At 68.1% G+C, this 57,671-nt stretch carries 44 protein-coding genes and 1 pseudogene (1 of these 45 running past the window's edge); 23 read left to right on the forward strand and 22 right to left on the reverse strand.

Annotated features, from left to right (window positions below):
* The 3 genes and pseudogenes from D1409_RS14125 to D1409_RS14135 form a co-directional block, all read left to right on the forward strand.
* Positions 1-105, forward strand: a pseudogene (locus D1409_RS14125) (IS5/IS1182 family transposase); the annotation flags it as partial.
* A gap of 10 nt (positions 106-115) precedes the next feature.
* On the forward strand, positions 116-1,156 hold the full coding sequence (locus D1409_RS14130) for a glycosyltransferase family 2 protein (RefSeq protein WP_235853564.1): 1,041 nt from the start codon (positions 116-118) through the stop codon (positions 1,154-1,156).
* Complete coding sequence (locus tag D1409_RS14135) at positions 1,153-2,151, forward strand: polysaccharide deacetylase family protein (protein ID WP_123537644.1); 999 nt, start codon at positions 1,153-1,155, stop codon at positions 2,149-2,151. The genes D1409_RS14130 and D1409_RS14135 overlap by 4 nt, the downstream gene beginning before the upstream one ends.
* Positions 2,152-2,205: 54 nt before the next feature.
* Here D1409_RS14135 and wecB read toward each other — a convergent pair whose 3' ends face one another.
* The gene (wecB, locus tag D1409_RS14140) at positions 2,206-3,285 is read right to left on the reverse strand and encodes a non-hydrolyzing UDP-N-acetylglucosamine 2-epimerase (protein ID WP_123537645.1); all 1,080 of its coding nucleotides are present in this window, start codon (positions 3,283-3,285) and stop codon (positions 2,206-2,208) included.
* 1,623 nt (positions 3,286-4,908) lie between these two features.
* Here wecB and D1409_RS14145 point away from each other — a divergent pair.
* The gene (locus D1409_RS14145) at positions 4,909-6,114 is read left to right on the forward strand and encodes an enolase C-terminal domain-like protein (protein WP_123537646.1); all 1,206 of its coding nucleotides are present in this window, start codon (positions 4,909-4,911) and stop codon (positions 6,112-6,114) included.
* Between the two features lie 2 nt (positions 6,115-6,116).
* Positions 6,117-7,148 (forward strand): TIGR03560 family F420-dependent LLM class oxidoreductase, encoded by a 1,032-nt coding sequence (locus D1409_RS14150; RefSeq protein ID WP_123537647.1) that lies wholly within the window; start codon positions 6,117-6,119, stop codon positions 7,146-7,148.
* A 102-nt stretch (positions 7,149-7,250) separates the two neighbouring features.
* Here the strand turns inward: D1409_RS14150 and D1409_RS14155 are convergent, their stop codons facing one another.
* Together D1409_RS14155 and D1409_RS14160 are read right to left on the reverse strand one after the other, a co-directional pair.
* Entirely contained in the window at positions 7,251-7,508 is a 258-nt protein-coding gene (locus D1409_RS14155; RefSeq protein WP_123537648.1) for a hypothetical protein, read from the reverse strand.
* Positions 7,509-7,613: 105 nt separating this feature from the next.
* A complete protein-coding gene (locus tag D1409_RS14160; protein WP_123537649.1) occupies positions 7,614-7,817 on the reverse strand; it encodes a hypothetical protein in 204 nt (67 codons plus the stop codon).
* A gap of 352 nt (positions 7,818-8,169) precedes the next feature.
* Here D1409_RS14160 and D1409_RS14165 point away from each other — a divergent pair, with 352 nt between their 5' ends.
* The 4 genes from D1409_RS14165 to D1409_RS14180 all read left to right on the forward strand — a co-directional run bounded on the left by D1409_RS14165 (position 8,170) and on the right by D1409_RS14180 (position 14,288).
* The gene (locus D1409_RS14165; protein WP_206425061.1) at positions 8,170-9,861 is read left to right on the forward strand and encodes an ABC transporter substrate-binding protein; all 1,692 of its coding nucleotides are present in this window, start codon (positions 8,170-8,172) and stop codon (positions 9,859-9,861) included.
* A gap of 84 nt (positions 9,862-9,945) precedes the next feature.
* Positions 9,946-10,941, forward strand: a complete 996-nt coding sequence (locus D1409_RS14170) for an ABC transporter permease (protein WP_123537651.1) — start codon at positions 9,946-9,948, stop codon at positions 10,939-10,941.
* Positions 10,928-12,070 carry an ABC transporter permease gene (locus D1409_RS14175; protein WP_206425062.1) on the forward strand — a complete coding sequence of 381 codons (1,143 nt, stop codon included), beginning with the start codon at positions 10,928-10,930 and terminating at the stop codon, positions 12,068-12,070. Before D1409_RS14170 ends, D1409_RS14175 begins: the two co-directional genes overlap by 14 nt.
* Before the next feature lie 73 nt (positions 12,071-12,143).
* Positions 12,144-14,288, forward strand: a complete 2,145-nt coding sequence (locus tag D1409_RS14180) for an ABC transporter ATP-binding protein (RefSeq protein ID WP_123537653.1) — start codon at positions 12,144-12,146, stop codon at positions 14,286-14,288.
* 81 nt (positions 14,289-14,369) lie between these two features.
* Here D1409_RS14180 and D1409_RS14185 read toward each other — a convergent pair whose 3' ends face one another.
* The 3 genes from D1409_RS14185 to D1409_RS14195 all read right to left on the reverse strand — a co-directional run bounded on the left by D1409_RS14185 (position 14,370) and on the right by D1409_RS14195 (position 17,681).
* Positions 14,370-14,672, reverse strand: a complete 303-nt coding sequence (locus D1409_RS14185; RefSeq protein ID WP_123537654.1) for an L-rhamnose mutarotase — start codon at positions 14,670-14,672, stop codon at positions 14,370-14,372.
* A gap of 74 nt (positions 14,673-14,746) precedes the next feature.
* Complete coding sequence (locus D1409_RS14190; protein ID WP_123537655.1) at positions 14,747-16,363, reverse strand: glycoside hydrolase family 28 protein; 1,617 nt, start codon at positions 16,361-16,363, stop codon at positions 14,747-14,749.
* Between the two features lie 55 nt (positions 16,364-16,418).
* A complete protein-coding gene (locus D1409_RS14195; RefSeq protein WP_206425063.1) occupies positions 16,419-17,681 on the reverse strand; it encodes an MFS transporter in 1,263 nt (420 codons plus the stop codon).
* A 117-nt stretch (positions 17,682-17,798) separates the two neighbouring features.
* Here D1409_RS14195 and D1409_RS14200 point away from each other — a divergent pair, with 117 nt between their 5' ends.
* Positions 17,799-18,785, forward strand: coding sequence for an LLM class flavin-dependent oxidoreductase (locus D1409_RS14200; RefSeq protein WP_123537657.1), 987 nt, complete (start codon positions 17,799-17,801; stop codon positions 18,783-18,785).
* A 188-nt stretch (positions 18,786-18,973) separates the two neighbouring features.
* Entirely contained in the window at positions 18,974-21,706 is a 2,733-nt protein-coding gene (locus D1409_RS14205; RefSeq protein WP_206425064.1) for a family 78 glycoside hydrolase catalytic domain, read from the forward strand.
* A gap of 67 nt (positions 21,707-21,773) precedes the next feature.
* On the opposite strand, the gene D1409_RS14210 is transcribed toward D1409_RS14205, so the two are convergent.
* Positions 21,774-23,228 carry a sulfatase family protein gene (locus D1409_RS14210; RefSeq protein ID WP_123537659.1) on the reverse strand — a complete coding sequence of 485 codons (1,455 nt, stop codon included), beginning with the start codon at positions 23,226-23,228 and terminating at the stop codon, positions 21,774-21,776.
* 181 nt (positions 23,229-23,409) lie between these two features.
* Here D1409_RS14210 and D1409_RS14215 point away from each other — a divergent pair, with 181 nt between their 5' ends.
* A complete protein-coding gene (locus D1409_RS14215) occupies positions 23,410-25,167 on the forward strand; it encodes an RICIN domain-containing protein (RefSeq protein WP_123537660.1) in 1,758 nt (585 codons plus the stop codon).
* Between the two features lie 258 nt (positions 25,168-25,425).
* Complete coding sequence (locus D1409_RS14220; RefSeq protein ID WP_206425065.1) at positions 25,426-26,955, forward strand: family 43 glycosylhydrolase; 1,530 nt, start codon at positions 25,426-25,428, stop codon at positions 26,953-26,955.
* Between the two features lie 44 nt (positions 26,956-26,999).
* Here the strand turns inward: D1409_RS14220 and D1409_RS14225 are convergent, their stop codons facing one another.
* Complete coding sequence (locus D1409_RS14225) at positions 27,000-27,776, reverse strand: SDR family NAD(P)-dependent oxidoreductase (protein ID WP_123537661.1); 777 nt, start codon at positions 27,774-27,776, stop codon at positions 27,000-27,002.
* Between the two features lie 236 nt (positions 27,777-28,012).
* Between D1409_RS14225 and D1409_RS14230 the strand changes: the two genes are divergently transcribed.
* The 5 genes from D1409_RS14230 to D1409_RS14245 all read left to right on the forward strand — a co-directional run bounded on the left by D1409_RS14230 (position 28,013) and on the right by D1409_RS14245 (position 34,618).
* A complete protein-coding gene (locus D1409_RS14230) occupies positions 28,013-30,367 on the forward strand; it encodes a hypothetical protein (protein ID WP_123537662.1) in 2,355 nt (784 codons plus the stop codon).
* Positions 30,368-30,438: 71 nt separating this feature from the next.
* Complete coding sequence (locus D1409_RS24605; RefSeq protein ID WP_164471703.1) at positions 30,439-30,585, forward strand: hypothetical protein; 147 nt, start codon at positions 30,439-30,441, stop codon at positions 30,583-30,585.
* Positions 30,586-30,652: 67 nt separating this feature from the next.
* Positions 30,653-31,759 (forward strand): Gfo/Idh/MocA family protein, encoded by a 1,107-nt coding sequence (locus tag D1409_RS14235; protein ID WP_123537663.1) that lies wholly within the window; start codon positions 30,653-30,655, stop codon positions 31,757-31,759.
* The gene (locus D1409_RS14240) at positions 31,760-32,512 is read left to right on the forward strand and encodes a hydroxypyruvate isomerase family protein (RefSeq protein ID WP_123537664.1); all 753 of its coding nucleotides are present in this window, start codon (positions 31,760-31,762) and stop codon (positions 32,510-32,512) included.
* A 321-nt stretch (positions 32,513-32,833) separates the two neighbouring features.
* Positions 32,834-34,618 (forward strand): rhamnogalacturonan lyase, encoded by a 1,785-nt coding sequence (locus D1409_RS14245; RefSeq protein WP_123537869.1) that lies wholly within the window; start codon positions 32,834-32,836, stop codon positions 34,616-34,618.
* A gap of 44 nt (positions 34,619-34,662) precedes the next feature.
* On the opposite strand, the gene D1409_RS14250 is transcribed toward D1409_RS14245, so the two are convergent.
* Positions 34,663-36,126, reverse strand: a complete 1,464-nt coding sequence (locus D1409_RS14250; protein ID WP_123537665.1) for a family 4 glycosyl hydrolase — start codon at positions 36,124-36,126, stop codon at positions 34,663-34,665.
* 198 nt (positions 36,127-36,324) lie between these two features.
* Between D1409_RS14250 and D1409_RS14255 the strand changes: the two genes are divergently transcribed.
* The 3 genes from D1409_RS14255 to D1409_RS14265 all read left to right on the forward strand — a co-directional run bounded on the left by D1409_RS14255 (position 36,325) and on the right by D1409_RS14265 (position 40,424).
* Entirely contained in the window at positions 36,325-37,326 is a 1,002-nt protein-coding gene (locus tag D1409_RS14255) for a Gfo/Idh/MocA family protein (protein WP_123537666.1), read from the forward strand.
* Between the two features lie 147 nt (positions 37,327-37,473).
* Complete coding sequence (locus D1409_RS14260; protein WP_123537667.1) at positions 37,474-38,508, forward strand: zinc-dependent alcohol dehydrogenase; 1,035 nt, start codon at positions 37,474-37,476, stop codon at positions 38,506-38,508.
* 725 nt (positions 38,509-39,233) lie between these two features.
* On the forward strand, positions 39,234-40,424 hold the full coding sequence (locus D1409_RS14265) for an oligogalacturonate lyase family protein (protein ID WP_123537668.1): 1,191 nt from the start codon (positions 39,234-39,236) through the stop codon (positions 40,422-40,424).
* Positions 40,425-40,464: 40 nt separating this feature from the next.
* Here D1409_RS14265 and D1409_RS14270 read toward each other — a convergent pair whose 3' ends face one another.
* The 3 genes from D1409_RS14270 to D1409_RS14280 form a co-directional block, all read right to left on the reverse strand.
* Positions 40,465-43,059: an exo-rhamnogalacturonan lyase family protein gene (locus D1409_RS14270; protein WP_206425067.1), complete on the reverse strand. Its 2,595-nt coding sequence runs from the start codon at positions 43,057-43,059 to the stop codon at positions 40,465-40,467.
* Between the two features lie 97 nt (positions 43,060-43,156).
* Positions 43,157-45,952 carry a glycoside hydrolase family 2 protein gene (locus tag D1409_RS14275; protein ID WP_123537669.1) on the reverse strand — a complete coding sequence of 932 codons (2,796 nt, stop codon included), beginning with the start codon at positions 45,950-45,952 and terminating at the stop codon, positions 43,157-43,159.
* 77 nt (positions 45,953-46,029) lie between these two features.
* Entirely contained in the window at positions 46,030-47,172 is a 1,143-nt protein-coding gene (locus tag D1409_RS14280) for a hypothetical protein (RefSeq protein WP_123537670.1), read from the reverse strand.
* Positions 47,173-47,341: 169 nt separating this feature from the next.
* Here D1409_RS14280 and D1409_RS14285 point away from each other — a divergent pair, with 169 nt between their 5' ends.
* Both D1409_RS14285 and D1409_RS14290 read left to right on the forward strand, forming a co-directional pair.
* Complete coding sequence (locus tag D1409_RS14285) at positions 47,342-48,022, forward strand: hypothetical protein (RefSeq protein ID WP_123537671.1); 681 nt, start codon at positions 47,342-47,344, stop codon at positions 48,020-48,022.
* A 219-nt stretch (positions 48,023-48,241) separates the two neighbouring features.
* Positions 48,242-48,442 carry a hypothetical protein gene (locus tag D1409_RS14290; RefSeq protein ID WP_123537672.1) on the forward strand — a complete coding sequence of 67 codons (201 nt, stop codon included), beginning with the start codon at positions 48,242-48,244 and terminating at the stop codon, positions 48,440-48,442.
* A gap of 19 nt (positions 48,443-48,461) precedes the next feature.
* On the opposite strand, the gene D1409_RS14295 is transcribed toward D1409_RS14290, so the two are convergent.
* The 10 genes from D1409_RS14295 to D1409_RS14335 form a co-directional block, all read right to left on the reverse strand.
* Positions 48,462-48,725 (reverse strand): hypothetical protein, encoded by a 264-nt coding sequence (locus tag D1409_RS14295; RefSeq protein WP_123537673.1) that lies wholly within the window; start codon positions 48,723-48,725, stop codon positions 48,462-48,464.
* Positions 48,726-48,766: 41 nt separating this feature from the next.
* The gene (locus D1409_RS25240; RefSeq protein ID WP_206425068.1) at positions 48,767-49,921 is read right to left on the reverse strand and encodes an ABC transporter ATP-binding protein; all 1,155 of its coding nucleotides are present in this window, start codon (positions 49,919-49,921) and stop codon (positions 48,767-48,769) included.
* Positions 49,918-50,976: an ABC transporter ATP-binding protein gene (locus tag D1409_RS25245; RefSeq protein ID WP_206425069.1), complete on the reverse strand. Its 1,059-nt coding sequence runs from the start codon at positions 50,974-50,976 to the stop codon at positions 49,918-49,920. Before D1409_RS25245 ends, D1409_RS25240 begins: the two co-directional genes overlap by 4 nt.
* Before the next feature lie 6 nt (positions 50,977-50,982).
* Positions 50,983-52,035, reverse strand: a complete 1,053-nt coding sequence (locus tag D1409_RS14305; protein WP_123537674.1) for an ABC transporter permease — start codon at positions 52,033-52,035, stop codon at positions 50,983-50,985.
* Between the two features lie 6 nt (positions 52,036-52,041).
* Positions 52,042-53,061, reverse strand: a complete 1,020-nt coding sequence (locus D1409_RS14310) for an ABC transporter permease (protein WP_123537675.1) — start codon at positions 53,059-53,061, stop codon at positions 52,042-52,044.
* A 202-nt stretch (positions 53,062-53,263) separates the two neighbouring features.
* Positions 53,264-53,536: a hypothetical protein gene (locus D1409_RS14315; RefSeq protein ID WP_123537676.1), complete on the reverse strand. Its 273-nt coding sequence runs from the start codon at positions 53,534-53,536 to the stop codon at positions 53,264-53,266.
* A gap of 170 nt (positions 53,537-53,706) precedes the next feature.
* The gene (locus D1409_RS14320) at positions 53,707-54,681 is read right to left on the reverse strand and encodes an AAA family ATPase (protein ID WP_123537677.1); all 975 of its coding nucleotides are present in this window, start codon (positions 54,679-54,681) and stop codon (positions 53,707-53,709) included.
* A gap of 139 nt (positions 54,682-54,820) precedes the next feature.
* Positions 54,821-55,348, reverse strand: a complete 528-nt coding sequence (locus D1409_RS14325) for a DUF7519 family protein (protein ID WP_123537678.1) — start codon at positions 55,346-55,348, stop codon at positions 54,821-54,823.
* Complete coding sequence (locus D1409_RS14330; RefSeq protein ID WP_123537679.1) at positions 55,345-57,354, reverse strand: DUF58 domain-containing protein; 2,010 nt, start codon at positions 57,352-57,354, stop codon at positions 55,345-55,347. Before D1409_RS14330 ends, D1409_RS14325 begins: the two co-directional genes overlap by 4 nt.
* 57 nt (positions 57,355-57,411) lie before the next feature.
* Positions 57,412-57,671: the 3' portion of a DUF4129 domain-containing protein gene (locus D1409_RS14335; RefSeq protein ID WP_123537680.1), read on the reverse strand. The gene runs 724 nt beyond the window's last position; only the last 260 of its 984 coding nucleotides appear in the window; its start codon lies beyond the right edge, outside the window; it ends in the stop codon at positions 57,412-57,414.

The following is a 57,671-nucleotide window of genomic DNA, read 5'->3' on the forward strand; positions in this document are numbered from 1 at the left end:
CGCGTCCACGCACGAACAGAAGTGTTCCTTGCGTTGTGTCTGCGGCTCGTCGTTGCAATCACCAACTTCGAACGAGGAAACGATCCGGGCTGTGAGAAGCTATGAGATGGATTCTATGACACGCTCTCGAGCGCAACTGTCGGGATCGGCGGTGAGTGACGTGTTTCGAGGTGCTCGGGTCGGCGTCGTGATCCCGGTGTACAACGAGGCGGCGTTCGTCGGAGAGGTCGTCGACACGCTCCCCGCGTTCGTCGACCGCGCGTACGTCGTGGACGACTGCTCGACGGACGACACCTGGCGGGTCGTCCAGGAGCGACAGGCGGCTCACGCCACGGACACGGTCGTCAGGCAGGCCGACGGCGGTCGGTTCGGCCCCTCGCTCGTCCCGATCAGACACGACTCGAACCGGGGGCGGGGCGCCGCGGTCAAGACCGGGTACCGGGCCGCACTCGGCGACGGGATGGACGTCGTCGCGGTGATGGACGGCGACGGGCAGATGGACCCGGACCGGCTCGACGACCTGGTGCGTCCGGTCGCCGACGGCGTCGCCGACTACGCGAAAGGCAACCGGCTCGGCGCGCCCGAACACCGGAGCGAGATGACCGCCTGGCGCCGCTTCGGGAACCGGTTGCTGTCGGTACTGACGCGGGTCGCGAGCGGGTACTGGGGGACGAGCGACTCGCAGAACGGGTACACTGCGATCTCCGCGGACACGCTCGAGGCGCTCGACCTCGAGGAGGTGTACGACGGGTACGGCTTCCTCAACGACATGCTCGTCCGGTTGAACGTACTCGACGCGCGCGTCGTCGAAGTGCCGATGCCCGCGATCTACGGGGACGAGGAGAGCGGCATCGAGTATCGCTCGTTCGTCCCCGCGCTGTCGCTGTTGCTGGCCCAGCTGTTCGCCTGGCGGCTGACGACCAAGTACACCGTCGGACAGCTCCACCCGGTCGCCGTCCTGTACGGCCTCGGGCTCGGCTCCGGGGCGTTCGGTCTCGGCTACGTCACCCACTGGTTCGCCCCGCTCGCCGACGAGGCGGGACGACTCCAGCTGGCGTTCGTGATCCTCGGGACGAGCGCCACAGTCACCCTGGTCGCGCTCGCTCTCGATCGCCTGCACAACCGCCATCTCGTCACCGACGGTGAGCGACCGTGACCCACCTCCCGGACAGCCTCGCCGCCGCGCTCGACCCCGTCGAGGGCTACGCCGCCGCGTTCCCCGACCACGAGTTCGCGCTGTGCCTGACCCACGACGTCGACCGACCGTACAAGGGGTTCAGATCGCTGTACTACGCGCTCACGGACCGGCCGTCGTATCACCTGCGGACGGCGCTGTCCGGCGAGAACACCTACTGGCAGTTCGAGTCGGTGATGGCGCTCGAGTCGGAACTGGGCGTCCGGTCGGCGTGGTACTTCCTCGACGAACCGAACCTCCTGCGCGAGGGGACGCCGACCGACTGGCTCGACCCCGAACTGTGGGTCCAGTTTCTCGGACGCTACGACCTCACTCACCCCGAACTCGCCGACGCCATCGGCGCGCTCGACGACGGCGGCTGGGAGGTCGGGCTCCACGGGTCGATCCCCTCTCACGCCGACGTCGAGCGACTCCGGGTCGAGAAAGACCGCCTCGAACGCGTCCTCGGTGGCCGGGTCGGCGGCGGTCGCCAGCACTACCTCAGGCTCGACGGACTACGGACGTGGCGACGCCAGCGAGCCGTCGGTCTCAGGTACGACTCGAGTCTCGGGTCGGGCGAGACCTACGGATTCCGACACGGGTACGCGCCGCTCCGACCGTTCGACGACGAGTTCGTCGTCTTCCCGCTGACGCTCATGGAGCAGGCGCTCCCCGGCGTCTCCGACGACACCGACCGCGCGTGGCGGGAGTGCGAGTCCCTGCTGGCGGAGGCCGCCGACAACGACGCGGTGATGACCGTCCTGTGGCACCCGCGGTACTTCGCCCGCCGGGAGTTCCCCGGGTACCGCCGCCTCTACCGGGCCCTCGTCGAACGCGCCCTCGACATGGGCGCGTGGGTCGGCCCGCCGGGGGCGCTCTACGACCGCCTCGTGGAACGCGGGCTCGTCCCGGACTCGACGGACTCCACGGGCGCGGCGGACGCCGAACCGACGAGCGAGACGCCGTCGGGCGTGTAACCGCCCGACCGTCCTGGCCGCCCGGGTCGGGGGGCCCCGCGGACGCCGCGGTGGTCACGTCTCGGTTGCGGGTTCGGTCGACTCAATCTGCGAGACGATGCGTTCGGCCGCGTGGCCGTCGCCGTAGGGCGACGGCTGTTCCGCCGGCGGCGACGCGTCAGTCAGGGCGTCGACGATCGCTCGTTCGTCCGCGCCGACGAGTGCGTTCCACCCGGCGTCGACCGTCTCGGTCCACTCCGTCTCGTCTCTGAAGGTGACGCAGGGCCGTTTCAGGAAGAACGCCTCCTTCTGGACGCCGCCGGAGTCGGTCGCGACCGCTCGCGCCCCGGAGAGCAGTGCGACGAACTCCAGGTACCCAACTGGGTCGACGAGGGTGAGCGACTCCGCCGCCCACTCCCAGAGGCCGAACCGTTCGAGGGCCCGTTCGGTCCGCGGGTGGACCGGGAGGACGACCCCGCCGTCGACCGCGGCGAGCGCGTCCACGATCGCCGAGAGGCGGTCGGGGTCGTCGGCGTTGCGGGGCCGGTGAACCGTCGCGAGGACGTACTCCCCGCGTTCGACGCCGTACTCGGCGGCGACGTCGGTCTCCTGGTCCGCGACCTCGCGCGCCCACAGCATCGCGTCGTACATCACGTCCCCGACGAGCTGACACCGGTCCCCGAGCCCTTCGCGGTCCAGGTTCTCGACGGCCGCTTCGGTCGGCGCGAACAGCAGATCCGACGCGTGGTCGGTGAGGACGCGGTTGATCTCCTCCGGCATCGAACGGACGCCGCTCCGCAGTCCCGCCTCGACGTGAGCGACCGTGACGTCGAGTTTCGCACCGACGATCGCGCCGCCGAGCGTCGAGTTCGTGTCGCCGTACAGCACCAGCACGTCGGGGTCGGCGCGGTCGACGAGCGGCGCGAGCCGAGCCACGACCGCGGACGTCTGCTCGGCGTGGGTCCCCGAGCCGACGCCGAGTTCGTGAGCCGGTCGGGGGATGTCCAGCTGGTCGAAGAACACGTCCGAGAGCTCCTCGTCGTAGTGCTGTCCCGTGTGGACGAGTCGTTCCTCGTGTCGCTCGCCGAGCGCCCGCGACACCGGCATCGCCTTCACGAACTGTGGTCGCGCACCGACCACCGACATCACGTTCACGGACCGCTCACCCGCCACTCACGCCGTCCTTCGCGAACCCCGACCCGACTGCGACTGGCATATGTCTCCCGATAGACATTATCGATTACCTCACACCCTATTCTCTCCCCGTCAAAGACTCGCTGGCCACGCATCGGTCGATAGTGCACCTTCTATTATATTGTTATATTTGCCGTATCGGTGGCGCGCACAGAAACGTCCAGTTACCGGCCTGATAGCCGCTGTATTACGTGATTCGGAGACGGTGGTGTCGTCCGAACGGCCTGCGCCCGGTTGCAGGACGCGACGGAATGGCGGACGCCGACCCGTTCACGCGGCGACCGCTCCTCGTTCGACCCACACCCTCGCAACGAGTCTGGCATCCTTTCACGACTCGGGCCGTGGGCATCCTCCTCGAAGCACTGTGACACAGACAGCGGCGGCTGCGTGGTCCGACGGTCGGCCGGGAACGATCGACGGTCGGCCCGACCGACTCGACGCGGCCGAGTCACTAGAGCGCGCCGCCTCTACTAGTAAGAATACTTGGAGAAAGAATAATATATACTATTCTAGTGAATGTTCGAACGATAGTAGAACCCCCTGTCAGAAGATATCGGGTCGACGCACCGGCGCTCGGCCAGCGATCGCTCGAAGAGACGTCCGGTGTCGAGCACTCGATCTCGAGCTGTCGGCGGTTGCCGACAGGAGCGGGGGTCGCGCTCGCAAAGATAACACCTTTCAGACGCCGAACCGACGAAATAGGCCAGGCGAAGTGCCACGGCCAACTCGACACCGCTGTGAGCGATGGGTCCACCGAACTTCGAATCGAACGAACGACGAAATCTGTTGTATCGGGCCGTCTACAGCGTCGCTTCCCCGCGGTACTCTGTTGGACGTCGAACTCTCTGGCCGACGCAACCGGACCGCCCGTTGATCGCGATCACCGCGGTCGGTAGTCGTATCTACTCCCCATCCGAACCGTCTGTTACCGCCGATCATGCGAAAAATATAATTTTTCGAGTATAGAACGTATTCAGACATGAATTGGACACTGTGTCATACATCGCGCCGTCTCTCCGGCCGCCCGATGGAGCGGATCCGGCGGCCCGTGACGACCGCGCCTTCGTGACGTTCCCGCCGTCGAACACTGGGTCTCGTCGACGGATTCCCGGACGAGCGCGCCTTCGACCGGGAGATCGGGCAAGCGTGTAGACACATATTGTACGGTAATGCCGGAACGAAAGCCTGCCTAGTTATTACACTACTACGATTGTAATGAGATCTCAGGACACTCCGAATGGACTGTGTTAGTCTGTTATTCCTGCGCTGCTCGAAACGACTGCGGCCCAATATTCCGGTAATACCGGAACAATACGTCGGTACCCGTTCGTTTCGTGGAGTAGACCGGTGTCGATGGGCTATCGTTCGGGTTCACACGCCTCTCGGTTCGGTAATACCGGACGCTTGTGGCGGCCGTGAGCTGACCGCGAGACGAGGGGTGGGTTTCGGATCCGCGAGCGCGGATCGTGTGACGACCGACCCGACTCCGATCCGGAGGTCGAGACCGGAAGGCCTCGGTCGGGCACGCAAGGGTTATGTAAACGGTTGCCCGAAGTACTGGACGAACGGCGGTCAGCAGCTACTATGGAAATCACAGATATCGACGTCACGAAGGTGAGTACAGAATCGTGGGGCGAGTTCGTGGAGTTCCCCCTCGTCACGGTGATGAGCAAGTACGACGAGTACAACAACGCCGAGGGCGACAACCCGCAGGCCCGGCGCAAGTGGATGGGCCCGATCGGCGACGTCGTCGTCGAGGTCCACACGGACGCGGGGATCACCGGCGTAGGCCACGGCAACTGGGCGACGGGCGCCATCGAGACCATCGTCGAGGAGACGCTCTCGAAGCTCGTCGTCGGCGAGGACCCCCAGGAGCGCGAGCGCCTCTGGGACATCATGTACCGGGCGACGATCCCGTTCGGTCGGAAGGGCGCCGCCATCGAGGCGATCAGCGCGGTCGACCTGGCGCTGTGGGACATCGCCGGCAAGGAGGCCGACAAACCCGTCTACGAACTGCTCGGCGGGCCGGTCCAGGACGAGATCCCCTGCTACGCGAGCAACCTCCACCCGGTCGACATGGACAAACTCGAACGCGAGGCCATCGAGTACGCCGAGAAGGGCTTCGACGCGATGAAGCTCCGGTTCAGACACGGCCCCGAGGCCGGTCGCGCGGGCATGAAGGAAAACGAGGAGATCGTGAAGACCGTCCGCGACGCCGTCGGCCACGACATCGCTATCGCCGGCGACGCCTACATGGGCTGGTCGGTCCGCTACGCGAAGAAGATGCTCGACCGACTGGAGAAATACGACATGGAGTGGGTCGAGGAGCCTGTCATCCCCGACGACATCGACGGCTACGCCGAGGTCCGCGAGTCCACCAGCATCCCGATCTCCGGCGGCGAACACGAGTTCACCCGCTGGGGCCACGAGGAACTGCTCGAACGCGAGGCCGTGGACATCCTCCAGCCGGACGTCCACCGCTGCGGCGGGCTGACGGAGCTCCAGAAGATCGACGCGCTCGCGAGCACGCACGACGTGCCGGTCGTCCCCCACTCGGGGACGAACCCGCACCTGCACTTCATCGCCGCGTCGACGAACGCGCCGATGGCGGAGTACTTCCCCATCCCCGAGTGGTTCCAGGAACAGCAGGAGGCGAAAGACTCCACCTACGCCGACGCCATCTACGAGCACCCGCCGGACGCCGAGGACGGCGTCATCCCGCTCCCCGACGGCGTCGGCCTCAGTTCCGAGCTCAACCGCGAGGCGCTCGACAACTACGCCGTGGAGTGACCATGTCCGACATCAGCTTCGAGTACAACGTGCCGGTGTTCGCGGGCGCCCCCGACGAGGGCAGCGAGCCCGTCCACCGCGACACACCCCAGTACGAGTCGCTCGACTGGGAGACCACGCTGGAGGGCGTCCGCCGGGCCGAGGAACTCGGCTTCGACGCCGCGTGGGCGCCCGACCACCTGATGCTCGGCCGCGACAACGCCGAGTACGAGTGCTGGACGCTGCTGTCGGCGCTCGCCGGCGAGACGGACGACATCGACCTGGGCTCGCTCGTCCTCTGCAACGACTACCGCAACCCGGCGCTGGTCGCGAAGATGGCCGCCACGCTCGACGTGATCTCGGGGGGGCGACTCCAGCTCGGCCTCGGCGCCGGCTGGCACGAGCCCGAGTACGACGCCTACGGCTGGGAGTACCGCGACGGCTTCGAGCGGCTCATGCGCCTCGACGAGAGCATCCGCCTCATGAAGCGGATGTGGGACACCGACCCCGGCGAGGGCGCCGACTTCGACGGCGACCGCTACCAGATCGAGGACGCCCACTGCGAGCCCGGCCCGGTCCAGGACCCCCACCCGCCGATCCTCGTCGGCGGGCAGGGCGAGGAGGTCACCCTGAAGCTCGTCGCCAAGCACGCCGACGTGTGGAACACGGACGTGTTCAACGGCGACGTGCCGACGCTGGAGCACAAGATCTCGGTCATCGAGGACCACTGCGAGACGGTGGGCCGCGATCCGTCGGAGATCGAGTATTCCTGGGACGGCCACGTCATCTGCACGCGCGACGAGGAGACGTTCGACCGGCTGCTCGACCTGATGACGCCGATCCAGTTCGAGGAGGAGTACCAGGACCAGGCGCCCATCGAGACCGAGGAAGACGCCCGGGAGTACTTCGTTATGGGAACGCCCGAGGAGTGCGCCGAGGCCATCGAGGACCGCGTCGAAGCGGGCGTCACGAAGTTCCAGTGCTGGTTCGTCGACTACCCGGACTTCGAGGGCATGGAACTGTTCGCCGACGAAGTGATGCCCGAGTTCGCCTGACCGCGTCTCGATTCTCCACTCGACGGGGGTCCGGGTCGACCGCCCTCAGATCCCCTCGAAGCCGTCCCACTCGTCGGGCGTGATCCGACTCGATAGGGCGACTCAGCCCTTCGTTCCGCGCTGGGAGAGGGCGGTAAAGGCGTACGCGCCCAGACCGATCAACACGAACGCGGAACCCCAGATCGGCAACATCCCGGCCCAGACGCCGGAGCCGAGCGCGAATCCGATCGCGATGAATGCGACCCCGACCGCCGCGAGTTGCAGCGAGAAGGAGGTGCGAACCGGGTCGAGTAGGGCGAGCGGGCTCCCGGACGACTGTGACGAGTCCGCGTTCGGACTCTCGTCGGTGTCAACGGCCATACCAGAATATCAGCCTATATTCGGATAGTTGTTTCGCCGCCGGAGAACCCGGGCGCTCGGTACCCGATCGGACTCTCGGCTACCGTGCGGGAACCGACGGAGCCCTCACCCGAGGTCGAAAACGTCCCACTCGAAGTAGGAGATGAGCGCGACGAGTGCCAGCATCGTGAGACAGAGGGCGGCGGTCATCGCGGCGACGACGTACGACGCGGTGCCCGGTTCGAGATACGGGTAGGAGAACCCCAGCAGGAGCAAGAAGAGGACGTTGACCCCGAACACCACTTTCAACACAGAGCGCGTGCGATCCATCCGAGAGATGCTACCGAACGAATCGTCAAATAGCTTGTCTCCGCACCGGCGTATTCTCGTACTAACCGGCCACCAAAGTAGTGTTGAACGGCAGTAATCTTCAGCGAAATTTATTTATATTAGCCTGTGGACATACGACCGAATGTCTGACGATAACAGACGACAAGCCAAGTGGCTTAGCCGACGGAACGCCCTGAAGAGCGGTCTCGCCAGTAGTGCGGCGCTGCTCGCAGGTTGTAGCAGTGGTTCCGACGGTGAAGACGGTGGAGACGGAGGGGGCGGAGACGGAGACGGGGGTACCGGAACGCAAACCGGAGACCCAGTTCAGGAACGCGTCGACGAGCGGTTCACCATGGCACTCCACCGCGGGACGTACAACATGGCCAACGCCTCGTGGAACCCGTACGATCCCCAGAGTGCGATGGCGAACTTCGACCCGCCGGGGCTGATCTACGACCCGACGGTCGTCTGGTATCACAGCCACAACGAGGGGCAGGGTGTCATCGCGAACGACTGGGAGAAAGAAGACGAAACGACGCTCCTCGTCGAACTGAGCGAGGAGTGGGAGTGGCACAACGGCGATCCGGTCACGACCGCCGACTGGAAGACCGACCTGGATCTGATGTTCAGGATATCCAATATCACTTCCCCGGATTCGAATGCGCATGCCGTCATCAGTGATTACGAGGCCGTCGACGACTACGCGATGCGGTTCCATCTTCACGACGCCTTCAGCACCGACCACGTTATCCAGCACGCCGTCGCTTCCGACCTGATGATCAAGGAGGACGTGGGCGATCCGTCCTTCGGCGATTGGCGCGACGACCTCATGGACGTGGACGCAGAGAGCGAGGAAGCATCGCAGACCGTCTCCGACTTCCAGGAGTGGACACCGAGTGTCGACGAGGTCGTCGGTAACGGTCCGTTCGAACTCGTCGAAGTGACGGACAGTGCTTTCGTCACCGAAGTGTACGACGGCCACCCCAACGCGGAGAACATTAACTTCACCGAGTACGTCATCGAGAAACACTCCGATCAGGTCCTGGCCTTCATGGAAGAGGAGGTCGACGGGCTCGGCCTCAATCTGCCCGCTTCGCCGGACGTCATGGATCAACTGCCGGAGCGCCAGAACATCAACCGGGACTACAACCACGCCTGGTCGCTCCTGTTCAACCTCGGGAACTACGACTGGGCCAACTCGCCGGCCGAGAACCCATCGAACCAGCCGATCACGTCCGATCGGCGGGTCCGGCACGCTATCTCGTGCGCTGTCGACAAAGAAGAGCTCTGGGCGTCAGTTCCGCAGCAGTACGAACTCTACGAGCTGCCATCGTCGTTCCTCAACCAGACGACGGTCGACGAGGGAGTGGTCGACATCGAGGGGTACGATTACTACAACGTGGACGGAGACCGGGCAACGGCGCTCATGGAGGAAGCCGGGTACCAGCGAGATGGCGGGAAGTGGTACGGCGAGGACGGCGAACCGGCCACGCTCAGGCTGATCGCTCAGTCCGGCACCAGCGTCCAGGTCGACGCGCTCGACTCGGCACGACACCAGCTGGAGGAGTTCGGATTCGACGTGACCCTCGACGCCGTCGACGAGGCCACCTACGGCGAAGCCCGGCTCAACGGGGACCACGACATCATCTTCGACAACCACCCGATCTTCTCGCTCACCGGGCTGACGTACGTCGGCTTCGTCTGGGACTGGTTCGCCAATCTGACCCACGCCGATTACAACAATTCGACCTGGGATATCCCGGCGGAAATCGGAAACCCCGACGCCAACGAAACGATGGAGATCAACGTCATGGACGAAATCGAGAAAATCCCCCTCACCGACGGCTCGGAGCCGCTGCAACGGCTAACGTGGTGGTACAATCAGGTACTGCCGATGTACAATTGTGTCGTCGGCCGGGACTACGGCGCGATCAACGCGAGCGACTGGGTCGTCGACGCTCCGGACGCGCTACTGGACAACCGCGTCGCCGAATTCAACCTAGTGAAGATTTCGGACGCGACGCTCGCCCCGAAGCAGGAGTAAGCCGTCCCCGCTTCGGCAACGTACTGAGACAGACACGATTGGAACTGCAATGATTGTAGAAATTAACGATACGCTGTTAGACAGATGAACTGGAAGATACGCAGGATAGGTCAGGCCGTGTTTACCGTCCTGGCGGTGTTGACCCTCTCGTTCGTGATGATACGGATGATGCCGGGTAATCCGGTCGACGCCTTCGTCGCCCGGGTCGGTCCCCAGCTGGAGAACCCGCAGGAGGCCTACGAGCGTGCGGAGACGTACATGAACATCAACCCGCAGGAACCGATGCACATCGCCTACGTGAACTACATGGCGGACATGATCCAGGGCGACATGGGCCGCTCGATGAGCCAGAACGCGCCGGTCGCCGCCATCATGGCCGAAGCCATCCCGTGGACGCTGTTCGTCATGAGCTGGGCGGTGTTCCTCGGCTTCGCAGTCGGCATTTCACTGGGCGCGCTCATGGCCTACTGGGAGGGGAGCAAGTTCGACAGCGCGCTCACCGGCTACGCCACCACCATCACCTCGATCCCCTTCTACGTCCTCGCACTCTTCCTGTTGATGACGTTAGGCTATCAGCTCGGGTGGTTCCCGACAGGCGGTCGGCGGCCCGAGGGCGTCGCCGTCGGGTTCAATTTGCCGTTCATGATGGGTATCATCTACCACGCGACGCTGCCCGTCCTCTCGATGTTCGTCGCGTCGGGCGCGGCCTCACTGACGATGCGTGGGAACAGCGTCCGCGTCCTCGGCGAGGACTATCTGCGGGTCGCCCGGCTACGCGGCCTCTCCGACCGAACGATCGCCATTCGATACGTGGCCCGAAACGCGATCCTCCCCATGTACACCGGACTGATGATCGCTATCGGCACGATGTTCGGTGGGGCAGTCGTCCTGGAGGAGATATTCTCCTACAGGGGGATGGGGTATTACATGATCCAGGCCGTGCGAGCGCGTGACTATCCGCTGATGATGGGAACGTTCACGGTGATCACGATCGCTGTCGTGATCGCGCTGTTGATCGCCGACCTGACCTACGGAAAAATCGATCCCCGAGCAGGGAGTGAGGACCGTGAAGCGTTCTGACGACGACGACCGTCGAGCGGGCGACTCGATCGACGAGTTCGTTCCCGCCCGTCCGGCCGAATCGAGCGGCGGTTCGGCCGGCGACGGCGCCGCCGAGACGGTTCGGAGCGACGGCGGGACCGTCGGATCGGGGTCCCCGTTCGAGACGACCTCGTCAACCGAAGAAACCCGCGGCGACCGAGTCAGGCGATTCCTCGACGAGTTCGTCCGTACCCCGTGGTCGATCCTCCGCGACGACTGGCGAGCACTGGTCGGATTCGTGATCGTGAGCGTCTACGTGTTGATGGGGACCGTCGGCGTCTACCTGGTGGAGACGACGTCTCCCGCGGCCGGGCCGAAGCTGGTCGGCGCGTTCCAGAGCTCGGAGTTCCCGCTCGGGACGACCTCGGCGGGGAAAGACATCCTCTCACTCACGGTGCACTCGACGCCGTCGATCATGATCATGATGACTTCGGGCGCCGTGTTCACGGTCGTCGTCGGGACGCTCTTCGGAGTCGTTACCGGCTACAAAGGCGGTCTCGTCGACACTGCACTCAGCACGATCACCGACGTGTTCATCAACATTCCCGGGCTCCCGCTCGTGATCGTCCTCGCGACGCTCCTCGAGGAGTGGATCAACAATCCGGTCACGCTCGGCGTGCTGCTGGCGATCGCGGCGTGGGCGGGACTCGCCCGCGCGATCCGGTCGCAAGTGCTGACGATCCGCAGCGAGTCGTTCGTCGAATCGGCCCGGGCGATGGACCTCTCGACGAGGTGGATACTCTCGCGGGAGATCGTCCCGCACCTGATGCCGTACATCGTGGTGAACATGGTGAACGCGGCCCGACGGGTCATCTTCGCGGCGGTCGCGCTGTACTTCCTGGGCGTGTTGCCGTTCTCGGACGCCAACTGGGGCGTCATGCTGAACAACGCCTACAACGCCGGCGCGCTCTATCGGCCGTCGGCCTACCACTGGCTGCTCGTCCCGATGATCGCCATCTCGGGCATCGCGCTCGGGCTCATCCTGCTCGCGCAGTCGCTGGACCGCGTGTTCAACCCGCGGGTCAGAGCCCGACATCAGAATACCGGCGACGGCGAGCGGCTCGAACCGGACACCGAGGACGACGCGAAGGACATGATGAACGTATGATCCCGATTCGACCCACGACGACGACGCGCGACGACCGCACCGAGCGACGAGCCCCCGCACCGGAGGTGGCCCGATGACCCTCTCTCGGTCCGACGCGAGCACCGCGCGACCGGCGGACGACGTCGTCATCGAGCTACGGGACACGTCCGTCGAGTACGGGATGGACCGCGGGACGTCGAAGGTCCTCAACGAGGTGGACTTCGAGGTCCAGCGAGACGAGATCGTCGGCGTCATCGGCGAGTCGGGCTCGGGGAAGTCGATGTTCGCCTCGGCGATGCTCGACGCGGTCCCGGAGCCGGGCGTCACGACCGGCGAGGTGATCTATCGCCCCGAGGACGGCGAGCCCGTCTCCGTCACCGACCTCTCGAAGGAGGAGCTCCGGCGGTTCCGCTGGGAGGAGGTGTCGATGGTGTTCCAGGGCGCGATGAGCTCGTTCAACCCGGTCATGGATATCCGGACGCACTTCGTCGAGACGCTCAGCGCCCACGACTACGACGTCGACCGGGGGATCGAGCGCGCGAGGGAACTCCTGTCCGACCTCTACCTCGATCCCGACCGGATGCTCGATTCGTACCCGCACGAGCTCTCTGGCGGGATGAAACAGCGCGTGCTCATCGCGCTGTCGCTCGTCCTCGAACCCGAGGTGCTGGTGATGGACGAGCCGACGGCGGCGCTCGACCTGCTCATGCAGCGGTCGATCGTCTCGCTGCTCGAGGAGATCAAGGAGAAACACGACCTCACGATCGTGTTCATCACGCACGACCTGCCGCTGGTCGCCGACCTCGCGGACAGGCTGGCGGTCCTCTACGCCTTCGAGTTCGCGGAGGTCGGTCCGTCCGAGGACATCCTGGAAAATCCAGCCCACCCCTACACGCGGGCGCTGCTGAACGCGACGCCCAACCTCTCGGCGCCGCTGGAGGAGATGCGCCCGATCGAGGGCGAGAGCCCGGACCCGGTGAACATCCCCGACGGGTGTTCGTACCACCCCCGATGTCCGCTGTCCGACGAGCAGTGCGTCGAATCCGACCCCGGCCCGTACGACGCGGGCCCGGAGCACGACGTCCACTGTCACCACTGGGAGCAGTCCGTCGAGGACATCGACGTCGCCTTCGCCGAGACGGACGAGCGAGCGTTCACCAGCGCGGCCGAGAAGGCGGTCGACGAGCCGCTCGTGTCCCTCTCCGACGTCGAGGTCACGTTCGGCTCCGAGAACGACGGCTGGCTGGACTTCGGCGAGGACGAGACGGTGTCCGCCGTCGACGGCGTCTCGCTCGACGTCTACGAGAACGACGTCCTCGTGCTGGTCGGCGAGTCCGGGTGTGGCAAGACGACGCTCGGGAAGACCGCCGTCGGGCTGCAGCGCCCCACTGGGGGTTCGATCGAGTACCGCCAGCGTGACATCTGGGAGGGCAGCGGCGGCACGAGTTCGCTCGCCGACGAGGAGATCCGCCGCGCGCTCCAGATCGTCCACCAGGACCCCGGAAGCTCGCTGAACTCCCACCAGCGCGTCCGGACGATCCTCGAACAGCCGCTGAAGCGCTGGCACCCCGAACTCGACGGCAACGACCGCCGCGAGCGGATACTCGGCATGCTGGAGTACGTCGGCATCACCCCGCCCGAGGACTACGTCGAGCGGTATCCCCACCAGCTCTCGGGCGGCGAGCAACAGCGGATCGCGCTCATCCGCACGATGCTGATCAACCCCGACCTCATCCTAGCCGACGAGGCCGTCAGCGCGCTGGACGTGTCCCTGCGCGTCGGGATGATGGACCTCATGATCGAGTTGCAGGACGCCTTCGACACCTCCTTCCTGTTCATCAGTCACGACCTCTCGAACGCGCGCTACCTCGCCGAGAAGACCGGCGGCCGCATCGGCGTCATGTACCTCGGGAGACTCGTCGAGGTCGGCTCCGCCGAGCGGATCATCCAGAATCCCCAGCATCCCTACACGAAGGCGCTGCGCTGGGCGACGCCCGAACTCGGGGAGGAAGCGCGGGAGGACCCCCCGATCCGGACGATCGACATCCCCGACGCGCAGGACCCGCCGTCGGGCTGTCGGTACCACACGCGCTGTCCCGAAGCGCGCGAGGTCTGTACGACCGAGTCCCCCGAGTTCGTCGACGTCGGCGACGAGACGCAGATCCAGCGGAGCGCCTGCTTCCGCGCGCTCGACGAGCACCCCTACTGGCAGAGCGACCCGATCGCCGACGACTCGTAGTCCGCGGCGCCTCCGCTCACCGAGTTCGTTTTTCGAATTCGCCGTCGAACGTATCGGAATCGGCTGGCGCAGTCGTCCGGATCAGACCATCCGGTACACTTCGTCCATCCAGCTGTCGTCCGACTCTTCGAGGATGTCGCCCATGATCTCGTCCCAGTCGGCCTGTGCCTCGCTCTCGGCCTGCACCTCCTTGATCGCCTCGGGGTCGTCGAGTTCCATGAACCCGAAGACGTGGCCGTCCGTCTCGAAGACCGAGTAGGTCTCCAGCCCCGCGTCGGAGTCGAGATACGCCCGTTCGAGTTCCTCCGGCACGCGGTCGTGCCACTCGCGGTAGTCGTCTCGCTTGCCGTCCTGGATCTCGAGGTGGAACGCGATTCGCGCCATACGTGCCCGCCGACGGCCGGCGCCGTGATAGCTATTTCCCCGCCTGCGGCCCGCGAGGGGGACGTGCTGGCGCGCTACGACGGGGGAACGTTCCCGGCGGTCGTGAACCCGGCCTCGTCGGGGTCACCAGCGGACTCCGCGTCCGCGAGGTCGTTGCCGGCGAACAGGCGGGCGTCTCGAACCTCGTCGGTCGCGAGGAACTGCCCGGTCCTCGGCCGCGCGCGGGAGTCGCGGACGGAGACGGTCTCGACGCGCTCCAGTGCGACCGCGGCCGCGTCGCCGTCGCGGTGGGCCTGCCGACCGTCGAATCCGCGGACATCGACATCAGAGGCGTGCTCGCAGGCGAGTCCGTGGGCGTAGTACGTTGGGACGTCGTCGGCCCAGTCGACGCGCACGTCGCGCACGGCGAGGTCGGCGACGCCCTCGCAGTGGAGCCCCGAGATGTCGCGTTCGACGATCGGCGTCTCCGCGGCCGTCGGCTGGAGGTCGAAGTTCCCGCCGGTGCGGTCGCTGTTCTCGCTCCCGTCGATCTCGACGCGCACGTCGTCGAAGGTGACCCCCTCGATCGACGCCTCGTCGGAGCCGTACACGAGCGCGCCGTTCTCGCCCCGGGCGACGACGTTCGAGAAGCGGACGTTCCGGACGCTCCCCAGGTCCGTGTCGTCGGTCCGCGGCAGCGACGTGACGTAGATGGGTTCTGCTTTCCCCCACCACGGGCCCGAGAGCAGGCGCGTCTCGACGACGACGTCGCTGAACAGCACGTTCTCGAGCGTGCCGCTGTCTCGGTGCTGGATGCCCAGCCCGCGGTTGGTGTCGCGGATCGCGACGTTCTGGAAGCAGAAGTTCCGCATCGGCCCGTCGGTCGACGACCCGAACTTGATCGCACAGGCGTTGGACTCCAGCGTGCAGTTCGTGACGGTGACGTTCTCGCAGGGCTGGTCGATCTCCGAGGTCCCGTTCAGGACGATGCTGTCGTCACAGGTCACGACCGTGCAGTCCGAGACGTGCACGTCCCGCGAGTCGGTGATCGCGATCCCGTCGTTGTTGGGGATGTACTTGTTCCCGAGGATATCGACACCTCGCACGTCGACCCCGGTCGTCCCCTCGAAGTGGAGCGTCCACGAGGGCATGTTCCGGAGCGTGAGGTCGCTGACGTGGACGTTCTCACAGTCTGCGAACAGGAACATCGGCCCCGGGCGGAACGCCGGCTTGGCGACCGGCCAGTCGTCGGTGCCCCGGCTTCGGTCGAGGTAGTCGTCACCCTGGCGGGCGTCGTGGGCGCCGCTCGTGACGAGCGGGTGGGCCGAGGACTCGCCGGAGTGGCCCTCGATCGGTTCGTCCATCCGCATGATCTCGGTGCCGCGGCCGTGGAAGGTCCCGCGGCCGGTGAGCGCGACGTTCCGACGGCCCTCGGCCACGAGGAACGGGCGCTCGCCGTCGGGGCCGACCCGCTCGTCGGCGTAGTCGGCCTCGTCCGGGCTCGCGAACACGGTCGCTCCCGGTTCGAGGTGGAGCGTCACGTCGTCTCGGAGTCGTATCGTGCCGGTCTCGTACTCGCCCGGCGGGACGGCGACGCGGCCGCCACCGTGGTCGCCCGTCGCGTCGATCGCGGCCTGTACGGCCGCCGTGTCCGTCGGCGCCTCGTCGTCCAGATACTCCGTTACCGTCACTGTCGCTCCCGTCTCGGGCATAGGGAAACGGCGGTCGGCGGGAGGTTAGATGTACCGGTGCACGCCGCGGGGCGGCTCAGACCGACGCCGGGTCCGCGTCGCCCATCGCGCCCGCGTGGCTCTCGACGAGCCTGCGCGCGACCAGCGCAGCCGCGACGAACGAGAGGACGCTGATCGCGACGAACGCCGACCCGTAGTCCGCGACGGTCGCCAGGGCGCCGACGAGTAGCGGGCCGAGCACGCCACCGACACCGCGGGCGGTCGAGCGGTAGCCCATCAGCTCCGACTCCCGGTCGGTCGGCGAGACGTCGCCGATGAACGCCACTGCGCCGACGGTGAGCGCCGAGAACGTCAGCGCGTGGACGACTAACGCGGCCCCGCTCACGAGCGCCCGGGCCGCGGCCGTCCCGGGGAGCAGCGCGGCCACCAGAACGAGCGCCTGCAGACCGGCCCCACAGAGTCCGACGACGATGAGCCGCTTCCGGCCGACGACGTCGGAGAGCCGTCCCAGCCCGTACATCGCCGCGACGCGCACCGCCGGACTGACCGCGAGCACCGCGCCCATGACGAACTCCGAGAGCGCCACGTCACTCACGAGATAGACTGCGAGTACCGACGAGACGCCCTTTTGCGTCATGTTTCGGAGCGTCAGCCCGGCGTAGAGCCAGCCGAGGCCGTTCGTCCGGAAGAGGTCACGTCGGTCTCCCGTCGGGTAGAGACGGCGGCGAACGTCGCGCCAGAGTCGCTGGGCCGTGAGATCGCCGTTGCGGGCGGTCGTCGGGTCCGTCACGAGCGCCGCGCAGACGGTCGTCACGAGGCCGATGACGACGACGACGCCGTACAACTGCGTCGGGAGGAGGAGCCCGAGCAGGTATCCGCCCAGGAGGCGGCCGACGATGTCGCCGCCGGACTGGAAACTCGTGTAGAAGCCGATCGACCGTCCGCGGTCGGCGTCGCCTCCCATCTCGCTGACGATCGTCAGCACGACGGATCCGAACCCCGTGATGAAGACCGCGTACAGCCCGCGGCTGGCGATCTCCAGCGGCACGGACCGCGTGACGGCCAGCGGAGCGACCGCCAGCGCCGCGCCCAGACCGGTCGCGACGAGGACGGCCTTGCGTCGCCCGGTGACGTCCGCGACGGCGCCCCACACCGGCGCGAACAGCAACAGTCCCAGCGAGTAGATCGCGAACGAGAGGGTCACGACGAACGGGGAGGCGTTGCGGCCGAGGTAGACGGTGATCGCCGTGCCGAACAGCGCCCCCGCGGTGACGCGGCTTATCGCGACGAGCGCCAGGGCGACTTGTGACCGACGCGCGGCCGAGAGTGTCCGATCCACGCTACCCATCGGTCTCCGTGACGCAGTAATAATCTTCGCGTCCCGGCCTCGACTTCCGGTGTCGACCGCTCTCGAAATTGGTAAGTGAGTACCGCACACAGTGGCTGACGAACCACGATGAAATTCGGAATTTTCCCGATAGAGGGCGGTGACACCTGGGAGGGTGTCGTCGAGCAGTGTCAGGTCGCGGAGAACGTCGGCTTCGAAACCTGCTGGGTCAACGACCACCAGGCCACCGAGGGCGACAACTACTGGCCGTCGCCGCTGACGCGGCTGACGAGCATCGCGCAGGGGACCGAGGAACTCGAACTCGTCACGTCGGTTCTCATTCTACCGCTGTATCACCCGCTGCACGTCGCCCAGCGGGCCGCCATGCTCGACAACATCTCCGACGGTCGACTCACACTCGGTGTGGGGCTGGGCTACGTCGAGGAGGAGTTCGAAGCGTTCGGCGTGCCGATGGACGAGCGCGCGGGGCGGATGATCGAGGGCATCCAGTTCATCGACGAGTTCCTCTCGTCGGAAGAGCCGATCAGCTACGAGTGCCCGTTCTTCGAGGTCGAAGACTGGCAGCCTCTTCCCAAGACGATCCAAGAGCCGCGGCCGAACCTGTGGATCGGCGGCTGGGGCCCCAAGCAGATCCGTCGCTCCGTGCAGTTCTCCGACGCGTGGGTGCCGGGTGTCGTCGCGGATCTGGGCATCGTCGAGGACCGCAAGAACCAGCAGCGCGAACACGTCGAGGAAACGGATCAGGACTGGGAGTCGATGGACCACCCGCTGATGCGTGAGGCCGTCATCGCCGAGACCGAAAAAGAAGTCATGGAGCGCAAGGAGTACCTCCACACCACCTACGTCGACGAATATGGTGGGGAGTTCTCCCACCCGCTCATGAACGCCGATTCGGTCGAGGACTTCGAGGAACTGGCCGACGACCGCTTCATCTACGGCACGCCCGAGCAGATAATCGAGCAGATCGAGGCCATGCAGGACCGCTTCGCGCTCGACCAGCTCGCCCTGCGATTCCACCACTCCGGCATGCCCAAGGATCTCGTCGAAGACCAGATCCGCCTGTTCGGCGAAGAAGTCGTCCCCGCCTTCGACTGAGACGCGCGGCTTGGCCACGGCGGCCACTGCACTGGCGCGCCGCTATCTCGGCGGTGCAAGTAGCTGTTCTCGCGTCGCCAGCGCACACCGGACTCCCCGCGTTCGAGCCGTTCTCGGCCGCTCCGTCGGCTTTATAAGCCGGCGACCGAAAGATGAGCGAGATGGCCGACGCGAGCCCACCGACAGGTATGCGTACAGCTTACGCCGTCGATCCGGTCGGGATCGGCGAACGCGAACCGACGCTCCGCTGGCGAGTCCCGACGAACCGCCGCGGCGCGAGTCAGACCGCTTTCCACGTACTCGTCGCGACGAGTCCGGATCGGCTCACGCCCGAGCGGGCGGACGTGTGGGACACGGGAAAACGGGAGAGCGAGCGGCCGGCGGTCAGGTACGACGGGCCCGAGCTGGACGCCGGCGAGGCGTACCACTGGGCCGTCCGCGTCTGGGACGAGCGCGGTGAGGTCAGCGCGTGGAGCGAGCCCGCCTCTTGGGAGATGGGGCTGCTCGACGCCGACGACTGGACGGCCTCGTGGATCCGCCGACCCACCGACGGGTTCGAGCGCGGGGAGTTCTCGTACGTCCGCCGCGAGTTCGAACTCGACGGCGAGGTCGAGCGGGCGCGGGCGCACGTCTCCGCCAGCCACCAGTACGCCCTCTCGGTCAACGGCGAGACCGTCGACCGCGGGCAGTCTTTTTCGTACCCGGACTTCCAGTACTACAAGACCGTCGCGCTGGACGACGCGCTCTCCGAGGGCGACAACGCGGTCGGCGCGCTGTACAACTGGAACGGCGCGGGACAGGGCCGCCCCGAGGCGGAGCCGGGCGTTATCGCACAGCTTGAGATCGAGTTCGCCGACGGGCGCGAGCGGGTGATCACGACGGACGGCGAGTGGCAGACCCGCCCGGCCGAGTGGGTGAGCGCACCCCTCCGCAACGAGGAGATCGCCGAGCCCGTGGAGACGATCGACGGGCGCGTCGTCCCCCGGGGCTGGGCGGAACCCGGATTCGACGACGCCGCGTGGGACCCCGTCGAAGTCGTCGGCACTCACCCCACCGACCCCTGGGAGCGACTGATCGCCCAGGACCGCGAGCGCGTCAGCCACCGCGTCGACCCCGAGTCGGTCGAGCGGGTCGACGAGGACACCTACGTCGTCGACTTCGGGAAGGTGTACACGGGTGTCCCGCGCGTCGCGTTCGACGACGGGACCGACGGCCACCGCGTGGACCTGCTCGCCGGCTACCGCCTGACCGCGGACGGGTACGTCGACGACACCGAGGGGACCCAGTGGACGGACATGCGCTACGAGTACGTCCAGCGCGACGGCGAGCAGGCGTTCCGGCCGTTCAACTACCTCGGCATCCGCTACCTGCAGATCGAAAACCCGGGGGAGGACCTCGATCCCGACCAGCTATCGCTCGTCGCGACGCACAACGAGGTTCCCGACGCGAACGCGGCGACGTTCGAGTGCGACGACGAGACGGTCGAAGACGTGTTCGAACTGGCTCGCCACTCCGCGCTGTACGGGAGCCAGGAGCAGTTCGTCGACACGCCGACGCGGGAGAAGGGGCAGTTCCTCGCCGACGCGTTCAACGTCTCGGCGGTGACGACCCGGGCCTTCCGGGAGCGGCGGCTGAGCCGGCAGGCCATACGGGAGTTCCTGCGCTCCCATTACCGCTACTGGGCGCCGGAGGGGCGGTTCAACGCCGTCTACCCGAACGGCGACGGCAAGCGCGACATCCCCGATTTCACCGTCACGTTCCCCCAGTGGCTCCACGAGTACTACCGCGAGAGCGACGACCGCGCGACGCTCGAACGCGCCTATCCCGTCGTCCGCGCCGTCGCCGACTACGTCGTCGAGCACGTCGACGAGGAGTCGGGACTCGTCACGCGCCTCTCGGGCGGCGAGGGCGGTCCCTACCACGAGGGCATCGTCGACTGGCCGCCGGAGATGCGCTACGGCTACGACCGCGACTGGCCCGCCCGCACGACGGTGAACGTCCTCTGCGCGAACGCGCTCGACCGGGCGGCCGACGTCGCGGCCGAACTCGACCGCCCCGACGCCGAGCGCGCCTACTACGACGAGAACCGCGCCGCCATCGAGGCGGGTATCGACGAGCACCTGCGCGACGACGACCGCTACGTGGACGGTGCGGACCCGACAGCGGCGAGCGAGTCGGCCGACGTGCCCAGCGCGGGCGACACACCCGCGGTCAGCGACCACAGTTCCCAGCATGCCAACGCGCTGCCGCTCGCGACCGGGCTGGTGCCCGACGAACGAGTCGACGAGGTGGCCGACCGGGTGGCGGCGGGCGGCATGCGGATGGGGCCGATGATGGTCCGCTGGTTGCTCGACGCGCTCGACCGGACCGACCGCCCCGCGGCGACGGTCGACCTGCTGACGGACCCCGCCGCGGACGGGTGGGCGAACATCCTCGACGTCGGCGGTACGTTCACCTGGGAGACGTGGCACTGCCGCACACTCGACCCGGCCGACGAACGCCACAACCGCAGCGAGTCCCACGCGATGGGCGCGACCGTCCTGACCTCCGTCCAGCGAACCCTGCTGGGCGTCCACGTCACCTCGCCCGGCGGGGCGACCCTCGAAATCGCGCCGCCCGCCGAGGGAGTCGGCGAGGCGAGCGGCCGCGTCCCGACCGAGCGCGGTCCCGTCAGCGTGGACTGGGAGCGAGACGGCGACGAGTTCGCGCTCGACGTGACCGTCCCCTGGAACACCACCGCGACCGTCGTCCTGCCGGGCGAGGGAGAGCCCGAGTCGGTGACCGAGGACGGAACCCCGCTGTTCGGGGTCGACAGACCGGTCGCGGACCTGCCCGAGGGCGTCGAATCCGTCACGGTCGAGGACGGCGGCGTCGCGGTCGAAGTCGGCGCGGGATCGTACGAGTTCGAGCGGCGCGACTAGCATCGAACGGCGCGGACAGAATCGAGGCGCACGAACGAAGGCGGACAGCGTCGAACCCGGTCGGGAGTCAGTTTTCGCCGTCGGCCGTCTCGTCCGGCGGCCCGTACGTCCCCGGGTGGTACCGGCCCATCTCCAGGCGCTCGTAGGGGATCTCCAGCAGCGAGTCGCCGTCGAGATACTCGGTCGCGCCGTGCTCGCGCAGGTGCTCGGCCGCGGCGCGGCGACAGCGCTCGACCACCTCGGGCTCGTCGTCCGACCGGTCGACCGTCTCGCGCGGGTCGGCGGCGAGGTCGAAGAGCTGCTCGCGGCCGCCGTTCACGGCGTAGACGTACTTCCAGTCGCCCTCGCGGACCATGCAGGTGAGGTTGTGCGGGAGGGAGAAGAGCCTCGTCTCGCGCGGGGTCTCGTGGGTGCCGAACAGCCGCTCACGGGGTTCGCCGTCGCCCGTGAGCGCGCCGAGCACGTCGGACCCGTCGCGGAGGTCGGGGTCGCCGGCGGCCGTCGTCGCGATGCCGAACACGTCGGTCAGCGAGACCAGCCCGTCGTACGCCTCGCCGGTCGGGAGTCGCTCGGGCCAGCTCACGAGGAACGGAACCCGCGCCGACTCCTCGAAGAAGGACGTCTTCCCCCAGCCGTGGTGGTCGCCCAGTAGTTCGCCGTGGTCGGAGACGAAGCAGATCAGGGTGTTCTCGGCGTCGTCGCGCGCCTCGACGGCGTCGAGCACCCGTCCGATCTCCCGGTCGAGTTGCGTCACGAGGCCGTAGTAGTGGGCGCGGGCGATCTGGATAGTGGATTCGCCGGTGTCGTCCTCGCGGGCCTTCCAGAAGTGGTAGTTCTGGGCGGGGATCTTCTCGTCCGTGTGGTCGAGGTCGCGGTTCCCGCGTATCGGGTCCGGCATGTCGTCCGGGTCGTAGTAGTCGTCGAACGGGGGCGACGGGTTCCACGCGGGGTGGGGCTTCGAGAAGGAGACGAACCCGAAGAACGGGTCGTCGTCGTCGCGGCCGATCTCTGCGACCGCCTCGTCGGCGATCCAGGCCATCCTGCGGTCGTCGGGCGGGAGCGAACAGGACTGGGGGAGGAAGTTCATCGCGGCCATCCGCCCGGTGTCTGCCGCGGCGTCGGCGCCGGGTTCGGCGGCGTAGTCGTCGCCGGTCAGCCGGCGGTCGTAGCCCAGATCGATGTCGCCGGGGTGGGCGTGGAACTTCCCGATCCCGAACGTCCGGTACCCCCGGTTCCCCATCGCTCTGGCGAGGAAGGGTCCGTGTTCGGCTTCGAGATGCTCGGCCGAGTGCTTGTCGTTGCCCAGGTAGCCGGTCGCGAGGGGGTCGCGACCGGTTCGGACGTTGTGACGAGCGGGGACGCAGATCGGCGCGCTGCTGTATGCGCTGGTGCAGGCGACGCCCCGGTCGGCGAGTCGGTCGAGGTTGGGCGTGTCGACGTGGGCGTGTCCGAGCGCGGAGATCGTATCGAAGCGCTGCTGGTCGGTCATCACGACGAGGACGTTCGGCTGGTCGGCTGCCATCGATGCGGGGTTCGCATCCGCGCCCTTTCAAGATTCCCACGTTCGCGCCGAGCCTCCCTCACGTCCGTCGCCGACTCGACGCACTCGACGCACTCGACGCACCACATGTTGCCTGTTCACCATTTCCAAATAGATCATAAATATTTATCAATCAACGAGTGTGTGGTAACGACTTGCAGCCATGACACACGATGGCTCGCCACAAGGTGGCAACGACAGTGGTATCGGTAGCGATCGATCGAAATCGACAGCGGAGACGGAGTCGGGTACTGCGGGCGACCCCCCGGCGGAGCCGGACGACGAGCGCGGTCCGAGCGTCACGCGGCGGCGCGCGCTGAGCGTCGCGGGGTCGTCGCTGGTCGCGGGCGCGCTGGGGAGTTTCGTCGGCACGGCGTCGGCGAGCAGTCACAACGCGGTCGTGTACAACGGCGGCAGCGGGTTCGTGGCCGAGAACGTCGACAGCGGGAGCGTCGTCTACGACGGCGGGGACTTCATCGCGGCCATCCAGGCGGCGGTCGACAGCCTCACGTCGGGTCGGACGTCCAAGGAGAAAGTCAGAGTCGACGCGACGGGTGACACGGGCTCGGCCGGCAGCGCGAAGGCGGTCGACCTCCCGAGCTACACGATCCTGGACGTCCCGGGGAACATCAACGTCAACGACAGCGGCGAGCCGTGGATCATCCCGGCGCGCGCCCAGAGTGTCAACGACGTCGAGATCCAGCGCTTCAACGTCTCCGGGAATCCCCGGTACGGCATCCGGGTCTCCCACTGTGACAACGTGATCCTCGACGACGTCAACATGGACCTCTCGAACGGTCTGGGCATCCGCATCGACGGCCGGGACGGTCCAGACACGACGAACGTGACGATCAACTCAGCGACCGTCAGCGGGTCGGGCACCCACGCCGTCGAGACCTACGGCGTCGACGGCCTCGACGTGGGAACGGTCACGGCGACCGACAGCGGCGGCTGTGGCCTGCTGCTCAACGACACCGCGAACGCGACGGTCGACTTCGTGGACGCGACCCGATGCGACCAGGGCGGCGGGTACGCCGGCTTCCGCTGTGCCAACGACGCCGGACCGAACATCACGGTCAACCGCGTCGACGCGGTCGACTGCGGTCGGGGCATCTTCACCGTCTCCGGGTCCAGCGGCATCGAGATATTCGACGTGTACCTCGACGGCAACGGCGGGAACCTGATCCAGGACACGCAGGACACGCTGATCGACGGCGGAACGATCACGAACACCGGGAGCTCGGGCGTCCGCATCGACTCGCGCGACTCGGACACGCACGCGCCCTCGGAGTACGTCACCGTCCAGAACCTCACGATCGAGAACAACTCGGGGTGGGGCGTCTACGAGACGGGGCCCGACACCGGGAACAACACCATCCAGAACAACTACCTCTGCGGGAACGACTCCGGTGCGATCGAGACCTACGCGTCCAGCACCACCGTCAGCGGGAACAGCTACTGCGGCGACGACGGCGGCGGTGGCGGCGGCGCCATCAGCGACGGGACCTACGTGATCACGAACGCCAACAGCGGCAAACCCATGGAGGTCGCCTCGGCGGGCACGGCCGACGGCGACAACGTCCAGCAGTGGTCGGACAACGGCGGCGCCCACCAGCAGTGGGACGTGACGGCCAACGGCGACGGGACGTACACGATCACCAACGTCAACAGCGGCCTCCTACTGGAAGTCGCCAACGCCGACACGAGCGACGGCGCGAACATCAGGCAGTGGAGCGACACCGGTCACGCCTGCCAGGACTGGAATATCGTCGACAACGGCGACGGCACCTACCGGCTGGAGAACGTCAACAGCGGCTCCGTCGCCGACGTGGAAGGCGGGTCGACCGACGACGGCACCAACGTCCTCCAGTGGCCGTGGCTCGACGCCGCCAACCAGAAGTGGAACTTCGAATCGGTCTGATCGGCTGCGAGCGACTGAAACCGGCCGCGGCCCGAACGTAGACCACTCGCCGGCACCGCGCGACACCCCTCGGAGGACGGCGCTCGATCGGTTTCGACCCGGTCTGACCGCTTTCGACCGCATTCGAGCGACTTCCTCCGGTCGGCCCCGGCTCACCGCGCCACACCGCTCCCCGTCCGACCGGTGGTCGCCGGTTGCGACGTACGACTCACTACAATTGAAAACCATTATATATGTTAATCTTATTCTAGGGATTGCATGACAGACAGTCATGACAATAGAAGAACTAACCGACGGACCGTGTTGAAAGCGATCGGAGCGGGGACGCTGGCGGCGGGCGGCGTGCTCGGTGCGAGCGGGGCGGCCGTCGCCGACGAGAGCGAGGAGCACTACCACAACCCCGTGGGGCCGATCGGGTTCGGCGACGTGTCGATCATCGAAGACGGCGGGACGTACTACGCGTACGGGACGGAGACGCCCGAAGACATCATCCCGATCGCGGAGTCGACGGACATGTACGACTGGTCGTACATCGCGCCGGCGCTCACGGAAACCCCGGACTGGCACCCCACGGAGTCCGATCCGGGCTGCTGGGCGCCCGACATCCGCTACCACGACGGGCAGTACCACCTCTATTACTCCCTGTCAGTGTGGGGGAGCGACGACGCAGGAATCGGCCTCGCCACGTCGGACACGCCCGACGGGCCCTTCACCGACCAGGGGCCGGTCATCCAGAGCAGCGACCTCGACCTGACGAACTGCATCGACGCGGACACGGTGATCGTCGGGGGCCAGCCGTGGCTGGTCTGGGGCAGTTTCGAGGGCATCTACGCCGTCCAGATGAACGACGCGATGGACGACATCGTCCCCGGCACCGAGTTCCAGCTAGCGGGACAGATGATCGAGGGCCCGGTGATGCTGCAGGACAACGGGTACTGGTACCTGTTCTACTCGACGGGGCAGTGCTGTGAGGGCTACGACAGCACGTACCGACTCGAAGTCGGCCGGGCGACGAGTTTCCAGGGGCCGTACTACAACCAGGACGGGATGGACCTGCGGGACATCACTGACCACCATCAGGGCGTCCCCATCCTGGAGGGCAACGACCAGTTCACGGGGCCGGGGCACAACGACGTCTTCCAGGGTCCCGACGGCGACTGGTGGTGTTTCTACCACGTCGAGGCTACCGCCGACGACGAGACGCGCTACATGATGCTGGACCGCATCGAGTGGGACAGTGACGACTGGCCGGTCGTCGCCTGCAACGGCGAACCGAGCAGCCAGGCCCCCGTCCCCGGCGAACCGTTCGGCTGTGGCGACGGCGGAGGCGGTGGCGGCGACGACGGCACCAGCAGCCCGATCAGCGACGGGACCTACCACATCGCGAACGCCAACAGCGGCCTGCTCCTCGAAGTCGCCAACGCCGGCACGGCCGACGGCGACAACGTCCGCCAGTACGCCGACACCGGCCACGCCTGCCAGGACTGGGACGTCACCCAGAACTCGGACGGGACGTACACCCTCACGAACGCCAACAGCGGCAAGTTTCTCGAAGTGGCCAGCGCCGGGACGGCGGACGGCGACAACGTCCAGCAGTGGGCCGACACCGGCCACGCCTGTCAGGACTGGACCATCGAAGACGCGGGGAGCGGGCAGTACCGCCTCGTGAACGCCAACAGCGGCAAGCTCGCCGAGGTCGCCTCTGCGGGCACAGCCGACGGCGACGACGTCCAGCAGTGGGCCGACAACGGCGGCACCCACCAGCTGTGGACGTTCACTTCGGTGTAACGCGACGGAGCGGAACGGCCGGACGGGGGTCCGACTGACGGACCTCAGAGGACCGCGTACCCGCCGTCCACGTAGAGCAGATGGCCGGTCACGTACGAGGCGTCCTCGCTCGCGAGGAAGAGGTACGAGCCAGCGACTTCCTCGGGCGACGCCGAGCGGCCCATCGGCGCCGACTTCTCGACGTCGATCACGTCCGTCTCGGACTCGCTGTCGTCGTCGGACCCGATACCGGTGTCGACGGCCCCGGGCGCGACCGCGTTGACTCGAACGTCGTGTTCGGCGAGTTCGAGCGCCGCGACGCGCGTGAGCATCATCACCGCGCCCTTCGAGGCGTCGTACATCGCGTGTTCGGTCTGGGCGAGTTCGGAACTGATCGACGCGGTGTTGACGATCGATCCCGGTTCGCCCCGGTCGAGCATGTCCCGGGCGGCCGCTTGCATCCCGGCGAAGACGCCGCGCGCGTTGACGCCGTAGACCCGGTCGAACGTCTCGGGGTCGGCGTCGAGCAGCGGGGCGCCGCGGAAGATACCGGCGTTGTTGACCATCACATCGACGCCACCGAACTCGCGGGCCGCCTCGACGACCGAGGCGACCTCCCCCGGGTCGGAGACGTCCGTCTCCACGAACGTCGCCCGGCCGCCCGCGTCCTCGATGGCCTCGTGAGTCGGCGGACCGCTCTCTTTCGGCCGTTCGCGCACGTCCGCGACGACGACCGTCGCGCCCGCCGCGCCGAATCGCCGGGCGACCGCGCGCCCGATGCCCGAACTGCCGCCGGTGACGACGACGGTCTGATCCCCGAAGTCGTACGTTGCGGATCCCATGGGTGCCCGTTCGCCGGTCGTCCGCTTAGTGATACCGAACGGGGAACCTCAGGCCGCGATGACGCCGCGGCGGGAGCCGCCCGCCGAGACCGCGGGTCTCGCTCGCCCACCCCGTCGCGTGGGCTCCCGACCGGATCGCCATTCGGCCAGTACGTGACAACGAGACGGCCAAAAAGCCGGGAATACTACGAAATCATTCAATAATTATAAATGGGTGGTATTCGATCGGCTGTGTGATGCGCGATAGCAACAGTCACGGCACAGGGAGTAGCGACGCGGGCGGGCTCACGATGACACGACGGGCGGCGATGGCGCTGCTCGGCGTCGGGACGCTCGCGGGGGCGAGCGGCGTCGCGGCGGCCCAGGAGGGGGACGACGAGGACGGGAACGGCGACTCCCCCACCCGCAAGTGGAACCAGCACGTCGACGCACAGGACTACGACCTGCGGAACGTCGGCGAGTTCGACGCGAGCGGGGCGACGCTGGGCAACGTCCGCACCGCCGCGCGGGACGCGGACGTCCTCGTCTGGCAGGACCCCGAGGGGGCCTACCACGCCGACGGCGTCGAGGAGACGGTCTACAGCGGGGAGAACTTCACCGAGGCGGTCCAGGCAGCCGTCGACAGCCTCACCGACGGGCGGACGACGAAGGAGAAGGTCGTCGTCGCCTGTTCGGGGACGATGGGGCCCCACGAGTGGGACGGCGACGTGCTCGCCATCGACATCCCGAGCTACACGATCGTCGACTTCCGGGGGACGATCCGCGTCGAGGACGAGGGCGAGGCGCTGATCCGACCGCTGCGGGCGCTGAACGCCGAGGAGATCGAAATTCCGCGCGTCGCGATCGTCGGGAACTTCCGTTCGGCCATCTGGTTCCGGAGCGTCTCGAACGTCCGCTTCGGGCACATCGACGTGCGGACGCCCGAGGATAGCGCTATCGAGGCGACCGGCGGCGGCTTCCGCCTCGACGGCTTCGCCGAGGGTCGCGGCGACGACACGATTCGCTCGACGGACATCCAGGTCGATAGCGCCTACTTCGAGAACGTCCAGGGCCACGCCTTCGAGACCTACGCCGTCGACCGGATCCAGGTCGGGGAAGTCATCGCCAACGGCGGCGGACAGTGCGGCGTCCTCCTGAACGACACGAGCGACGCCACCGTGAACGCGGTCGTCGGGAAGGACCTTGACGTCGGCGGCGGGTACGCCGCCTTCCGCCTGGCCAACGCGTGCGAGGACGTCACCTGCGGGCAGGTCGTCGCCCGCAACTGCGCCCGGGGCGTGTTCACGGTCTCGGCCTCGTCGAACGCGACCATCGGCAGCGTCAACATCGTCGGCACCACCTCCCACGGTATCCTGATCCAGGACGGCGAGAACGTCAGCGTCGGCGGCGGTCTCGTGAAAAACACCGGCGCGGAGGGCGTCCGCATCGATTCGCGGTCGGACCCGCAGCACCCGGCGGCAGCGGGGGTCTCCGTCTCCAACCTGCGCGTCGTCGACGACCGCGACGACCCGCAGATGCCCTACGCGATCAGCGTCACGGAGGGGCCGCGCGACGGCCGCGACACGAACAACGTCCGCGTGGTCGACAACGACGTCCGGGGCGCGGGAACGGACGGCGGGATCAACGTCGAACCGTCGAGCGTCGTCGTCCGGGACAACGTCGGCGACGGCGTCGCCGCCGGCACCACGACCCTCTCGACGGGAAGCGACCCGGCGGCGACCGTCGAGAACGTCACGACGCAGGGACAGGCGACGCTCGACCTGCGGGCGAAGGTGTTCGACCCCCCGGGAACGGCGTTCGCCTACGACCATCGCTTCGAGTACAACGGGTCGGGCTGGGACCTCGTCCTCGAGTGGGTCGAAGACCCCGGCGAGGACCTCACGCTCGACTACGTGGTCGACCAGCCCCAGGCCCTCGTCGGCCGCGATCCCGCCAGTGGCGGTGGAGACGACGGCGGCGACGGCGGCGACGGCGGTGACGGCGGCGACGGCGGCGACGTGTCGTGGGACTACGACACGAGTCCGGGCCTCGTCGACGACTTCGAGGACGGCGACATCGACGAGTACGAGGGCGCGACCGGCGACTACGAGGTCAACCAGACCAGTCCCGTGCCGTCCGGGGACCACCGGCTGGAGGGGTCCGCCGGCGAGGGCAGTCGCCTGTTGGCCTCTGACCTCGACCGCATGCCCGCCGAGGGGACGAAGTTCTCCGCGAAGATCGGCGCCACGAGCGACGCCGAGAACGCCGGCGTCGCGTTCGGGAGCGCGAAGTCGCTCGACGCCGACTCGGCGTTCCCCTTCCACTTCGCCCGCCTGTGGAAGAGCGGGGATGACGACTGGCGCTTCCAGGTCTGGCAGCGCGAGGGGAGTCAGGTGATCGAGAGCTCCGTCGGCGCGGTCACGCTCGGCGAGTTCTACGAGGTCGTCATCGACTGGCAGGCGGACGAACTGACGGCCACGCTGAACGACCCGGACGGGAACCAGGTCACCCAGCAGACGACCGCCTTCGAGACCGACTACACCGAGGGCGGCGTCGGGACCCGCGGGACGGGGCTCCTCGACGAGATCCGCGTCCTCGAGGACAACACCTGAGCCGACCGGGTCGCGGCGGCTCCCGCGGCGTCTTCGGCGTCTCGGGGTCGTAGGGCGGCGTCGTGTAGAAAGTGGAGGCCGCGGGCGCGACGTTCGCCTCCGACCACTGCTTCCGCTGGAACGTCGACCGCGAGGAGTGGGGCCTCGGCTTCGGGTGGAAGCGCGACCCCGATCCGGGCGCGGACATCCGTCACTGGAACGTCGGCGCGGGTCGCTGACCGGCCGACACCGGCGGGCGCTACCGCGGTCACGAAGTATTTTATCGGTCGGAGTACACGACGGGGTATGGCCCACAGCGTTGCAGTGATAGGTACCGGTGCGGAGCCAGACGACCCCGGCCGCGACGGCTACGCGATGGCGTACCACCACGCCGCCGGCTACGAGAACCACGACGACTGCGACCTCGTCGCCTGCGCGGACATCGTCCGCGAGAACGCCGAGGCGTTCGCCGACGAGTTCGCCATCGACGACGACGCCGTCTTCGAGAACTACGGCGCGATGCTCGACGCAGTCGAACCCGAGATCGTCTCGGTCTGCGTGCCGCCGTCGATCCACGCCGACATCGTGGTCGACTGCGTCGAGCACGACGCGGTCGCGGCCGCCCACTGCGAGAAACCGATGGCCGACACGTTCGACGGCGCGAAGCGCATGGCCGAGGCCGCCGAGGAACACGACGTACAGGTGACGTTCAACCACCAGCGCCGCTTTTCCGACGCCGTTCGGACGGCCAAGGACCTGCTCGACGACGGCGCGATCGGCGAACTGGAGCGCGTGGAGTTCGCCGCGCCGGTCGGCATCTTCGACTACGGCAGCCACTCGATCGACCTGTGCAACTACTTCGCCGACGAGGCCCGCGCCGAGTGGGTGATGGGACAGGTCCACTACGACACCGAGAACATCCTGTTCGGCACCCACAACGAGAACCAGGCGATGGTCCAGTGGGAGTACGAGAACGGTGTCCACGGGATGGGCGGCGTCGACGCGTCCGGCGACGGCGGCCCGGCCGGTGCGTTCGCCTGCCACAACCGCCTCGTCGGCACCGAGGGAACGATCGAGGTCGGCCCGCACGGCGACGAGGACGACGAGGAACCCCCGGCGCTCCGGGTCCGCACCGACGGCGAGTGGGAGGCCGTCGAGACCGAGGACGGCCTCCACGACTGGGCGTTCGTCGACCGCGCCATCGCCGAGAACGTCCGCTGCCTGGAGGCCGGCGAGGAACCGGAGCTGAGCGCGGCGAACGCGCTGAAGGCGACCGAGATCATCTTCGGGACCTGGGAGTCGGCGCGCCGCCGCGCCCGGATCGACCTCCCGCTCGACATCGACGGCAACCCGCTCGAGGAGATGGTCGAGGCCGGCGAACTCGACCCGGCGCCCCGCGAGGAGGACGAGTAGATGGTCGACCTCTCGGTCTGCGTCGAGATGGTGTACGACGACGAGCCCTTCGAGGCCCGGATCGAACGGGCCGCCGCGGCGGGCGCCGACGCCGTCGAGTTCTGGGGCTGGCGCGAGAAGGACCTGGACGCCATCGACGACGCCGCCGCGGAAGCTGGCGTTCCCGTCGTCGGCTGTGTCGCTGGCGGGACGCTGACCGATCCAGCGGAAGCGGACGACGCCGTCGAGACGATCCGCGAGTCAATCGCGATGGCCGACGAACGGGACATCCCGACGCTGATCGCCACGACCGGCCCCGACCAGGACGGCCTCGACCGGGAGACCCAGCACGAGAATATCGTCGACGTGCTCTCGCGGGTCGCACCGGACGCCGAAGCCGCGGACGTGACGCTCGTGCTCGAACCGCTCAACACCGAGGTCGACCATCCGGGGTACTTCCTGACGACCGCCGAGGAGGGCTTCGAGATCGTCGACGAGGTGGGGTCGCCGAACGTACGGCTCCTCTACGACGCGTATCACCAGCAGGTCACCGAGGGGAACCTCATCCAGACGATGACCGAGAACGTCGACCGGATCGGGCACGTCCACGTCGCGGACGTGCCCGGGCGTCACGAGCCCGGGAGCGGCGAGTTGAACTACGGGAACGTCTTCGCCGCGCTCGACGACGCCGGCTACGACGGCTACGTCGGCTGCGAGTTCTCCCCGACCGGCGACCCCGACGAGGCGATGGCCGACGTGCTCGCGCTGCGGTAGGGCGGCGACCGGCGGAGCGGGCGCACGTCGACGCTCGGAAACCGGCGCGTTCGTGGCCTGCCGAAACCTTTTCCCCGCGACTCCGACACGGGACAGTGAAGAATGAGACCGACACGGAGTATCCCATCGATTCTCGAAAGCACCAGCCGCGGGCGGTTTCTCGGCGGCGTCTCCGCCGGATCGCTCCTGCTCGCGGGGTGTTCGAGCGGCGGCAAAACCGACACGGACGGCCACGCCGACGAACCGGAGGGCGCGAGCGGCGAACTCCTGACCGACGGCGGCATCGACGTCGACGAGACGGACGACACCGGGCCACGCCGGATGGAGGCGCTGGACCGCGGCGTGGTCGCGGTGCCCGCCGAGGACGGGATTCTCGTTCGCTGGCGGCTGCTCGGGACCGAGCCGCGCGACGCCGCCTTCGACGTGTACCGTGACGGCGAGCGCGTGACCGACGAGCCCGTGACCGAGAGCACGAACTACCGCGACCCCGACGGCGAACCGGGCGACGCGTACGCGGTCGAGCGCGTCGACGGCGGCGGGCAGCGATCCGACCCCGTCGAGGCGTGGGACCGGGAGTACAGACGGATCCCGCTGGAGCGGCCGGACCCGGTCGAAGCGGCGGCGCCCGACGACGACTCGCTCGTCGCGTACCACGCGAACGACGCGAGCGTCGGCGATCTGACCGGTGACGGGAGCCTCGACGTCGTCCTCAAGTGGTCGCCGGAGAACGCCAAGGACAACGCCCACGAGGGGTACACGAACCAGACGATCCTCGACGCCTACGAACTGGACGGCACCCATCTGTGGCGGATCGAACTCGGCCGGAACGTCCGCGCGGGCGCCCACTACACCCAGTTCCTCGTCTACGACTTCGACGGCGACGGACGGGCGGAACTCGCCGTCCGAACCGCCGACGGCACCGTCGACGGCGAGGGGGCGGTCATCGGTGACCCCGACGCCGACTACCGGAACGAGACCGGCCGCATCATCGAGGGGCCGGAGTACTTCACGGTCTTCGACGGCGAGACCGGCGCCGCGCTGACGACGATCGACTACGAGCCCGCCCGCGGTGACATCGCGGACTGGGGAGACGACTACGGGAATCGCGGCGACCGGTTCCTGGCCGGCGTCGCCTACCTCGACGGCGAGCGACCGAGCATCGTCAACGCCCGCGGGTACTACGAGAAGACGATGCTGGCTGCCTACGACTTCCGCGACGGCGAGCTCACCCAGCGATGGGTGTTCGACAGCACAGAGGGCAACGAGGCCTACGAGGGCCAGGGCAACCACCAGCTGAGCGTGGCGGACGTCGACGGCGACGGCAGAGACGAGATCGTCTACGGCGCCTGCGTCGTCGACCACGACGGGACCGGGTTGTACTCGACGGGCTGGCTGCACGGCGACGCGCTCCACTGCGGCGACTTCCTCCCCGAGCGCGAGGGGCTGGAGGTGTACCAGGTCCACGAACCCGAGGACGCCCCCCACGGCGCGTCGATGCGCGAGGCCGGCACCGGCGAACTGATCTGGGGCGAGTACACTGGGACCGACACCGGCCGCGGGATGGTCGCGGACATCGACCCCGAACACGACGGCGCCGAAGCGTGGGCGCCGGCCGGCGTCGGCCTCCACACCGCCGACGGCGAGCGGATCGGCGAGACGCCCGCGTCGTACAACTCCGCGGTCTGGTGGACCGGCGACTTGCGGCGGGAACTGCTCGACCACGACTGGGAGGGCGACGGGGTCGGCATCCCCACGATCGAGCGGTGGGACCCCGACGCGGGCGAGCTAGAGCGACTGGAGACCTTCGAGGGCACCCGGTCGAACAACTGGACGAAGGGCAACCCCTGTCTCTCTGGGGACTTGCTCGGTGACTGGCGCGAGGAGGTCCTCTTGCGCGAACCGGACAGCGAGGCGCTCCGGCTGTACGCCACGCCCCACGAGACCGGACACCGGATCCCGACGCTGCTGCACGACCCGCAGTACCGCCTCGCGCTCGCGTGGCAGAACGTCGCGTACAACCAGCCGCCCCACCCGAGTTTCTTCCTCGGCGTCGGCATGGACGACCCGCCGACGGCGGACCTCGAACTCGTCTCGACCGACGACTGAGCGAGTCCCCCGTCTCGACCGACGACCGAATCCGCGGTCGCCGCTCAGTCCGCGAGGACCGCCTCGCGGTCGAGTTCGTAGTCGTCGAGCACCGAGGCGTCCTCGACGTCGTAGGCGTCGAGGTAGTCGCGCTCGATGGCGACGAGGTCGGCGAAGAGGTCCTGCGCCTCGTCGCGCTGGACGGTGACGAGCGGCTCGTTGAGGAACGCCTGGAACGCCAGGTCGAGGTCGCCGGCGAAGCCGGCCTCGATCAGCGTCTCCTGGTTGTGGATCGCCCGCGTGACCATGCTGCGGACCTGCCGCGGGAGCGTCCCCGCGGTGATCGGCGAGATGTCGTCGCCGGTGATCAGCGCGTTCGTCTCGACGACGGCGCCGTCGGGCAGGTCGGGGCACTGGCCGCGGTTCGGGTAGTTGACGTGGGTCTTCGTGGGCTCGATGCCCAGCAGCGCGCGCACGATGTCGACGACCTCCTCGCCCGACTCCGAGAGGTGGAACTCGCCGTCCTCGTCGCGGAACTTGTCCATCTTCGCCGGCGCCTCGCCGTCGCTCCGGCGTGCGGAACTCGGCGTCAGGCGGATGCCCCACCGTTCGACCTCGGCGGGCGTGTCCACCTCGAGGTACCACGGGACGAACTCCGCGAGGTGACGGTCGCCGGCGGCGGCGAACACGCCGAAGCGGTCGTACAGGTCGAAGGCGACCTGGTCGTGGTTGCTCCAGTATGACTCGTCGGCCAGCTCACCGGACTCGAAGCCCGGGAGCGGCCGGTGGCGCTCCAGTTCCTCGTCGAGGTACTGGTAGACGTCGTGGCCGCGCCAGCGCGCCTCGTCGATCCACGTGAAGTGGTTGATCCCCTTCACGTTCACTGCGATCTCCGACCCCGAGACGTCCTCGGCGGCGTCGATGTGCCGTTCGGCGACGTCAGCGAGCATGTGCTGGACGTGCGTCACCTCGTGGCAGAGGCCGATGGCGTTGATATCGGGGTACTCCTCGTAGAGCGCCCGCGTGCAGACGGTCATCGGGTTGGTGTAGTTGACGACCCACGCGTCGGGGCACTGCTCGCGGACGGTCGCTGCGATCTCTCGGTACTGCGGGATCGAGCGCAGCGACCGGAAGACGCCGCCGGGGCCGACGGTGTCGGCGACGGTCTGGTAGATGCCGTACTCCTGTGGCACGTCGATGTCGTGGACGAACGTCTCCTCGGGCGGGTCCTGCGTCGAGCAGACCACGAAGTCCGCGCCGGCGAGCGCGTCGTCCATGTCGCGGTGGGCCTCGAACGTCCAGTCGCCGGGCACGTCCGGGCGGTCCATCACGTCGTTGGCGAGTTCGGCGTTCTCGACGGCCCCCTCGTGGTTCACGTCGTAGAGCGCGACGGTGCCCGAGACGTCTTCGCACTGGGCGAGGTCGTTGATCAGCGTCAGCGCCCAGCCCTGGCTGCCGCCGCCGACGTATCCGATCCGAACGTCGGTCGCCGCTCCGTCGACTGGTGGCTCCGCTTGCAGCGAATGCATGTATCCCACCCAGCGCCCCGGCGATAATAATACCTGCCGTTCACGGCGGATCGCGCCGTCTCTCCCGACGGTGTCGCGCCCGGCGAGATTCCCACCGTTGGGCGCGCTCGGACGTGCGACGTCGAGCGACCCACGGTCCGTGACGGCCCGCCTCGGGATCCGTAAGACGCAAGCGACCGGCCGCTGAACAACCGCGTCGTGTTACGAACTGCCATTATCGGGACCGGCGGCATCGGGACCCACCTCGCGCGCGAGGTTCGCGAGCACCCGGAGGGACAGATCGCGGCGGCGGTCGACGTGAACGAGGACGCGCTCGCCGACCTCGCGGCCGAACACGACCTCGACGAGTCGGTCCTGTACACCGACGAGGCCGAGATGTACGAGACGACAGATCTGGATGCGGTGATCGTCGCGACGCCGCCCGCGTTCCACGACGACCAGATCCACGAGGCGTTCGACCGCGGCCTGCACGTCCTCTGCGAGAAACCGGTCGTGATCGAACAGGCGGCCGCCCAGCGGCTCCGCGACCGGGTCGCCGAGTCCGACCTGGTGTTCATGGCCGGCTACCAGCGTCACCTCAACCCCGGGTTCGTCGCGGCGTACGACCGCTATCACGACGAGGGGCAGGAACCGACGTTCATGACCGGCGAGCTGACCCAGGACTGGACGGGCCACTTCGAGCGCGGGACGAACTGGCGAGTCGACCCCGACATCGGCGGGCGCGGGCACCTCTTCAGTGTCGGGACGCACGTCCTCGAGTCGGTGCTGTGGCTGTCGGGGCTGACCCCGACGGCGGTCAGCGCCGAGATGGACTTCTACGACGACGAGCAGTACATCGACACGAAGTCCTCGCTGACGGTCCGCTTCGAGAACGGCGCGGTCGCGAGCTTCGCCGACTCGGCGGTCGCGCCCGCGACTCGCGAGCACATCCACGTCTGGGACGACGAGGGCGCGATGTACCTGGAAGGCGTCGACTGGGGGCAGCGCCACCTCACCGTCGTCGACGCCGACGGGAGCGAGCGGACGCCGGAGCTGGCCTACGACGAGGCGCCGAGCAAGTTCGCCGCGTTCGCGGAGGCCATCGAGACCGGGGACGAACCGCCCGCGACCGCAGAGGACGTCCTCGTCGTGACTGCGCTGCTCGACGCCGCCTACGAGAGCGCCCGGACCGGTGAACGCGTCACGGTCGACCTGGAGTGAGGAGGCGGACGAGGCGGTCGACCACCGGCCGGGGAGTGGGGCGCCCGACCGGGAAAACGGACCGACCGCAACGTTCCCCCGTCCAACATCTTTATGTGCCGAAGGCTCGCACTTCCTGTGTCGAAGACGAGAGGGATCTATTAGGCTATGAAGCAAATCGTCCAGACGGGCCCAGCGTCCGTCGAAGTCCAGGAGGGAGAGCGGCCGTCACCCGGTCCCGAGGAGGTCCTCGTCCGGGTGCACACGGCAGGTATCTGCGGCAGCGACGCCCACGCCTACGAGTACGAGGGCGGGTACGACTGGATCGCCATGCCGCGGATCATGGGCCACGAGTACTCCGGCACCGTCGAAGCCGTCGGCGGCGACGTCACCAGTTTCGAGCCCGGCGACCGGGTCGTCGAGGAGCCGATCCACCACTGCGGGGAGTGTTTCCAGTGTCGCAACGGCGAGGAGAACATCTGCCAGAACTTCTCGATCACCGGCATGCACCGCGACGGCGCCTACGCCGAATACACCGTCGTCGACCCCGAGCATCTGCACGCCGTTCCCGACGCGGTCCCGCTGGCCGACGCGGCGATCACGGAACCGCTGAGCATCGCCACACGGGCGGTGTTGACCCGCTCGTCGATCAACCCGGGCGACGACGTCCTCGTCGAGGGGCCCGGCCCGATCGGCGTGTTCACCGCCGCTGTGGCCGCCTCACTCGGCGCGAACGTCCTCGTCTCCGGCCTCGGCCAGGACGCCGCCGCTCGTCTCCCGCTCGTCGAATCGCTCGGCATCGATACCATCGACATCTCCGAGACGGACCTCGAAACCCACGCCGTGGCTCGGACCGACGACGTGGGGTTCGACGCGGTGTTCGACGCCAGCGGGCATCACACGGGCGTGGAGACCGGCGTCGAGGTCGTCCGCAAGGGCGGCGAAGTCGTCGTCGTCGGCATCCCGCGCGAGCCCAGCGAACTCCTGATGACACCGGTCGTCCGCGGCGAGATCGACGTCGTCAGTTCCTACGGCTCGGACTGGACGAACTTCGAACAGGCCCTGCGGCTCATGGAAAACGGCGAGATCGACGCCGAGACCGTCGTCGACGACTCGTTCTCGACCGCCGATCCGACGGCCGCCTTCGAATCGTTCCTCGCCTCCGAAGTCGTCAAGCCGGTCTTCCGTTTCGCCGACGACTGAGACTCTCGAAGCGCCGCCATCGCCGCACCGTCCGATCGATTCGCGGTAGTACGGCCGTTACGGCGACGGATTGACCGCAACGCACTACCCCGAGTGCTCCGCTCCGTCGAGCGACGCTTCCCGATTCGACCGACGATCTGATAGCGCTCGGCCGGTCAGATCACCCGCTGTACGGGCCGTACCCCGTCGTGCGCTCCTGAATTCTGTTCGGTAATGCCGGAAGCAGGTGACGGCCCGATCACTGGAATCAGGAGTACCGAACTGCTCGATCGGAACCACTCCGATCTATGGTACTAATTATCATACTCGGTTCGGTAATACCGGAACGATCGCGCTGCAGTGTCGGTGAGTGAGACCGGCGCGAACACGGTGTGGGCGTTCGTTCTCGGTCGGTATCGGGTGTCGAGTCGGGGGATTAGGGCACGCCTGAACCCGATTTATTACACTACTACGTCTGTAATTTCTTGTGAGACTACCGGAACGTCGTCGCGCCGTCGTCGCCAGGGGAGAGAGGGCACACTGCCCGATCGGTGTCCGGTATTGCCGGAAGCACTTTCGACGAGTCGTCGGGTGTCCCACCGGCGGGCGGCGGACGCGAGCGTGGGCCGTCGCTGGTGGGGTGCAGGTCGAACCGACCGGCCGGGACGACCGGTGGAGATTCCCAGCGAGAGGTTCTGCGGGGCGAAGCTATATCCGCCGCGACGCCCAGGATGTCTACACCTGCCATGCCAGAAACTATCGAACAGGGACCGCGAGCGGGCAGTCACTGGCCCGCCGAGGACGAGACGTACGCGGACCCGACGAGCGGCGCTCGCGTGCGCCGGCTGACGAGCTACCCCGGCGTCGGCGACTACCACCTCTACTTCACCGAGGACGGCTGGTACGACGGCGGCCGTCGCCTCCTCTTTCGCTCGGACCGGACCGGCTCGCGCCAGCTGCACTCGATCGACCTCGAATCGGGGCTGATCACGCAGGTCACCGACGTCGAGGGCTTCCGCGGCGGGACCTCGATCGACCACGACGCGGAACTCGTCTACTTCTGGGCGCGCGACCGGCTGGTGAGCCTGGACCTCGGGACGCTGCGCGTCGAGGGCGTCCACTACGAGGTCCCCGACGGCTGGACCGGCGGCTCGTTCGACGTGAACGCCGACGGGAGTCGGCTCTACGTCGCCATCGGCGAGGACGTGGAAGTGCCCGAGCGGGACGACAAGCTCTCGGGGACCTTCGAGGCCGCGCCGGACACGCGTATCCTGTCGGTCCCGACCGACGGCGGGGAGCCGGAACGCCTCAGGGAGGTCGACGTCTGGGCCAGCAGCCACGTCAACGCCTCGCCGACGCGACCGGACCTGTTCACCTACTGCGAGGAGGGGCCGTGGGACGCCGTCGAGAACCGCATCTGGTCGGTGAACGCCGAGACCGGCGAGACCTGGAAAGTCAGGGAAGTCCCCGACGCGGGCGGGGTCGGCCACGAGTACTGGATGCAGGACGGCGAGCGGGTCGGCTACCACGGCTCGCTGAAGGACCCGCAGGGCCGCGAGCGCGTCGACGACCCCGAGCCGTTCATCGGGAGCAGTCGCTACGACGACACGGACCGCCGGGAGACCGCCCTCCCCGACGAGGTGTACGCACTGACGCACACCCACGCCAACTCGCCGGAGTTGCTGGTCTGCGACGGCACGTTCGAGGCGGTCCCGCACAGCTTGCTGTACCGGTGGGACGAGGCTGCCGGCGAGTACGAGGGCCCCCGCGTCCTCGCGACGCACGACTGGGACCACGCGGGACCGCACCCTCACTCGCGGTTCAGCCCCGACGGCTCGCACGTGCTGTTCGACTCCGCTCGCTACGACGGGTCGAGCAACCTCTACCTCGCCGAGGTCCCCGAATTCGAGGACCTGCCCGAGTACGAGAGCGACTGAGCCCGGCCGAGCGTCGCCGAACGACGGCCGCTCTCGACGGTCACTCCGTCGGAGGGGCTGGGAGGTGCTCACCGATGTATTCGAGACAGGCGATCACGTTCAGCGCCCAGATCGACACGATGTTCGTCTTCACGCCCGGGAGCTCTTCTATCGGAGACGGATACGCATGCTCGACCGTCTCCCGCTCCATCGGGAGCTCGACGCGCCGCTCGTCGTCGTACAGGAGGAGGTCCCACGCTCGCTCCGCCAGCTCCTCGTCGTCGTGAAGTTCCGCCGCGAAACCGGCCATGTTCGTCGCGTACATCGGGAGCTTGTCGAGCGAGTCGGCGACGCAGTCGGGGAGCCGCTCGTCCCGTGCCTCCTCGTCGAGATACAGCTCGCCCGTCTCCGCGAGCATTTCCTCCCACTCGGGGTCGTCGATCAGCGCGGCGAGTTCGGGCCAGAGCTGGGGCCCGCCCATGCAGTGGAGGAACGTGTGGCCGTAGTTTCCGTCGCCGATGTGGTGGAGTTCGCCGGTCTCGGGGTCGTAGCCGAACGTCGACCCCGAGAACATCCGCAACGGCATCTCTTTGATGCACTCGATCCCCGTGCGGATCTTCTCCCGAGACTCCTCGGACTCGAACCGCTCCCACTCGGTCATCCAGTTCGCGGAGTACGACAGCCAGTCCGGGGCGATCCTGGCGTGGGTCGGGTGGTCGTCGTCCGCGACGTGGTTCCGCATCGGATCGACGTCCAGCGTCGCGAAGTCGGCGTCGCGGACCTCCCGGAAGATCTCCCCGAGCCGTTCGTCGCCGCCGGTCAGGTAGTAGTAGAAGCGGTGGTGGGCGGTCGTGCTGATCCGCGGTTCCTTGCAGCCGCCGGCCCAGTGCAGGACGTTGTGTCGCGAGCCGAGCCCCGCGAGCGGCCCCTCGTGATACACGTCGACCTCGCTCGTGTGGCGGGTCTGTGCCTCCGCCAGTCGGAACACGTCGGCGCGCCCCGACCGGAGAAACGCGTACCAGAACCACATCGTCGGCATCTGTTCGGTGTTCTGCCAGGCGTACCCGCCGACGTCGTAGTACCAGCTGTGCCGGGTCGGATCGTATGTGTGCATGACGTCGCCGTAGTCCCAGAACCCGTACCACCGCCGTTGCTCGATCTCGTCCCGATAGAACGATATCGCGGCATCGAGTTGATCCTCGATCCACGCCCGGGCCGGCGTGCTCCTGTCCTCGCGGCTCCACCGCCCGAACGCCCCCGTCTCGTAGTAGCGGTCAGGGTCACAGACCAGCAGCGACGGAGCGCGGGCCTCGTCGGCACAGCCGAGCAACGCGTCCCGGTCGGGGACGTCGTCGAAGCAAAACAGCGTGAACTCGCTCGTCTTCGCGATGCCGCGGGGCGTGCTCAGTTCAGCGTCGACCCCGCCGTAGGCCGCGCCGCCCGTATCCCGCCCCGCTTCGTCGTACGGCCGCAGATCCATCGTCTCACCGTCCGGCGACCAGAACCAGGCACGGAGCCGTGCCTCGTCGGCGAGCACGTCGGTCGCTTCGAGCGACGAGGGCTCCGTCTCCCAGAAGTCCTTCACGCCAACTGCGAGGCCGCCGTCGCTGTCGCCGACGAAGCCCAGCCCCGACGACCGCCGGCCGTGCGCCGCGTCGACCCAGCAGTAGTCCTCGCCCGCCGTCTTCCTGATGACGTGATGGTCGGCCGAATCCTGGACCAGCTTGAACCCGTTCCAGGGCGTCACGTCCTCGATCATCTCGGCCCACTCCTCGTCGTCGTCCGGCCGCGGATCGAGCGGCTCGCCGGCGATCTGGCGCTCGGCGCGCTCTCGATCGGGACCGAGGGCTCGCGGCGGCAACACCTGTGCGGGTTCGCGAAAGAGCCCCTCGTCCCCGGAGAACCGGACGTGGCGATTGTACGCCGGCCCGGCCATCGGAACGGCGAAGGACAGTCCCAGCCCCGCTATGAAATCCCGTTCGGGGTCGCCGTCGTAGACGAAGGTGTGGGTCGCCTCGATGGACGCCACGCCGGCGTAGAACGTGAGATAGAGCGTGAACGGGAGCCACTCCTCCCCGCCGTCGGCCGCCTCGTGCTCGCCCTCGACCTTCACGACGGCCCGGATCGGCCCCTCCTGTTCGAGCGTGACGTCGTCGACGCGTCCCTCGAACCGCTCCTGCTCGGAGACGTCGGTGCCTGCCTCCTCGCGGCGGCGTTCCCGAATGCAGACGAGCCGTCCGTCGGTACAGACGACGCGCTGGTCCGTTTCGAGCAGCCCGATGACGGACGGCCCGTCCTTGTTCACCCGGCAGACCAGCCGACCCGTATCGACCTCGACGTGGTCGTCCGCGTCCGCTATCGTCAGTCGCTGGCCCGGAGTCGATTCGGGGCGCGCCGCTGTCTCGTCGGGACCGATCTCGAACGCGTCGGCCGTCTCGTCGGAGATTGTCGCCGCGTGGCCGGTCCACTTGACGCTCCCGTCCGGCCAGTACGCCGTCGGCCACGACTGGACCGGTACGGGCGTTCCCGCCCCGGTCGCCATTCCGAGGGCGTCGTCCCGGTCGAGTTCCCCCTCCGCCCAGGGGACGCCCCACGTCACGCCGGTCGGCACCGTCGGCCGGTCCTCTAGCCAGTGCACAGCGGCTCCGAAGTCCATGCAGGGGCCACTTTTCGCACGGAATTAAGGCTTCGGGCGCGGACCCGGCGGCGCTCAGAACGCTGGTTGGTGGCCCGAGCGGGTCGAGCCGCGACGCCTAGATCGTCAGCAGTTTCTCGAGGACGGCCTCCGAGACCGCTTGGTCGGGGTCGAACGCCGCCGACTCGGCGTACGCGACGAGCGACCGCCCGAACGCTCGCACGGCGGGGTCGTCGTCGGCCGCGAACAGATCGACCGCACAGACCAGCAGATTCCCGTCACCGACGGCCGATTCGAAGACGAGGCCCAGTCGCTGGTTGCGCTCGACGTTGTCGATCACGCGGACCAGCGGCTCGAAGTCGTCGGGCGCGTCGTCCAGCACGACCGCGCGGGCGTTCGAGAGGAGGTGCCACCACTGCCAGTCGCCGTGGCTGTCCGTCGGGAAGCCGTCGAGCAGGGGGTGATCGGGGTCACAGCGCGGGCCCATCGTCCCCGCGGGCGCGTTGCGCTTGAACAGCGCGTACGACCAGAAACAGGGGGCGAACGCCGACTCGACGGAGTGGCGCAGGTCCTCGTGGCGGGGGACGAGGATCACGTCTTCGCCCGCGTCGAGCAACTCGCGGGTCTCCGCGTTGAAGGCCCGGCGGACGGTCACCGCGGCGTCCGCGGACCCGCCGAACGCTCCCGCGTCGGCGTCGACAGCGGGCAGGTCAGCGGGGTACACCCACACGTCGTAGTCGGTGGCAGCACCGGTGGCCTCGACGGTCACCGAGAGCGTGAGACGGACGGGCGCGTCGACGCCGTCGGCGCTCGCGAGGGCGTCGGCGAAGTCGATCTCGATGGGCCCGAGATCCACGAGTTCGCCCTGGGGTACGTCCGTGGCAGGGAGCGCTCCCGTCGCGACCACGGCGCCCGAGTCCTCGGACCCGTCGGCGGCTGTCAGCGTCCATTCGGCGACGGCGCTCTCGTGGCGCTCCGGGCCGAAGTGCGCCAGTTGCACGTCCGCAGAGACCGACTCGCCGGCCGAGACCGTCCGCGCGTCCAGGCGGACCAGCGGGACGCTCTCGGCGCAGAACCGCCGCCAGTCGGCGGGGTCGATCAGTCCCTTGGACTCGCGGAACGGGTCGAGAATCCCGACCAGCGCGGTCCCCTGTCCGGGGAAGTCCTCCAGTTGCAGGAGCTGGAACCCGCCGAACCCGGGCGTCCGCAGGGCGGCCTCGACCTCCTCGCGGTAACACTGCACCGAGAGGCGTCCTGAGGCGTCGGCAAAGTCGCCCGCGCGGTCCAGCAGGCCGTGGGCTTCGAGGTGGTCGCGCTTGAGTTCGAGGTTCCGGGGCGCGAGGACGCCGTCGTAGCGGTCCAGCCCGGCGAAGTCGGGGTAGGTCTGGTACTGCCCGATCTCGTGGGCGACGACGGGGACCGGGATGTCCTCGACGGCCTCGCAGTAGTCGGTCGTCGTCGCGGGCGGCGCCTCGTCGATGGCGGCCCCGCGGACCATCTCCCGGCCCGAGTCGGCGTCGGTCGGGATCGGCGGGACCGACGCGGTCGTCCAGTAGTCGTCCGCGTCGGTGAGCGTCGAGTCGCTGAGCCCGTTGTACGAGCCGCAGGCGTACAGCCGCCGCGGGTCCCGCTCCCGGAGGGTTTCGACCAGATCGCTCATCGCTTCGAAGTCGCCCGAGAGCTCGTTGCCCAGCGCGAACATGACGAACGACGGGTGGTCGCCGTACTCGTCGAGGATCCGCTCGGCCTCGGCGCGGTAGAAGGCGGCCGCGTCCGGGTCCTCGAAGGCGCCGCCGTTGTTCCACAGCGGGAGCTCCGGCTGGAGGTAGATCCCCAGTTCGTCGGCGGCGCGGAAGGCGGCCTCCGGGGGGCACCAGCTGTGGAACCGGTAGTGGTTGAGGCCGTACTCCTGTGCAGTCTCGAAGACCTCGCGCCACGCCGCCTCGTCGGTCGGCGGGTAGCCCATCTCCGGGAAGATACAGCAGTCGACGTTCCCCCGGAGGAAGGTGGTCTTGCCGTTGACCGCGAACTGCGTCCCGTCGCGCTCGAACGACCGGACGCCGAAGATCGTGTCGGTGGCGTGGGCGTAGTCGATGCCGTCGGCAGTCGCGTCCAGCGTCGCGGTCAGTTCGTAGCGGTCGGGGTCGAACTCGTCCCACCGGAGCGGGTCGCCGAGGTCGTAGTCGATAGCGAGGGTCGTCGACTCGCCGTCGACGCGAACGGACGCCGTCTGGGGATCGACGGCGTGGGTTCCGTCGGCGCTCTCGGCGGCCAGTTCGACTGACCCCTCGGCGGCCGCCCCCGTCCGGTTCCCGACGGTCACTTCGACGCGCGCGGTCCCGGCCGCGGGGTCCGTGGAGACCCGACAGTCGTCGATCCAGACGGGGGCGGTGGCGACCAGTTCCAGGCCGCCGACGACGCCGTTCCAGTTGGTCTGGGTGTGTTCTGTCGCGGCGTGGGAGCGCTGGACGCCCGGGAACGCGACCGGTTCCGAGCCGGTGTCGATCCGGAGCGTCAGGGCGTGTTCGCCGGGGTCGAGGGCGTCGGTGAGGTCGTACTCGTGGGGCGTCGAGAGGCTGTCGTCCCGACCGGCAGGGTCACCGTCGACCCACACCCGGGTCGGACGGGTGCGTTCGAGTCGGAGGACGACGCGTCTGTCGGCCCACGCGTCCGGGATCTCGACGGTCGTGCGGTACCAGGCCGCGCCCTCGTACCGATACCGGCGGGTCAGGTGCCCCGGCGTCCGTTCGGTCGTGCGCTCGCCCGCCCCGGCCTCGTCGGTCGTCCCGGGGAGCGCGATGCTGTCGTCGAAGTCGGTCGACGGCGGTCGCTCGGCGTCCACTCCGTCGTCGGGGTCGAGTGTGAACTCCCAGCGACCGGCCAGATCGATCCGGTCGGTAACGGAATCGGCCATCGCCACCAGAGACGACCGAGGTCGTTATAACGCTGGCGTCGCCGGAAGCGGAACCGCGCCCGGTCGAGACCCGGATCTCAGCCGTCGAGCGGCCGGGACTCGGTGACGACCACCGTCTGCCCCGACCGCTCGTAGGACGGGTCGACGAACTGGAGGGGGTCGTCGCGCTCGCCGTCGCGGAGCCAGTTCGACTCCACCCACGACCGGGTCGCGTCGGCGTCCGCCTCCCCGTCGGGGAACGCGGCGACGAACCGGCGGTCGACCACCGGGTCCTCGGGCGCCTCGGTCGCGGTGGGAGCCGCCGTCTCGGTCGCGGCCGGCGATCTGTCGTCGGCCGTCGCGTCGCCGTCGGTGCCGGACGCCGTCTCGACCGGCGTCGTGGTGCCGACCGCGCCTCGGCCCGCCCAGCGGACCGTCAGCGCGAACCCGCCCGCGCGGGCGCCGTCGGGCGCCCAGGAGCTCCCGGCGAAGGCCCCGCCGTCCGTGCGGAAGCGCGCGAAGACGAAGTCCGCCTCGGGGAGGCGTTCGACGAGCGCCCGGTCGGCGGCCGAGTAGCAGTGTCCGGGATGGGCGTCACCGCGCGCGGTGTCGAGGAGGCGCTCGATGCGCGCCGTCGCGTCGACGGCGACCGGATCGGCGGCCTTCGGTGCGGCGACGACGTGGTCGTCGTCGAAAGCGAGGGCGTTGACCTTGCTCCCGGAGACGCCGCGGCGCTGAAAGCCGCGGTAGTCCGAGGCCTCCGTGAGTTCCGCGCTGCGGAAGCCGGTGCCCTGGAGGCGGGTGAGCCACCGCCAGCGCTCCTCGGAGTAGTCGAAGACGACGTACAGCGCCGGGCGCTCGCTGGGCGGTCGGAGCGCCGTCACCCGGTCGAGTTCGGGAAAGGGCATCGCGGCGGCCTCCGCGAGTTCGCGGCTGTACCAGAGGTACGGCCGCAGTCCGCGGTAGAGGTCCGAATGCGGCATCAGGAACCGGGGGCGGGCGCTGGCGAACGCGAGCGTCGGAGCGTCGTAGTCGCCGGGTCGGAGCCGCAGGAGCCAGTCGTCGTACAGCGCCTCGGCGTCGGTGTCCCCGGAGGCGCACGTGGAGTCGCGTGGCGTCGGCGTCCCGCCCCCGAGGACACGTCGCTGGCACCCCGCGAGCGACGCCGCCCCGACGGCGGCCCCGAGCGCTCGCAGACAGGCCCGCCGCGTGCGGTCGTCAGTCCGACCGGACTCGTCCATGGGTGGCGGTCGGTGCGGTCCGGGCAAAAAGGTGCCGTTCACCCGCGCCGGCTGGCGGATCGACCGCCGAGAGCGCCGCGTGGGCGAGTCGCCGGCAGCGCGGCGGGAGCGGGGTGGAGCGGAGCGTCCCGAAACGGATATATGCAGCCTCACTAACACCTATCGTATCATGGCACCGTTCGACAGGCGGTCGGTCCTCGCAGCGCTGGGTAGCACGGTCGGGACAGGTGTGCTGGCCGGGTGTTCGGATTCGTCGGGTGACGGCACCGACGAGGGCGGTACGAACCGCGTGGGCGACACGGCGACGGTCGACGGACTCGACGTGACCCTCCTCGTCGGCGAGCTCCGCCAGAGCGTCACGGTGACCCCTCCGCCGGAACGGTACGGGAACGACGAGACGCCGGAGGGGACGCCGACAACCCGAACGATCGAGAGCTCCGACGGCCGCCAGTTCGTCGTGGTCGTCCTCCGGCTCTCGAACGACACGGACGAGCCGCTCGGCGTGCCGATGCCCGGCGGGACGGTCATCTCGGAGGGCGAGATATACCTCCACAAGCGCGGGACGGAGGGAGACCCCACCGACGAGAACCTCACGCAGGTCCCCGTGGAGGGCAACGAGCCGGTGACGGTCGACGGCAGGCTCGTCCGCGAGGAGACGATCTACGACCGTCTCACGTTCGCTCTGGGGGACTACCGGGCCGAGCTCCCGCCGGGCGAGTCGGCCACGGGCTGGATCCTCTACGACGTCGGCGCGGACGTGACCCTCGACCGGTTGAAACTCGTCGCCGACCTCAATCCCAGGACGCTGAACAGGCGCGTCGAGTGGGAACTGGCGGCGCCCTCGGAGTGAGCGGCGCCTCGACCGCGCCTGTTCGGTCGTCAGTCGGACGCGGACTCGCCCGCCGCCCTCCCTTCCCACGCCCGGTGGCCCGCGGACACGTGGAACGTCTGCGTGCCGCTCGACCGGCCGGAATGGGCGGCCTCGTCCGGTCGCGACGCCGCGGGACGGACCGATCGCGGCGACCGCCGCGCCACAGGGTTTTAGAGAGACCGGCGGATAGGGAGGGGTATGAACAGGCAGTTCTGGAAGGGAGTCCTCATCGTCGCCGTGGTACTGCAGGGGATCCTCGTCGCGTCGATGCTCTCGGTCGATTCTGACTCGCCGACGTTCGTCGTGTCGGTGCTCGCGACCGTCCACCTCGTCGCCGGGATGGTGATCGTCGGGTCGATGCTCTACTTCGAGTGGGACCCGTTCGAGCCGCTCAGGTAGAAACGCGGTGACGGCGGCCTCAGCTCGCGCCCGGTCCGGCCATGTCCCGGACGATCGAGACGCCGCGGGACACGTAGAGGACGAGGTAGCCGAACAGGCCGAGTGTGCCGGCGCCGATGCCGTAGATTGCGAACCACCCGGCTGCGATCGCCGGGACGCCCGGCACGTCGACGGCGCTCAGGACGCCGGCGACGGCGAACAGCAACGCCGAGACGAGCAACAGCAGCCCGAGTATCGGGTGGTCGAAGTAGTCCGACAGCAGTGACGCGGAGTACCGTAGCATGTGTGAGTGATTATCGTGGTTTCAGTTAGTCGTTGCGGTGCCTACAGCGGGATCTCGCGGTCGCCGCCGTGGATCGACTCGCTGTCCCAGTACTCGTGGGTGGGCTCCTCGCGGAAACAGGCCGCCCGGTGTTCGCGCTCCTCGCCGCCGATGAGGTCGGGGTCGACCTCGGTGCAGACCTCGTGGGCCTTCGGACACGTCGTGTGGAACCGGCAGCCGCTGGGGATGTTCCGCGGGTCCGGCGCCTCGTCGGACATCATCGGCGACTCGTCGGTGATGGTCTCGCGGGCCTCGTCGGGGTCGAGCGGGAGCGACGCCCACTTGAGGATCTGCGTGTAGGGGTGGCTCGGGTCGTTGATGATATCGTCGGCCGACCCGACCTCGACGATCCGGCCGAGGTACATCACCGCGATGCGGCCGTCCGCCTTGTCGGCGATGTACCGGGCGTTGGTGAGGTTGTGCGAGACGAACAGGTAGGAGGTCCCGAACATCTCCTGCAGGTCGAGCAGGAGGTCCATGATGTCGATGCGCAGGCTCACGTCCAGCGCCGAGACCACCTCGTCGGCGAGGATGAGGTCCGGCTCGAGCAGCATCGCGCGGATGATCGCCACGCGCTGTTTCTCGCCGCCGCTGAGCTCGTGGGGGTACCGCTCCATGTAGTCCTCCGGCGGGGCGATGCCCGTGGTCTGGAGCATGGTCGAGATGCGCTCCTGCCGGTCGTTGAGGTCCATAGTCGGGTACCACAGCTTCAGCGGTTCGGCCAGTTGCGACCGGATCGTCCGGTAGGGGTTCAGCGCCGCGTCGGAGTCCTGGTGGACGATCTGGAGCGCCCGACGGATGTCCTCGGCGTACACCTCGCCCGCGTGCTCGCCGCGTTCGACGGCCTCGATGTCGTAGCCGCGGTACTTGACCGAGCCGGCGGTGGGCTCCTGGAGCCCGATGGCGGTCCGGCCCAGCGTCGTCTTGCCCGACCCGGACTCGCCGATCAGGACGACGACGTCCTCCTCGCCGATCTCCAGCGAGACGTCGTCGACCGCGTGGACGGGTTCCTCGCCCATCCCGAGACGGTCGGTCACGCTGTCGGGGAGCGCCGATTCGAGCAGCGACTCGTCCTGGTACTCCACGGAGACGTTCTCCATCGACAGCACCGGTTCGTCGTTGTCGATCACGTCCTCGTCCGTATCGATCGTGCTCATTCTGAATCGTCCTCCGAGAGGCTGACGGGCAGTTCCTTCCGGGCGCGGTCCGGGTAGAAACACGCCACGTCGTGGTCGTCTTCCAGTTCGATCAGCTCGGGGTCCTCGATGGTACAGCGGTCGTCCGCGATGGGACAGCGCGGACTGTAGGAACACCCCGAGGGGATGTTGATCGGGTCCGGGCTCGACCCCTCGATGGTGGCGATGTCGTCGACCGCCATCGCCAGGTTCGGCGTCGACCGCAACAGCGCCCGCGTGTACGGGTGTGCACCCTCGTGCATCACGTCCCGGGTCTCGCCGAGTTCGACGAACTCGAAGGCGTACATCACCCCGAGGCGGTCGACGAAGCCCGAGACCACCGGGAGGTCGTGGCTGATGACGATCAGCGTGATGTCGTACTCCTCCTTGATGGTGTAGAGCAGGCGCAGGATCGACCGCTGCATCAGCAGGTCGAGCGCCGCCGTCGGCTCGTCGAGGATCAGCACGTCGGGTTCGAGGAGCAGTCCCAGCGCGACCAGCGCCCGCTGTCGCTGTCCGCCCGAGAGCTCGTGCTGGTACTCGTCGAGGATCGCGTCGGGGTCGAGGTTGAGGTCCCGCATGATAGAGCGGGCCCGCTCCATCCCCTCGTCCTTGTCGGCGTTGTGCGCCGAGAGCGTCTCCTCGAAGTGGGTCCGGATCGGCTTGGTGGGGTTGAAGGAACTCATCGCGCCCTGGGAGACCAGCGCGATCTCCTCCCAGCGGAGCCGCTTGGTGTCTCCGCCCTCCAGTTCCGTGATGTCGATCGGATCGCCCTCGTCGGGGTAGTAGGTGATACTCCCCTGGAGACGTCCCGGTTCCTCGACGGCGTCCATCAGCGTCGAGGCGAACATCGACTTGCCCGACCCGGACTCGCCGACGATGCCGAGGGTCTCCCCGCGGTAGATGTCGAGGTTGATCTCGTTCAGGACACGCGCCTGGCCGCGACCCATTTCGTACGTGACGGTGGCGTCGCGGACCTCCAGGACGGTGTCGCGGTTCTCCTGCGGTCGGCCGGTCGCGAATTCTGATTCAGACATGTGTGATCACTGCTGGAATCCCAGCTGGGAGACGCCGCCTTCTTCGATGTCGGTCTCGTCGATGTCCTCCTCCACGTCGGCCTTGCGCGCCTCGTGGCGCGCCCTGACGCGCGGGTTGAAGACCTGGTCGAACGCCTGCGCGAGCAGCGTCAGCCCGAAGGTCAACATCGCGATGGTCAGGGCAGGCACGAGCAGCCAGTGAGCGTTCTCGAACGACGCGAGGATGTTCGAGTTCTCGTAGGCGCTGTTGAGGACGACGCCCCAGTTGGCGCTGGTGTAGGGCAGCAGCCCCAGGAAGTACAGGCCGACCGACGCGAAGATGACCGAACGTGCGGTCGACATGAACCGCAGCGTCACCAGCGGAAGCAGGTCCGGCAGGACCTGCTTCATCAGCACCGTCGAGGTCGACTGTCCCATCGTCCGGGAGGCCTCGACGTACTCGACGTTGCGGAGCGGGAGGACCTGCGCGCGGATCCCGCGAGCCAGGCCCGCCCACGCCTGGACGGTCAGGATGACCCCGATCAGGTAGGGGTTGCGCGGCTCGATGATCGCCGCGAGGATCAGGAGTAGCGGCAGTGCCGGGATCGACGCCACCACGTCGGTGACCGTCATGAGGATCTTGTCGGTGTTGCCGCCGGTGTACCCGGAGACGAGGCCGACGACGACGCCCAGCGTGTTCCCGAAGATGGCGCCCGCGAGCATCATCTTCAGCATCTTGGGCGTCGCGTGAGCCATCAGCGGCAGGAGGCCGCGCCCGACGCCGTCACTGCCCAGCAGGTACCGGAGGTCAGGTTGTTCGAGCGGGCTCAGGAGTCGGTTGATCGGGTCGACCGACGGCTCGGGGATGACCACGACGCCGACGGTTCCCACGAGGACGTAGAACGTCACCAGGAGCAGGCCGAACCGGCCGCGGTAGTCGCTCCAGAGGACCCGCAGCGGCGCGACGACCCAGCGACCGAACACGACCTCGTAGATGTCCATCGCGGTCGCGTCGTAGTCGGACTGCGATCTAAACGGCGATTCGTCGTCTTTCTCGGCCGGAGATTCTCCAGTTCCCATACGTGATCACCCCATGCTCGACTGCTCTGCCCGCGGATCGATCAGCGAATACGTGAAGTCGGCTATCAGGGTCCCCGCGACGAAGATGACCGTCGTGAAGATCAGCGACGTCGTCATCAGCGGGAAGTCGCGCTGGACCGTCGCGTCGTACATCAGCTTGCCCATCCCGCGGTAGACGAAGATCTCCTCGAGGATGATCGACCCGCCGATCAGGCCGGCCAGCCCCAGGACGATCCCGGTGTACATCGGGAGGATCGCGTTGCGCGCGAGATAGCGCGTCGAGATCGTGTACGTCGACAGCCCCCGGAGCTCGGCGTTTCGGATGTGTTCCTCGCCGAGCAGGCGGATCGAGTTGGCGCGCAGACTGAGCGCGTTCCCGCCGAACCCGATCGTGATTCCCGAGAGTATCGGTAACGCCGCGTGGTTGAACACCCCCGCGATGAACGGGTAGTTGAACCCGGGCGTCGTGTTGGTGTTGAACCGCCCGCCGGTCGGGAACCACTCGAGGTTGTAGGAGAACAGGAACAGCAGGAGGATGGCGACGATGTAGTAGGGGACCGAGCTGGCGGCCAGCATCGAGACCGTCAGCCCGACGTCCATCTTCGACCCCTCGTAGTAGGCCATCAGCGACCCGAGGACGATCCCCGCGACGAGTCCGTACACCAGCCCCGCCGAGGAGATGAAGATCGTCCACGGCGCCGCCTCCAGGATGAGCTGGACGTTCGACGCGCCGGGGTCGACGATCACCGACGTGCCGAAGTCGCCCTGGACCGCGCCCTGCATGTAGGAGATGTACTTCTCCCAGATCGGGCCCGGCGTGTAGTTCATCTGGGTCTGCATGACGTCGTTTATCTGTTCGAGCGTCGGGTTCGGCGGCAGTCCGTAGGCACCCGGATTCTGCTGGATCTCCGCGCGGAGATACGCCGACGGACTCCCGGGCATCATACGGATGAACACGAACCCCAACGTGATGATACTGTACAGTGTGATTACTGCCTGCAGTAATCGATTCCGCAGGTATCCCATTGCTATCGCATGGCACAAGCTACCGGGATAAAAAGCTTTGGTAACGACCCTCAGGCGCCGGATGCGCGGCGTCTCAGCTGTCGGGGGGAGGCGAGTCGCGGTCGAGGAGCGGATCGGGCGCGGCGGGCCCGTCTCGTCGGCTGTGACACGGCGGGGGCCTTCCGGGCGGGCGGAGAGTAGCGGGGCTGTTCGGCCGGACGGCTCAGATCGATTCGCCTTCCTCGACGATGCGCTGGCGCTTCCGGTAGATCATGTAGCCGCAACTGACGGCGATGACCGCGCCGAGGGCGCCGTACGCGAGGAGTTCGCCCATCGACAGGACCGCCGTGAGCACGAGCACGACCCCGAGAGCCGCCCCGACGTAGTAGGGCGTGTTGCTCCGGACCTCTTTGCCGCAGTTCGGACAACTGTCGGCGTCGATCGGGAACGTTTCGCGGCACCGTCGACACTCGATCTTGTTACCGTCAGCGCTCATACGTGCTTGATTCGCTGGCCCGGACTTAAACTTGTACACTCATCCGGGGACGACGGGGGAGCGCCGCGGTCGGGCCCCTCGTGCTGGGTGCGGCCGGATCCCTCGTACTGAGCGCGGTCGCTCCCTCGTAGCGGGCGCGGACGGCGACGACGAAACGGCGGAGGAGAGCGTTACTGGACGGTCGGGACCGGGACCTCGTCGAGGACGTCCTGGACGACCTCGTCCTTCTCGACGTCGTTGACCTCGGCCTCGGGCGTGAGCACGAGGCGGTGCGAGAGGACGGGCTTCGCGATCTTCTTCACGTCGTCGGGGGTCGCGTAGTCGCGGCCCTCGATGACCGCGCGGGCGCGGGTACACTCGAACAGGCGCTGGGTCCCGCGCGGGGAGACGCCCGTGCGGACGCGGTGGTCCTCGCGGGTCATCCGGCAGATCTCCTTGAGGTAGACGAGCAGGTCCTCGTCGGTCTGGACCGTCTCGACGACGTCCTGCAGGGCCTGGACCTCCTCGGGGCTGTCCATGACCCGCCCGGACTCGGGAGTCGATTCGGTTCGGCCGGCGCGCCGGCGCAGGATCTCGAGTTCGCCCTCGTCGTCGGGGTAGCCCAGCGACGTCTTGACGAAGAAGCGGTCGACCTGCGCTTCGGGCAACGGGAACGTCCCCTCCTGTTCGACGGGGTTCTGGGTCGCGATCACGAAGAACGGTTCGGGCAGCTGGCGGGTCTCGCCCTCGATGGTGACCTGCTTCTCCTGCATCGCCTCGAGCAGCGCCGCCTGCGTCTTCGGCGGCGCGCGGTTGATCTCGTCGGCCAGGATGACGTTACCGAAGATCGGACCCGGCTGGAACTCGAACTGGTTGTCCCGCTCGTTGTAGATGTTCGTCCCGGAGACGTCGTTCGGCAGGAGGTCCGGGGTGAACTGGATGCGCGAGAAGTCCAGCCCGAAGGCGCTCGAGAAACTCATCGCCGTCAGCGTCTTCCCCGTCCCGGGGACGTCCTCGAGCAGGACGTGCCCCTCCGCGAGGATGGCCAGCAGGACCTCCTCGAGGAAGTCCCGGTCCGCGATGACCGCGGACTGGATCTCCTCGATGATCTGGTCGCAACGCTCGCTGGCCTCCTGAACGGTGAACTCTCCGGTAGACGTACTCATACCATGGCAATCCTCTCGGTCGGACTTATGTTTGTCGGTTCTTAGAACCCCCGGGCGACCACGACGGCGCCGCTGTCGGTCGGATATCGAACGCGGTCGAGAAAGCCGTCGGTCGAGAGACTGCACCGAGCGCCGGCGCTCAGGTCCGGATCGCCCAGATCATGAACACGAGCGCCAGCGAGAGCATCCCGATCGCGGCCATCGGGCGCCCGCCGCTCCCGACGAGGTAGACGCCGTAGCCGACGCCGGTCGCGACCATCGCGACGATCGTCGCGGCGGCGGCGTGGATGATCTCGTTGCGCCTGGTTCGGGAACTGGACCCGATCTGCTCGCCGAGGCTGATCGCGTTCTGGCCGAAGTTCCAGGCCAGGATCGTCGCGGCCGCGCTGACGAGCAGTATCTCCGGGCCGGTGCCGAACAGGCCGGCGATCAGCACCGAGAGGAAGAGACCGGCCGCGCCCATCGTCACGCGGAGGCGGCTCGACCCCATGAACAGGCCCGACGCGAGCACGGCGATGCCGCCGAAGCCCAGCGGGATCGCGTACAGCGCGAAGGGGGCGCTCGTCACGGCGGCGACCACCGCGGCGGCGACCGCCGCGATGGAGCTGAGTCTGGTCGGCGAGTGGTCGACCGTGACGGTCGCGAACTCCTCCTGTTCGACGCTCATACGGCCCACCTCTGTCGTGCTTCGTCGAGTGCAAGTCCGAGCATGCTATCGTAGTCCCAGTCGACGACGCGGATGTCCCGCTCGCGGAGCGTCGCGACCCGCATTGTCCGTTCGATACGGGCCAGCCGCTGGCCCACGGTCCGGTCGGCCGTCGGGTCGGGGCTGATCACCGTCACCCGGTGGCCGGAGGAGTCGAGGCGTCGGGCGACCTCGACCGTGTAGTCGTCGGTCAGCGGCGAGAACAGCACGAGCTGTGACTCCGGCGAGAGCTGGCTCCTGACGTGGGTCATCGGGTCCACGTAGTGGCCCTCGGTCTCCGACTCCTCGGGCGGCGTCGAGGACATCGCCGGGTGGCCGGCGAACATCCGGCGCGCGCGTTCGAGGTGCGCGTCGCCGGCGCTGGGCGCGAGCCAGCACGGCACCGTGTCGAACGCGGCCAGTCCGACCATGTTGCCCTGGTCGGAGAGGGCGCCGAACGCCTCGACGGCCGCCTCGACGCTGCGGTCGACGGCGTGGTGCTCGCCCGGTTCCGGCGCGACGTACGAGGCGTCGCGCGCGTCGAACAGGAACACGAGCGAGGCCGCCCGCTCCAGGCGGAAGTCGATGGTCGCCAGTTCGCCCGTGCGGGCCTGACGCTTCCAGTCGATGCGGTTCATCGGGTCGCTCTCGCGGTACTCCCGGACCGCGAAGAACTCCAGCCCGGACCCGCCCGTGGAGGTGTTCTCCTGGCCGGAGTACAGCGAGGTCTGCTGGCGGACCGGCATCTCGGCGGTCGTCCGCAGCGACGGGACGCACTGGATCTCTCCCTCGACGTCGACGACTGCCTCGCGCTCGACGGCGCCGGAGAAGTCCCGGCCGATCGCCAGCAGCGGCCACTCGTGGGTGCCGCGCTCGGCGACGACCTGGTAGGTGAACGTGGCGGTGTCACCCGACCCGAGCGCGGTCGCCAGGCGGGGCGTCCCGCTGACCACGCGCATGTTCCCGGGCACGCGGTCGATCAACCGCAGGTCAGGGACGAACGAGCCACCGGTGTTCTCGACGGTGACGGTCACCTCGACGACCTCGCCCGGCGTCACGTCCGACTCGTCGAACGTCCGCTCGACGTCGAGCACCGCCAGTTCCGGGGGCACCGCCGCCCGGGCGTACGCCGAGAAGGCGACGCCGAGGACGGCCACGAGGACGACGGCGGGCGTCGCGGTGATGACGCCCCAGCCGACGGCCACGAGCGCGAAGGCGGTGACGCCCCGCCACTGGCCGGTCTCGACCAGTTCGTTGTAGACGACGGAGTCGGTGATCCGCTCGGCGTTCTCGTCGACGTACTGCTCGCGGTACCCCGCCTGGGCGCGGGGCCCATCGTCGCCGTCGCCGCCGCGGAGCCCCGAGAGCAGGCCGCCGCTGTCGCCGTCGTCGGTCGCCGCCTCGGGTTCGGTCGCCGTCTCGATGCCGGCGTAGTCGGCGATCGCGTCGACGGTGACGTCGACCCACTGCTCGTAGGGCGTCTCGTCGTCCCCGAGCCACCTGTCGAGCCGGGACTGGCTCGGCGGCGACCCGCCGGCGAAGAACGACGCGGCCTGGTAGTTCTCCGTCCACTCGCCCTCCTCGAGCTGGTGGACCGCCTCCGCGCGCGTGCAGTTCTCGCGCTGGCGGATGGCCGCCACCGCGGCCTCGGCCAGGCGACTCTGGATCTGGTCGCGGTACTCGGAGGTCCCCTGCCGGAGGTGGGTCAGCCGGTAGAGCGTCAGGTCCAGATCCGACCCCGGCGCGGGGTACGACCGCGGGAGTTCCACGTCCGGGATCGCCGTCTGGTCGACGCCGCCCCTGTAGGCCGTCCGGATCGCCCACAGGCCCAGCAGGAAGGCCACGAGGCCGGCGAAGGCCACGACCGCGAACGTCGAGGGGAGAAAGCCCACGAACGGGTCGACGACCACGTACGTGGCCGCGCCGACGACGAACACGATCGCCCCGACGGCGGCCAGTCCCAGTCGGACGACGTCGTCTACGTCCATCGGTCCCACCTCGGGCTCGTCGCGTCGGTCCTCGCGCCGTGCGTCGTCGTGTCTGTGTTACTCATCGTTCTGACCCTCCGTCTGTTCGTCGCCAGTTCGTTCGTCGCCGCTGTACGCCGACTCGATGTTCCGGAGGATGTCCAGCGCCTGGTCCTCGCGGTCCGCGGCGTCGCGGCCGCCGTAGCGGACCTCGTTGAACAGCCGCGTGAGTTCCGAGACGTCGTCCTCCGCCATGCCCAGCGAGACGGCCGTCTCCGCGAACTCGCCGGGGGTGTACATCTCCGGGTCGTCGACGTCGAGCAGGTCGGTCATCTCGA

Source organism: Halosimplex salinum (assembly GCF_003730195.1).
Classification (GTDB): Archaea; Halobacteriota; Halobacteria; order Halobacteriales; family Haloarculaceae; genus Halosimplex; species Halosimplex salinum.

Coding starts and splice junctions, on each gene's coding strand:
- D1409_RS14130 (WP_235853564.1), top strand. CDS start 116: ATGACACGCTCTCGAGCGCAACTGTCGGGATCGGCGGTGAGTGACGTG.
- D1409_RS14145 (WP_123537646.1), top strand. CDS start 4,909: ATGGAAATCACAGATATCGACGTCACGAAGGTGAGTACAGAATCGTGG.
- D1409_RS14150 (WP_123537647.1), top strand. CDS start 6,117: ATGTCCGACATCAGCTTCGAGTACAACGTGCCGGTGTTCGCGGGCGCC.
- D1409_RS14155 (WP_123537648.1), bottom strand. CDS start 7,508: ATGGCCGTTGACACCGACGAGAGTCCGAACGCGGACTCGTCACAGTCG.
- D1409_RS14160 (WP_123537649.1), bottom strand. CDS start 7,817: ATGGATCGCACGCGCTCTGTGTTGAAAGTGGTGTTCGGGGTCAACGTC.
- D1409_RS14165 (WP_206425061.1), top strand. CDS start 8,170: ATGGCACTCCACCGCGGGACGTACAACATGGCCAACGCCTCGTGGAAC.
- D1409_RS14170 (WP_123537651.1), top strand. CDS start 9,946: ATGAACTGGAAGATACGCAGGATAGGTCAGGCCGTGTTTACCGTCCTG.
- D1409_RS14180 (WP_123537653.1), top strand. CDS start 12,144: ATGACCCTCTCTCGGTCCGACGCGAGCACCGCGCGACCGGCGGACGAC.
- D1409_RS14185 (WP_123537654.1), bottom strand. CDS start 14,672: ATGGCGCGAATCGCGTTCCACCTCGAGATCCAGGACGGCAAGCGAGAC.
- D1409_RS14190 (WP_123537655.1), bottom strand. CDS start 16,363: ATGCCCGAGACGGGAGCGACAGTGACGGTAACGGAGTATCTGGACGAC.
- D1409_RS14200 (WP_123537657.1), top strand. CDS start 17,799: ATGAAATTCGGAATTTTCCCGATAGAGGGCGGTGACACCTGGGAGGGT.
- D1409_RS14205 (WP_206425064.1), top strand. CDS start 18,974: ATGCGTACAGCTTACGCCGTCGATCCGGTCGGGATCGGCGAACGCGAA.
- D1409_RS14210 (WP_123537659.1), bottom strand. CDS start 23,228: ATGGCAGCCGACCAGCCGAACGTCCTCGTCGTGATGACCGACCAGCAG.
- D1409_RS14215 (WP_123537660.1), top strand. CDS start 23,410: ATGACACACGATGGCTCGCCACAAGGTGGCAACGACAGTGGTATCGGT.
- D1409_RS14220 (WP_206425065.1), top strand. CDS start 25,426: ATGACAGACAGTCATGACAATAGAAGAACTAACCGACGGACCGTGTTG.
- D1409_RS14225 (WP_123537661.1), bottom strand. CDS start 27,776: ATGGGATCCGCAACGTACGACTTCGGGGATCAGACCGTCGTCGTCACC.
- D1409_RS14230 (WP_123537662.1), top strand. CDS start 28,013: ATGCGCGATAGCAACAGTCACGGCACAGGGAGTAGCGACGCGGGCGGG.
- D1409_RS14235 (WP_123537663.1), top strand. CDS start 30,653: ATGGCCCACAGCGTTGCAGTGATAGGTACCGGTGCGGAGCCAGACGAC.
- D1409_RS14240 (WP_123537664.1), top strand. CDS start 31,760: ATGGTCGACCTCTCGGTCTGCGTCGAGATGGTGTACGACGACGAGCCC.
- D1409_RS14245 (WP_123537869.1), top strand. CDS start 32,834: ATGGAGGCGCTGGACCGCGGCGTGGTCGCGGTGCCCGCCGAGGACGGG.
- D1409_RS14250 (WP_123537665.1), bottom strand. CDS start 36,126: ATGCATTCGCTGCAAGCGGAGCCACCAGTCGACGGAGCGGCGACCGAC.
- D1409_RS14260 (WP_123537667.1), top strand. CDS start 37,474: ATGAAGCAAATCGTCCAGACGGGCCCAGCGTCCGTCGAAGTCCAGGAG.
- D1409_RS14265 (WP_123537668.1), top strand. CDS start 39,234: ATGCCAGAAACTATCGAACAGGGACCGCGAGCGGGCAGTCACTGGCCC.
- D1409_RS14270 (WP_206425067.1), bottom strand. CDS start 43,059: ATGGACTTCGGAGCCGCTGTGCACTGGCTAGAGGACCGGCCGACGGTG.
- D1409_RS14275 (WP_123537669.1), bottom strand. CDS start 45,952: ATGGCCGATTCCGTTACCGACCGGATCGATCTGGCCGGTCGCTGGGAG.
- D1409_RS14280 (WP_123537670.1), bottom strand. CDS start 47,172: ATGGACGAGTCCGGTCGGACTGACGACCGCACGCGGCGGGCCTGTCTG.
- D1409_RS14285 (WP_123537671.1), top strand. CDS start 47,342: ATGGCACCGTTCGACAGGCGGTCGGTCCTCGCAGCGCTGGGTAGCACG.
- D1409_RS14290 (WP_123537672.1), top strand. CDS start 48,242: ATGAACAGGCAGTTCTGGAAGGGAGTCCTCATCGTCGCCGTGGTACTG.
- D1409_RS14295 (WP_123537673.1), bottom strand. CDS start 48,725: ATGCTACGGTACTCCGCGTCACTGCTGTCGGACTACTTCGACCACCCG.
- D1409_RS25240 (WP_206425068.1), bottom strand. CDS start 49,921: ATGAGCACGATCGATACGGACGAGGACGTGATCGACAACGACGAACCG.
- D1409_RS25245 (WP_206425069.1), bottom strand. CDS start 50,976: ATGTCTGAATCAGAATTCGCGACCGGCCGACCGCAGGAGAACCGCGAC.
- D1409_RS14305 (WP_123537674.1), bottom strand. CDS start 52,035: ATGGGAACTGGAGAATCTCCGGCCGAGAAAGACGACGAATCGCCGTTT.
- D1409_RS14310 (WP_123537675.1), bottom strand. CDS start 53,061: ATGGGATACCTGCGGAATCGATTACTGCAGGCAGTAATCACACTGTAC.
- D1409_RS14315 (WP_123537676.1), bottom strand. CDS start 53,536: ATGAGCGCTGACGGTAACAAGATCGAGTGTCGACGGTGCCGCGAAACG.
- D1409_RS14320 (WP_123537677.1), bottom strand. CDS start 54,681: ATGAGTACGTCTACCGGAGAGTTCACCGTTCAGGAGGCCAGCGAGCGT.
- D1409_RS14325 (WP_123537678.1), bottom strand. CDS start 55,348: ATGAGCGTCGAACAGGAGGAGTTCGCGACCGTCACGGTCGACCACTCG.
- D1409_RS14330 (WP_123537679.1), bottom strand. CDS start 57,354: ATGGACGTAGACGACGTCGTCCGACTGGGACTGGCCGCCGTCGGGGCG.